The organism is Bordetella sp. (genome assembly GCF_051960075.1).
Classification (GTDB): domain Bacteria; phylum Pseudomonadota; class Gammaproteobacteria; order Burkholderiales; family Burkholderiaceae_B; genus Bordetella.
Map to the genome: position 1 here is coordinate 1 of NZ_JBQCER010000102.1, position 57,671 is coordinate 57,671.

49 protein-coding genes (1 of these 49 running past the window's edge) are annotated in these 57,671 nt (G+C 64.9%); 24 read left to right on the forward strand and 25 right to left on the reverse strand.

The window, feature by feature from the left end:
- The 9 genes from ACTHJ1_RS17960 to ACTHJ1_RS18000 all read left to right on the forward strand — a co-directional run.
- On the forward strand, positions 1 to 469 hold a 469-nt coding region (locus tag ACTHJ1_RS17960; protein WP_440195371.1), incomplete at its 5' end, for a LysR substrate-binding domain-containing protein.
- Positions 470 to 500: 31 nt separating this feature from the next.
- On the forward strand, positions 501 to 1,955 hold the full coding sequence (locus tag ACTHJ1_RS17965) for an NAD(P)-binding domain-containing protein (protein ID WP_440195374.1): 1,455 nt from the start codon (positions 501 to 503) through the stop codon (positions 1,953 to 1,955).
- 8 nt (positions 1,956 to 1,963) lie between these two features.
- A complete protein-coding gene (locus ACTHJ1_RS17970; RefSeq protein WP_440195375.1) occupies positions 1,964 to 2,461 on the forward strand; it encodes a CMD domain-containing protein in 498 nt (165 codons plus the stop codon).
- On the forward strand, positions 2,458 to 3,042 hold the full coding sequence (locus ACTHJ1_RS17975) for a peroxidase-related enzyme (protein ID WP_440195378.1): 585 nt from the start codon (positions 2,458 to 2,460) through the stop codon (positions 3,040 to 3,042). Before ACTHJ1_RS17970 ends, ACTHJ1_RS17975 begins: the two co-directional genes overlap by 4 nt.
- Positions 3,043 to 4,128 carry an NAD/NADP octopine/nopaline dehydrogenase family protein gene (locus tag ACTHJ1_RS17980; RefSeq protein WP_440195381.1) on the forward strand — a complete coding sequence of 362 codons (1,086 nt, stop codon included), beginning with the start codon at positions 3,043 to 3,045 and terminating at the stop codon, positions 4,126 to 4,128.
- A 72-nt stretch (positions 4,129 to 4,200) separates the two neighbouring features.
- Positions 4,201 to 5,085 carry an amino acid ABC transporter substrate-binding protein gene (locus ACTHJ1_RS17985; RefSeq protein WP_440195384.1) on the forward strand — a complete coding sequence of 295 codons (885 nt, stop codon included), beginning with the start codon at positions 4,201 to 4,203 and terminating at the stop codon, positions 5,083 to 5,085.
- A 9-nt stretch (positions 5,086 to 5,094) separates the two neighbouring features.
- On the forward strand, positions 5,095 to 5,811 hold the full coding sequence (locus tag ACTHJ1_RS17990; protein ID WP_440195387.1) for an amino acid ABC transporter permease: 717 nt from the start codon (positions 5,095 to 5,097) through the stop codon (positions 5,809 to 5,811).
- A gap of 26 nt (positions 5,812 to 5,837) precedes the next feature.
- Positions 5,838 to 6,485 (forward strand): amino acid ABC transporter permease, encoded by a 648-nt coding sequence (locus tag ACTHJ1_RS17995; protein ID WP_440195390.1) that lies wholly within the window; start codon positions 5,838 to 5,840, stop codon positions 6,483 to 6,485.
- A 44-nt stretch (positions 6,486 to 6,529) separates the two neighbouring features.
- Positions 6,530 to 7,258, forward strand: a complete 729-nt coding sequence (locus ACTHJ1_RS18000; RefSeq protein WP_440195538.1) for an amino acid ABC transporter ATP-binding protein — start codon at positions 6,530 to 6,532, stop codon at positions 7,256 to 7,258.
- 30 nt (positions 7,259 to 7,288) lie between these two features.
- On the opposite strand, the gene ACTHJ1_RS18005 is transcribed toward ACTHJ1_RS18000, so the two are convergent.
- Positions 7,289 to 9,022, reverse strand: a complete 1,734-nt coding sequence (locus ACTHJ1_RS18005) for a ClcB-like voltage-gated chloride channel protein (RefSeq protein ID WP_440195541.1) — start codon at positions 9,020 to 9,022, stop codon at positions 7,289 to 7,291.
- Between the two features lie 264 nt (positions 9,023 to 9,286).
- Here ACTHJ1_RS18005 and ACTHJ1_RS18010 point away from each other — a divergent pair, with 264 nt between their 5' ends.
- A complete protein-coding gene (locus ACTHJ1_RS18010; protein WP_440195393.1) occupies positions 9,287 to 10,687 on the forward strand; it encodes an undecaprenyl-phosphate glucose phosphotransferase in 1,401 nt (466 codons plus the stop codon).
- 61 nt (positions 10,688 to 10,748) lie between these two features.
- On the opposite strand, the gene ACTHJ1_RS18015 is transcribed toward ACTHJ1_RS18010, so the two are convergent.
- Positions 10,749 to 11,501 carry a WecB/TagA/CpsF family glycosyltransferase gene (locus ACTHJ1_RS18015; RefSeq protein ID WP_440195396.1) on the reverse strand — a complete coding sequence of 251 codons (753 nt, stop codon included), beginning with the start codon at positions 11,499 to 11,501 and terminating at the stop codon, positions 10,749 to 10,751.
- A gap of 90 nt (positions 11,502 to 11,591) precedes the next feature.
- Between ACTHJ1_RS18015 and ACTHJ1_RS18020 the strand changes: the two genes are divergently transcribed.
- Together ACTHJ1_RS18020 and ACTHJ1_RS18025 are read left to right on the forward strand one after the other, a co-directional pair.
- Positions 11,592 to 13,313, forward strand: coding sequence for an FAD-dependent oxidoreductase (locus ACTHJ1_RS18020; RefSeq protein WP_440195399.1), 1,722 nt, complete (start codon positions 11,592 to 11,594; stop codon positions 13,311 to 13,313).
- Positions 13,310 to 14,227, forward strand: a complete 918-nt coding sequence (locus ACTHJ1_RS18025; protein ID WP_440195402.1) for an NAD-dependent epimerase/dehydratase family protein — start codon at positions 13,310 to 13,312, stop codon at positions 14,225 to 14,227. Before ACTHJ1_RS18020 ends, ACTHJ1_RS18025 begins: the two co-directional genes overlap by 4 nt.
- 234 nt (positions 14,228 to 14,461) lie before the next feature.
- Here ACTHJ1_RS18025 and bglX read toward each other — a convergent pair whose 3' ends face one another.
- Positions 14,462 to 16,771, reverse strand: coding sequence for a beta-glucosidase BglX (gene bglX / locus ACTHJ1_RS18030; RefSeq protein WP_440195405.1), 2,310 nt, complete (start codon positions 16,769 to 16,771; stop codon positions 14,462 to 14,464).
- A gap of 145 nt (positions 16,772 to 16,916) precedes the next feature.
- Here bglX and ACTHJ1_RS18035 point away from each other — a divergent pair, with 145 nt between their 5' ends.
- Positions 16,917 to 18,218, forward strand: coding sequence for an MFS transporter (locus ACTHJ1_RS18035; protein ID WP_440195408.1), 1,302 nt, complete (start codon positions 16,917 to 16,919; stop codon positions 18,216 to 18,218).
- Between the two features lie 21 nt (positions 18,219 to 18,239).
- Here the strand turns inward: ACTHJ1_RS18035 and ACTHJ1_RS18040 are convergent, their stop codons facing one another.
- Positions 18,240 to 19,220, reverse strand: a complete 981-nt coding sequence (locus tag ACTHJ1_RS18040; RefSeq protein ID WP_440195410.1) for a DUF6492 family protein — start codon at positions 19,218 to 19,220, stop codon at positions 18,240 to 18,242.
- Positions 19,221 to 19,239: 19 nt separating this feature from the next.
- Positions 19,240 to 21,339, reverse strand: a complete 2,100-nt coding sequence (locus tag ACTHJ1_RS18045) for a GumC family protein (RefSeq protein WP_440195413.1) — start codon at positions 21,337 to 21,339, stop codon at positions 19,240 to 19,242.
- A gap of 198 nt (positions 21,340 to 21,537) precedes the next feature.
- On the opposite strand from ACTHJ1_RS18045, the gene ACTHJ1_RS18050 reads away from it, so the two are divergent.
- From ACTHJ1_RS18050 to ACTHJ1_RS18080, 7 genes are all read left to right on the forward strand, one after another.
- Positions 21,538 to 22,308, forward strand: a complete 771-nt coding sequence (locus tag ACTHJ1_RS18050) for a polysaccharide biosynthesis/export family protein (protein WP_440195415.1) — start codon at positions 21,538 to 21,540, stop codon at positions 22,306 to 22,308.
- Positions 22,309 to 22,319: 11 nt separating this feature from the next.
- Positions 22,320 to 23,621, forward strand: a complete 1,302-nt coding sequence (locus ACTHJ1_RS18055; protein WP_440195418.1) for a hypothetical protein — start codon at positions 22,320 to 22,322, stop codon at positions 23,619 to 23,621.
- Positions 23,599 to 25,260 (forward strand): glycoside hydrolase family 44 protein, encoded by a 1,662-nt coding sequence (locus ACTHJ1_RS18060; RefSeq protein ID WP_440195421.1) that lies wholly within the window; start codon positions 23,599 to 23,601, stop codon positions 25,258 to 25,260. The genes ACTHJ1_RS18055 and ACTHJ1_RS18060 overlap by 23 nt, the downstream gene beginning before the upstream one ends.
- Before the next feature lie 28 nt (positions 25,261 to 25,288).
- Complete coding sequence (locus ACTHJ1_RS18065) at positions 25,289 to 26,653, forward strand: lipopolysaccharide biosynthesis protein (protein WP_440195423.1); 1,365 nt, start codon at positions 25,289 to 25,291, stop codon at positions 26,651 to 26,653.
- Positions 26,650 to 27,006 (forward strand): hypothetical protein, encoded by a 357-nt coding sequence (locus ACTHJ1_RS18070; protein ID WP_440195426.1) that lies wholly within the window; start codon positions 26,650 to 26,652, stop codon positions 27,004 to 27,006. Before ACTHJ1_RS18065 ends, ACTHJ1_RS18070 begins: the two co-directional genes overlap by 4 nt.
- A 61-nt stretch (positions 27,007 to 27,067) precedes the next feature.
- The gene (locus ACTHJ1_RS18075) at positions 27,068 to 27,616 is read left to right on the forward strand and encodes a DUF1993 domain-containing protein (RefSeq protein WP_440195429.1); all 549 of its coding nucleotides are present in this window, start codon (positions 27,068 to 27,070) and stop codon (positions 27,614 to 27,616) included.
- On the forward strand, positions 27,613 to 28,809 hold the full coding sequence (locus ACTHJ1_RS18080) for an MFS transporter (RefSeq protein WP_440195432.1): 1,197 nt from the start codon (positions 27,613 to 27,615) through the stop codon (positions 28,807 to 28,809). The genes ACTHJ1_RS18075 and ACTHJ1_RS18080 overlap by 4 nt, the downstream gene beginning before the upstream one ends.
- 27 nt (positions 28,810 to 28,836) lie before the next feature.
- On the opposite strand, the gene ACTHJ1_RS18085 is transcribed toward ACTHJ1_RS18080, so the two are convergent.
- The 12 genes from ACTHJ1_RS18085 to ACTHJ1_RS18140 form a co-directional block, all read right to left on the reverse strand.
- A complete protein-coding gene (locus ACTHJ1_RS18085; RefSeq protein WP_440195435.1) occupies positions 28,837 to 29,766 on the reverse strand; it encodes an AraC family transcriptional regulator in 930 nt (309 codons plus the stop codon).
- Positions 29,767 to 29,852: 86 nt separating this feature from the next.
- On the reverse strand, positions 29,853 to 30,197 hold the full coding sequence (locus tag ACTHJ1_RS18090) for a carboxymuconolactone decarboxylase family protein (protein WP_440195438.1): 345 nt from the start codon (positions 30,195 to 30,197) through the stop codon (positions 29,853 to 29,855).
- A gap of 145 nt (positions 30,198 to 30,342) precedes the next feature.
- Positions 30,343 to 32,064: an acid phosphatase gene (gene acpA, locus ACTHJ1_RS18095; RefSeq protein ID WP_440195441.1), complete on the reverse strand. Its 1,722-nt coding sequence runs from the start codon at positions 32,062 to 32,064 to the stop codon at positions 30,343 to 30,345.
- 159 nt (positions 32,065 to 32,223) lie between these two features.
- Positions 32,224 to 32,571 carry a cytochrome o ubiquinol oxidase subunit IV gene (gene cyoD / locus ACTHJ1_RS18100; RefSeq protein ID WP_440195444.1) on the reverse strand — a complete coding sequence of 116 codons (348 nt, stop codon included), beginning with the start codon at positions 32,569 to 32,571 and terminating at the stop codon, positions 32,224 to 32,226.
- Complete coding sequence (cyoC, locus tag ACTHJ1_RS18105; RefSeq protein ID WP_440195447.1) at positions 32,571 to 33,185, reverse strand: cytochrome o ubiquinol oxidase subunit III; 615 nt, start codon at positions 33,183 to 33,185, stop codon at positions 32,571 to 32,573. The genes cyoD and cyoC overlap by 1 nt, the downstream gene beginning before the upstream one ends.
- Positions 33,186 to 33,188: 3 nt before the next feature.
- On the reverse strand, positions 33,189 to 35,165 hold the full coding sequence (gene cyoB, locus ACTHJ1_RS18110; RefSeq protein ID WP_440195544.1) for a cytochrome o ubiquinol oxidase subunit I: 1,977 nt from the start codon (positions 35,163 to 35,165) through the stop codon (positions 33,189 to 33,191).
- A gap of 3 nt (positions 35,166 to 35,168) precedes the next feature.
- On the reverse strand, positions 35,169 to 36,077 hold the full coding sequence (gene cyoA, locus ACTHJ1_RS18115; RefSeq protein ID WP_440195451.1) for a ubiquinol oxidase subunit II: 909 nt from the start codon (positions 36,075 to 36,077) through the stop codon (positions 35,169 to 35,171).
- A 231-nt stretch (positions 36,078 to 36,308) separates the two neighbouring features.
- Positions 36,309 to 36,863: a response regulator transcription factor gene (locus ACTHJ1_RS18120; protein ID WP_440195454.1), complete on the reverse strand. Its 555-nt coding sequence runs from the start codon at positions 36,861 to 36,863 to the stop codon at positions 36,309 to 36,311.
- The gene (locus ACTHJ1_RS18125) at positions 36,860 to 38,113 is read right to left on the reverse strand and encodes an ATP-binding protein (protein ID WP_440195457.1); all 1,254 of its coding nucleotides are present in this window, start codon (positions 38,111 to 38,113) and stop codon (positions 36,860 to 36,862) included. The genes ACTHJ1_RS18120 and ACTHJ1_RS18125 overlap by 4 nt, the downstream gene beginning before the upstream one ends.
- Before the next feature lie 10 nt (positions 38,114 to 38,123).
- The gene (locus ACTHJ1_RS18130) at positions 38,124 to 38,924 is read right to left on the reverse strand and encodes a phytanoyl-CoA dioxygenase family protein (protein WP_440195460.1); all 801 of its coding nucleotides are present in this window, start codon (positions 38,922 to 38,924) and stop codon (positions 38,124 to 38,126) included.
- Entirely contained in the window at positions 38,921 to 40,012 is a 1,092-nt protein-coding gene (locus ACTHJ1_RS18135; RefSeq protein WP_440195547.1) for an AI-2E family transporter, read from the reverse strand. The genes ACTHJ1_RS18130 and ACTHJ1_RS18135 overlap by 4 nt, the downstream gene beginning before the upstream one ends.
- A gap of 108 nt (positions 40,013 to 40,120) precedes the next feature.
- Positions 40,121 to 41,152: a LysR substrate-binding domain-containing protein gene (locus ACTHJ1_RS18140; protein ID WP_440195463.1), complete on the reverse strand. Its 1,032-nt coding sequence runs from the start codon at positions 41,150 to 41,152 to the stop codon at positions 40,121 to 40,123.
- Between the two features lie 251 nt (positions 41,153 to 41,403).
- Between ACTHJ1_RS18140 and ACTHJ1_RS18145 the strand changes: the two genes are divergently transcribed.
- Genes ACTHJ1_RS18145 through ACTHJ1_RS18160 form a run of 4 tightly spaced genes read left to right on the forward strand, consistent with a single transcriptional unit; the run spans position 41,404 to position 47,935 of the window.
- The gene (locus tag ACTHJ1_RS18145) at positions 41,404 to 42,558 is read left to right on the forward strand and encodes an efflux RND transporter periplasmic adaptor subunit (RefSeq protein ID WP_440195466.1); all 1,155 of its coding nucleotides are present in this window, start codon (positions 41,404 to 41,406) and stop codon (positions 42,556 to 42,558) included.
- 27 nt (positions 42,559 to 42,585) lie between these two features.
- Entirely contained in the window at positions 42,586 to 45,771 is a 3,186-nt protein-coding gene (locus ACTHJ1_RS18150; RefSeq protein WP_440195469.1) for an efflux RND transporter permease subunit, read from the forward strand.
- Positions 45,772 to 45,781: 10 nt separating this feature from the next.
- Complete coding sequence (locus tag ACTHJ1_RS18155; RefSeq protein WP_440195471.1) at positions 45,782 to 47,314, forward strand: efflux transporter outer membrane subunit; 1,533 nt, start codon at positions 45,782 to 45,784, stop codon at positions 47,312 to 47,314.
- Positions 47,315 to 47,371: 57 nt separating this feature from the next.
- On the forward strand, positions 47,372 to 47,935 hold the full coding sequence (locus ACTHJ1_RS18160) for a 5'-3'-deoxyribonucleotidase (protein WP_440195474.1): 564 nt from the start codon (positions 47,372 to 47,374) through the stop codon (positions 47,933 to 47,935).
- A 22-nt stretch (positions 47,936 to 47,957) separates the two neighbouring features.
- Here ACTHJ1_RS18160 and ACTHJ1_RS18165 read toward each other — a convergent pair whose 3' ends face one another.
- The 8 genes from ACTHJ1_RS18165 to phnA form a co-directional block, all read right to left on the reverse strand.
- On the reverse strand, positions 47,958 to 49,580 hold the full coding sequence (locus tag ACTHJ1_RS18165; protein WP_440195477.1) for a Na/Pi cotransporter family protein: 1,623 nt from the start codon (positions 49,578 to 49,580) through the stop codon (positions 47,958 to 47,960).
- A gap of 52 nt (positions 49,581 to 49,632) precedes the next feature.
- Entirely contained in the window at positions 49,633 to 51,033 is a 1,401-nt protein-coding gene (gene pbfA, locus ACTHJ1_RS18170) for a (R)-1-hydroxy-2-aminoethylphosphonate ammonia-lyase (RefSeq protein ID WP_440195480.1), read from the reverse strand.
- A complete protein-coding gene (locus ACTHJ1_RS18175; RefSeq protein ID WP_440195483.1) occupies positions 51,030 to 51,830 on the reverse strand; it encodes an ABC transporter permease subunit in 801 nt (266 codons plus the stop codon). The genes pbfA and ACTHJ1_RS18175 overlap by 4 nt, the downstream gene beginning before the upstream one ends.
- A complete protein-coding gene (locus ACTHJ1_RS18180; RefSeq protein WP_440195487.1) occupies positions 51,814 to 52,701 on the reverse strand; it encodes a 2-aminoethylphosphonate ABC transporter permease subunit in 888 nt (295 codons plus the stop codon). The genes ACTHJ1_RS18175 and ACTHJ1_RS18180 overlap by 17 nt, the downstream gene beginning before the upstream one ends.
- Positions 52,691 to 53,848 carry an ABC transporter ATP-binding protein gene (locus ACTHJ1_RS18185; RefSeq protein WP_440195490.1) on the reverse strand — a complete coding sequence of 386 codons (1,158 nt, stop codon included), beginning with the start codon at positions 53,846 to 53,848 and terminating at the stop codon, positions 52,691 to 52,693. The genes ACTHJ1_RS18180 and ACTHJ1_RS18185 overlap by 11 nt, the downstream gene beginning before the upstream one ends.
- 83 nt (positions 53,849 to 53,931) lie before the next feature.
- Positions 53,932 to 54,963 (reverse strand): 2-aminoethylphosphonate ABC transporter substrate-binding protein, encoded by a 1,032-nt coding sequence (locus ACTHJ1_RS18190; protein WP_440195493.1) that lies wholly within the window; start codon positions 54,961 to 54,963, stop codon positions 53,932 to 53,934.
- Positions 54,964 to 55,036: 73 nt separating this feature from the next.
- Positions 55,037 to 56,485 (reverse strand): phosphonoacetaldehyde dehydrogenase, encoded by a 1,449-nt coding sequence (gene phnY, locus ACTHJ1_RS18195; protein WP_440195496.1) that lies wholly within the window; start codon positions 56,483 to 56,485, stop codon positions 55,037 to 55,039.
- Between the two features lie 92 nt (positions 56,486 to 56,577).
- Positions 56,578 to 57,671 carry the 3' portion of a phosphonoacetate hydrolase gene (gene phnA / locus ACTHJ1_RS18200; RefSeq protein WP_440195499.1) on the reverse strand. The gene runs 157 nt beyond the window's last position, so only the last 1,094 of its 1,251 coding nucleotides appear in the window; its start codon lies off the right edge, out of view; its stop codon occupies positions 56,578 to 56,580.

Below are 57,671 nucleotides of genomic sequence, written 5' to 3' on the forward strand. Positions count from 1 at the left end.
GGCCGGCGACCCCGCCGCGGCGCGGCCCGTGGTCGCGCTGCGCGACCTGGCGCAGCGGCGCCTCATCACCATGGCCAACCCCTACCGCCTGCGACACCGCCTCGACCAGGCGCTGACGCAAGCGGGCAGTACGGGCGCCAACCTCATCGAAACCAACTCCTCGTCCTACGCGCTGGCCGCCGTGCGAGCCGGCCTGGGCGTCGCAGTGCTCGAGCCCGTGACTGCCTACGGCGCACCCATGGAGGGCGTGGCCATCCGCGCGCTGGATATCGATATTCCCTTCTACTTCGGCGCCATCTCGCCGCAGGCCAAGCCGCTCACGACCTTGGCCGGCGACCTGGCCGATGCGCTGGCCGAAGCCGCCGCGGCACTGCTGCCCGGCTTCGTGATGCACGCGGCTTCCGAGCACGGCGCCCTGCTGCAGTCCGTCTACGACCATGCCTCCCATTCCACGGAAACCTTGCCATGACGTTGCCCATCGTGCCGCAGGAGAACCCGCAATGACGCCGAAGTCCGGCTCGAATGCGGCCCTGGCCTGCCTGGAGCGAGATCTGGCCCGCGACCTCGAATACCTTTGCCGCCCGGCCGCGAACTGGGTGACGCCGCGCGAATCGGGCGGCGAAAAAGTCCACGACATCATCATCATCGGCGGCGGCATGTGCGGCATGGTGGCGTGGTTCGCGCTGCAATGCGAAGGCATGCTCGAAACCCGCATTTTCGACCGCAACCCCCCGGGATTCGAAGGGCCGTGGCTCAACTACGCCCGCATGGAAACCCTGCGCTCGCCCAAGCAGCTCGTCGGCCCGGCGTACGGCATGAGCAACCTGACCTTCCGCGCCTGGTTCACCGCGCAGTTCGGCGACGAAGCCTGGGATCGCCTGGACAAAATTCCCCGTCCCATGTGGATGGAATACCTGCGCTGGTATCGCAAGGCCTTGTCGGTGCCCATCGAGAACGGCGTGAATGTCGACGGCATCGTGGCCGAAGGCGATTTTCTGCGCCTGCATCTCTCGGGTTCCGGCGCGACGACGGCTTCGGTGCTGGCGCGCAAGGTCGTCATGGCCACCGGGCGCGACGGCACCGGTCAGCCCAGCATTCCCGGCTTCGTGCGCGGACTCGACCGCTCGCTCTGGGCGCACTCCTCCGACGACATCGACTTCGCCCGTCTGCGCGGCAAGCGTGTCGTGGTGGTCGGCGTGGGCGCTTCCGCCGTCGACAACTCGGCCGAGGCTTTGGAGGCCGGCGCGGCCGAAGTGCGGCACCTCATCCGCCGCCAGGAAATGCCCACCGTCAACAAGATGATGGGCATCGGTTCGCCCGGTTTGAGAAACGGTTTTCCCGATCTGCCGGACGCCTGGCGCTGGCGCTTCATGCACTACGCCACGGTCATGCAGACGCCCGCGCCGCGCGGCTCCACCTTGCGCGTGAGCCGCCATCCCAATGCCTACTTCCATTTCGGCAAGGCTGTCGAGCGCGTGCGTGCGTCGGGCTCGGGCATTGTCGTCGAAACCGCCGACGGCAGCCGGCTCGAGAGCGACTTCCTCATTCTGGGTACGGGCTTTACCGTCGATCCGATGGCGCGCGCCGAATTTCCCGGCTACGCCGACCAGATCCTGCTCTGGAAGGACCGCTACGCGCCACCCGAGCAAGAGCAGCACCGCGATCTGGGCAACTTCCCTTATCTGGCGCAGGACTTCTCTTTTCTCGAGCGTACGCCGGGCAGAGCGCCCTGGCTCAAGAACATCTACTGCTTCAACTACGGCGCCGCGGTCAGCCTGGGCAAGGTCAGCGGCGACATCCCCGGCATCAGCGAAGGCGCGGCCTGGCTGGCGCGCGGCCTGGCCTCGAGCCTCTATGCCGAGGACGTGGCTGCGCATTATCAGGAAATGATCGACTACGAGAAGCCGGAACTGCTGGGCGACGAATGGAAGCCGAGCGAATTACTGACGGGATGAACGCAACGATGAATCACGATATCGTGAGAACCCAGGCGGGCATAGGCGCCGAATCGCCGCTGAACGCGGTGCTCGACACCCGCGCGGACGTGCTGGGCATGACGCAGGCCACGCACGATGCGGCCCTTCAGCCTCGGGACCCGGGCGGCATACCGCACGTGGTGCGTGCGGCGCTGGCCACGCGCATCGCCAGGCTGCACAAAGACGCCAGCCTCGCCGCGCACTACGAAGGCCTGATGCGGCAAGCCCGCGCATCGACCGCGATCGCGCGTCTGGCCGACCCCGCCTTCAAGGGCGAAGGCGACGCCAGACTGGCGGCGGTGCTCGCCTATACCGACATCGCCACGCAGGCTCCCAAGGACGCGAGCGCGAACGACATCGCGCAATTGCAGCAGGCCGGCGTGAGCGATGCCGACATCGTCCGCCTGGCCGAATTGAATGCATTTCTGGCTTATCAGATCCGGCTGATCGCCGGCCTGCGATTGATGAAGGAGTTCGCACTATGAGCGCGGCCCTGCACGCATTCACCACCGTCGTGCCGCACTGGCAGCCGCGGGTCAAGCCTATCGATCTGGCCCAGGCGTCGGCCGAGCAGCTGGACGCGCTCAAGGTCACGCCGTCCAACACCAAGGTGTCCGAGTACGTCCTGGTGCTCGCCAACGACGTCGAAACCGTGAGGGTGCGCACGCCGCTCTTTAACGCCATCATGTACAACAACGGCGGGCTGTCGCGCGCCGAGCGCGAAGTCGGCGCCACCGCCGCATCGGTGGTCAATCGCTGCATCTATTGCGCCGCCGTCCATTCCAGCCGCTACAACCAGCTGACCAAAGACGAGACCGTCATGGCGAAGATCTTCGCCGACGGCGCCGGCGCGCAGCTCGATCCGCGCCTGTCGGCCATCCTCGCCTTCGCGACGCGGCTGTCGCAGACTCCGAGCCAGGCCACGGCGCAAGACATGGCCGCGCTGGTCGAGGCCGGGCTCGACCAGGCCGAGATCCTCGACCTGATTCTCTCCGCTTCGCTGTTCGGCTGGGCCAACCGGCTGATGCATACACTGGGCGATCCGCTGCCCAAGGATCGGGCCTAAATGTCATCGTCCGTCGCAGTCGGCATCGTCGGCGCAGGCGCCATCGCCTGCGGCACGGCGGCGTTGCTGTCCCAGTCCGGCCATCGCGTGCGGCTGTGGTCGCCGTCCGGCAAAGGCACGGCTGCGCTCGCGAACGGCCAACCGCTCAAAGCGCAGGGCGCCGTCGAAGGCGAGTTCGCCGTTCAAGCCGCCTCGTCCGCTGCGGACCTGGCCGCTCGGGCGCAAGTCATCGTGCTGGCCCTGCCGGCCTACGCCCATCGCAAGATGATGGACGCCATCGCCCCGCACCTCACGCGCGAACAGATCGTCATCATCAGCTCACATGCCTCGCTGGGCGCGCTCTATCTCGCACGTCTGCTCAAGGATCGCGGCGTGAGCCTGCCCATCGTGGCCTGGGGCACGACCGCCGTATCCGGCCGGCTTGCCGCGCCCTGCAGCGTGCAGGTCAACACCGTGCGCAGCAAGATCGATCTATGCACGATTCCAGCCAGCGATAAAGAACGCGGCCTGGATGTCTGCCGCCGGTTGTTCGGCGACCGCTTCGTCGAGCGCGACGGGCTGCTCGCGATCGCGCTGAGCAATCTGAATCCGCAAAACCACATGGGAATCGCGCTGTGCAACATGACGCGCATGGAACTGGGCGAGGCCTGGGACCAGGGCCGGCACGTCACGCCCAATGTGGGGCGCCTGCTGGAGGCGCTGGACGCCGAGCGGCTGGCGATCGCGCAGGCGCTCGGCCTGCAGGTGCGCACCATCTTCGAGCACTTTCATCTTTCGTTCCACGTGCCCCTGGGCAGCGTATCGGACATGAACCAGGAAATGTCCAGGCTGGGCCGCGGCGGCACGGGGCCGGCCACCGCCGACAGCCGCTACGTAACGGAAGACGTGCCTTACGGGCTGGCGGCCACGGCCAAGCTGGGCGCGCTGACGCAGCGCCCGGCAACGCTGCACGAAGCCGGCGTGGCCGTCTTCTCGGCCATGTACGGGCGCGACTTTAGCGACGAAAACGATCTTCTGCAGGCGCTCGACCTCGACGCTTTGTCGCTGGCCGAATTGAACGATTTGTCTCGCAACGGATACGCCTGAAGAAAGCCGCAGCATCCATTATCGACACGGTCCAGGCCGATGTGCCGCGACCATCACACCAGGGGAATGAGCATGAGCAAACAGATTGTGAAGCGCATCGCGGCCGTCGCGCTGAGCTGCGCCGGCATCGGACTGCTGCCCGCCACGGGTCACGCCCAGCAGGTCGATTCCACCATCAACCGGATCAAATCCACGCACACCTTCACGATCGGCTATCGGGAATCCTCGGTCCCGCTGTCCTATATCGGTCCAGACGGCAAGCCGACGGGCTACTCCACCGAGTTCTGCTGGAAGATCGCCGACGCGGTCAAGGCTTATCTCAAGCTGCCCGAGCTGACGATCAAATACGTCCCGGTCAACATTCAGACGCGCCAGGCGCTGGTGGCCAACGGCACGGTCGACATTTCCTGCGAAGGTGCCGTCAACACCTGGACGCGGCAAAAGCAGGTGTCCTTCTCGCCGGTGAGCTGGGTGTCGGCCGAGCAGCTGCTCGTCCTGAAAGACTCGGGCATCAAAGGCATCGACGATCTGAACGGCAAGACCGTCATCGTCGCGACGGCCGGCACCAGCGAGCCGACCTTGAACCGCCTGATCCAGCAGGACCACCTCAACGTGAAGATCATGCACGTGGACTCGCACTCGGCCGCGCTGCTGGCGCTGGAAAGCCACCGCGGCGCTGCCTACCTGAGCGACAACGGCGCGTTCTACGGCATGATCAAGGCCTCCAAGCACCCCGAAAACCTGGCTGTCGTCGGCCCGGAGCTCAGTTACCAGCCTGAAGCCTTCATCATCGCCAAAAACAACCCGACCTTTGCCTGGATCGTCGGCCACACCATGTCGGACATGTTCAAATCGGGCGAGGCCGAGAAGCTCGTGACCAAGTGGTTCGGACCTCTGGGCGTCGGCGTCAGCCCCAAGCTGCGCGCCGCGTGGGACACCTATTCCTTCCCCGAATAACGGCCTTCGATGAACTACACGTGGGACTGGAGCGTCCTGACCCAGTCGCCCTACATGGGGTGGCTGTTGTCGGGCGCGGGACAGACGCTCGCCGCCAGCGTCGGCAGCTGGATCCTGGCGATGGCGGTCGGCTTTCTCGTCGGCGCATTGCGCAGCCTGCCCTATCGGTCGGCCAGCGTGGCGGCGAGCATCTACGTCGAGGTGTTTCGCAATATCCCGCCGCTGGTCCAGCTCTTTCTCTGGTTCTTCGTCTTTCCGGAAATCGTGCCTGCGCCGCTGGGTGACTGGATCAAAGGTCAGATGCCCATGCCGGAGCTGACAACGACCATCGTGGCGATCGGATTGTTCGCGGGCTCACGGGTGGCCGAGCAGGTGCGCGCGGGCGTGGACACCGTGCGCGTGCGCCTGCTGCCGGCCGCCCTGGCCACGGGCCTGACGCCGCTGCAGGCCTATCGCCTGGTGCTGTTTCCGATCGCGCTGCGCAAAATCGTCGCGCCGCTCACGTCGGAACTGCTGATCACGATCAAGATGTCCTCCATCGGCCTGACCATCGGGCTCATGGAGCTCACCGCACAGAGCCGCCAGGTCGAGAACTACACCTTCCACGGCTTCGAGGCCTATGCCTGCGCCACGGCGGTCTATCTGATCATCGGCCTGATGGCCACCGGCATCATGCATATCGTCAACCGACGCCTGACGGGCTCGCTCGCCGGCATGGACCGCTAGGCCGGCCAACACAAAAGGAGCCGATCGTGGATTGGGGCGTCATCTGGAAATACCGCGAACTGCTGGCCCACGGCATGGCGGTCAGCGCCATGCTCGTGGGTGCCGGCATGATCGGCGGCATGATCGTGGGCGCTCTGCTGGCCCTGGCGCGGCTGTCGCGCTTTCGCGCGCTCGCGCTCGCGGCCGGCGGCTACGTGACGGTGATCCGCTCGGTGCCGCTGATTCTGGTGCTGTTCTGGTTCTATTTCATGCTGCCGCTGGTTACAGGCCAGCCCATGGGCGCGATGACGTCCGCGCTCACCACATTCGTGCTGTTCGAGGCCGCTTTCTATTGCGAGATCTTCCGCGCCGGCATCCTGGCCGTGCCGCAAGGCCAGAGCCTCGCGGCGGCTGCCACAGGCCTGGGCAGCTGGCAGACGCTGCGTCTGGTCGTCCTGCCTCAGGCGGTGGCGGCCATGGTGCCGCTGCTGCTCAATCAGGCCGTCATTCTCTTTCAGGACACGTCCCTGGTCTACGTCGTCGCGCTGCGCGATTTCCTCACGGCGGCCAACGTCGTGGTCGGGCTCAACGAGCGTCCGATCGAGGTCTATACCTTTGTCGCCGTCGTCTATCTGGCGATCTGCTATGGCGTTTCCCTGCTGGTAGGCCGCAGCAAAAAAGCCGCTCTCCGATGAGTTCCATGCCCACCCAAGAATCCAAACCCGGCATGGATGCGCCGATGATCGTCGCCGAGAACGTCTCGAAGTCTTATGGGCATACGCAGATACTGAAGCGCTGCTCCCTGTCGGTCGCGCGCGGCGAAGTGGTCGTGGTCTGCGGCCCCTCCGGGTCCGGCAAGAGCACCCTCATCAAATGCATCAACGGCCTGGTTCCGTTCGACTCGGGCAGCATCTGGGTCGATGGCGTTTCCGTGGGCGGCCCGCGCACCAATCTTCCGGCGCTGCGCGCGCAGATCGGCATGGTGTTCCAGCACTTCGAGCTCTATCCGCACATGAGTGCGCTGGATAACGTCAATCTGGCGCAGATCCACGTGCTCAAGCGCAGCCGGGCGCAGGCCTCGGAAATCTCGACGCGACTGCTCACCCGGGTAGGCCTGGCCGACAAGCTGGATTCCCGCCCGGGACAATTGTCCGGCGGCCAGCAGCAGCGCGTCTCGATTGCCCGCGCGCTGGCCATGAACCCCAAGGCCATGCTCTTTGACGAACCGACCTCGGCGCTGGACCCGGAAATGGTCAACGAAGTGCTGGACGTAATGCAGGCGCTGGCCCAGGAAGGCATGACCATGGTGGTCGTGACGCATGAAATGGGTTTTGCCCGCCGCGTCGCCGACCGCGTCCTCTTCATGGATGCCGGCCAGATCCTGGAAGACACGCGCAAAGAACAATTCTTCAAAGAACCGGCAACCGACCGGGCGCGCCTGTTTCTGTCGAAGGTGCTGACGCACTGACCGCCTGCCCGGGAAAACCGGGCCGAAAAACTAGGAACGCGTGTCCATCTTCTGGTATGAATCGAGCAAAGACGTCTTGTACACGACGCCGGCAAGCGTCGGATGCGCTTCGCTCGCGACGACGGGCAAGCGCTCGCCGGGAAATCGCATGAACACCTCGAACGCCGCGCCCAGGGTCATGTCCGGCGTGAGCCGCGGGAACTGGGCGCTCGCGTAATCGGCCGCGGTCTTATGCGACATATCGCGTTTTTCCAGCAGGTCGGCCGTGATGTCCTTGAGCGCGACCGCGCCGCGGAAACACCCTGCGCCATCGACCACGTAAAGGTACTTGACGGGATATTCGAGGAAGATGCGCGTCATGTCGTCGACGCTCGCGTCGAGCGGCACGACGGTCTGCGCGGGTTGGATCAGCGTCTGCATCTGCAGCCCGCGCAGCCGCAGCCGCTCCTGTTCGTCGCGATGGCGATGCAGCGTGATCTCGTACATCGACACGGTGCCGGTCGCTCGCGCGACGAAATACGCGACGACGCACGCCGCCATCAGCGGCAGCACGACCTGATACGACAGCGTCATCTCGAAAATCATCAAAATCGCCATCAGCGGCGCCTGCGTCGCGCCGGCCAGAAACGCGCCCATTCCGACGATTGCATAGGCATAGGGCGCCGACGTGCTCATGGGCAGCACCGCGTGCATCGCGATCCCGAACAGCGAACCGAACACCGCCCCGACAAACAGCGTCGGGGTAAAGATGCCTCCGATGGCGCCGGAACCGGCGGTCGCGACGGTCGCGACGATCTTGAACACCAGCACGGCGACGAGCGCCTGCCAGGTCCAGGGAGAATGCAGAATCTGGTTGACGACGCTGTAGCCGTTGCCCCATACGTCGGGCGCCCAGACCGAGATCACGCCGACGACGAGCCCTCCCGCCGCGAGCCTCACCGGCAGCGGCACCGTCCATCGGCGGAACCGCGTTTTCGCGATCTCGATGCCGTGCAGGAACTGCGGTGCGAGCAAGCCGCACAGCAGCCCGAGCACGACGAACAACAGCACCTCGCCGCCCGTGACGGCCGGGAAAACCGGCATCTCGTACGTCGGCTTGTAGCCGATGATCTCGCGCATCGTGATGTTCGCGACGACCGACGAGACCACCATCGGCCCGAAGCTCTCCATCACGATCGCGCCGAGCACGATCTCGGAAACGAAAAACGCTCCCGCGATCGGCGCGTTGTACGCAGACGTGATACCGGCCGCCGCACCGCACGCGACGAGCAGGCGCAGCCTGGCGGGATCGAAATGCGCGAGGCGGCCCACGAGCGACGCGGCCAGCGCGGCAAGCTGTACCATCGAGCCTTCCCGGCCGATCGACCCGCCCGTGCCGATCGTCAGCAGCGAGGACACGCTACGCCACAGGCTTTGCCTGACCGGCACCACGCCTGCGCCCAGCGCGACCGCATCCATGTAGTCGCTTTTTTGCGCCTGTGCCTGACCGCGCATCGACAGCAACAGCGCCCCGCCCGCGACCAGACCGCCCGCCGCCGGCAGCCAGATGCGCACATACCACGGCAGGTGGCGCGCCATCTCGACAAAGCTGCCGCTCGTGCCGGAGAGCACGCGCTGCATCAGCGTGATTCCCTCGCGGAAGGCAATCGTCGCGAACGCGCCGCCGATTCCCACGATGACGGACCACATCAGCATCGTGTGGACATCGGAAAGCCGGAACAGGCGCTGCGTGCGGGCGCGCAGTCTGAGCAAAAAAGAAAGCACGGCGAGTCGGTTCAAGTAATGGGTTCGTCGGCGAGGAAATCGCATGCCTCGATCATAATCGGAGCGCGGCGCCGACTCGGCGCATCCGAGCATTGCCTGCCCGCCGCCCGAGTCCGCACGCCTCGTCGCGTCATTGCTGAATTTAAGCTTGCGCCCTGGCGGCCGTCGGCGCCTTCGATGTCGCAGCCGGCCAACATTGCGCACGGAATAGCCCGCAGCCACTAGAATCTGGGGCGCGCCCTCTATCTCACGCAGCCTGAAACTATGCTTCGAGCCGGCCAGTTGAACCTGCATTACAGCGTCATGATGGTCCTGATAGGACTAGCCTGCGCGGTGTGCAACGCGCTGCCGTTCTATTTCCTGGCAAGCCATCTCGGCCTCGAACCGCTGCCCGACATCCATTGGGTCCGCTACCTGATTATCGCGTCGTCCTTCCTGGCCTTCGCCAATTTTCGGCAGCTCATTACCGCGCGCAATATCTGGTGGCTGCTGGGCCGCGGCATCGTACGCTGGATCTGGGTGCTGCTGACCACGCTGCTGGGCATGATCTATATCGTGCACGATATCGCGGTCTCGCCCGATACCGGCCGCCTGGTCACGGGGTGGATAGCCGTCGCCCTGCCCTTGCAGCTGCTGTGCCTGATCGTCGGACGGGCGGTCATATACCGGGTCAACAACACGGCCGTGAACCGGCGCAAGGTGGTGTTCTTCGGCATGGGGCCGCAGGCGCGCACGCTATATCTGAGGCTGCAGCGCTCGCCCATCCTGGGCATCGAGGTGATGGGCTACTACGCGGCAAAACCCGTGTCCGACGACAAGGACTCGGCGCCGCCCTATCTGGGCACGCATGAGCACGCCTGGCCCCGCATCAAGGCGTCCGAATTCGACATCGTGTTCATCCAGCCCTACGACTACTACGACCAGGAACTGAGCACCCGGATATTCGGCCAGCTGTACGATTCGACCGCCACCATTTACATGGTGCCGGAGACCCGCTGGGCCGAGGATGCGATCGTGTCGGGCACCGAGATCGCCGGCATTCCGCTGCTGTCCATCCACGACACGCCCATCATCGGCGTCGCGCGGTTTTTGAAGCGGCTCATGGACCTGGTGCTGGGCGGCCTGGCGCTCCTGCTGCTATCACCCGTCATGCTGATCACCGCGATCGCGGTGCGGCTCGACTCGCCCGGCCCCATCCTCTTTCGCCAGGTTCGCTACGGCGAACACGGCCAGCCCATTCACGTCTACAAATTCCGTTCCATGTACGTCGACGACGGCGGGCCGCTGCGCCAGGTCAGCCGCAGCGATCCGCGCGTGACGCGCGTGGGCAGGTTCCTGCGCCGCACGTCGCTGGACGAACTGCCGCAGTTGCTCAATGTGCTGGCAGGCTCGATGAGCATGGTCGGCCCGCGCCCGCATGCGGTCGCCCACAACGAGCTCTACCGGCAGCAGATCAACGGCTACATGCTGCGCCATAGCATCAAGCCGGGCATCACGGGCTGGGCCCAGGTCAACGGCCTGCGCGGCGAAACCGATACGCTGGACAAGATGGAGCGCCGGCTCGAATACGACCGCTACTACATCACGCACTGGTCGCTGGGCCTGGACATCCGGATTCTGCTCCTCACGGTATGGACAGTGCTGCGCGGCGACAACGCCTACTAGCCGGCCGGCGGCACGGTCACCCCAGCGTGCTGACCGCGCAAGCGGCCCAGGCTCCCTGCCCCTAGCGCCCGCGCCATTCGCGCCAGAAAAGACCGAGAAACTTCACGTCCTCGACCAGATAGCGGCGCACCATGCGGCGCGGCTCGCTACCCATGCGCCACAGCCATTCCAGGCCGTTGCGCTGCATCCAGAGCGGCGCTCGGCTCTGCATGCCGATGGCGAACATCATTGCCATGCCTGCGCACAGGATGATGCCGCCGGGCAGCGTCGGCGCATAACGGAAAGCCCATTTTTCCTGCTTGGGCATGCCCAGGCAGACGAACACGATGCGCGGCGCGAGTTCACGCAGGCGGCGGGCGTGCTCCTGGGCCTCCTGCCCTTCGGGGTCGTATTGCATGGAGGGGCTGAGGATCTCGACGCGCAAGCCCGGAAAGCTGCGCGCGAAGCCCTGACGAATTTCGTCTTCGATGCGCGCGCCCCCACCCAACACCGCCACCTGCCAGTTTTCGGCTTGCGCCCGCTTGCACAGCGCGACGAAGAGATCCGCGCCCGTTACCCGCTCGGGCAGGGGCCTGCCCACCAGCCGGCTGGCCCAGACCACCGGCATGCCGTCGGCGAAGATGAAATCGGCCTGGGCATAGCGAGCCTTGAAATCGGGATTGGATTCGAGCCGCACCACGTGATCGACGTTGGGCGTCACAACGATCTGCGCCGCGCCGTCGCGACCGGCCGCGGCCTGCGCCAAGGCTTGCGTGGCTTCGTCGAACGTCAGCGCAGCGATGTTCAGTCCGAACAGCTCGACTTTGGGGTGCATGGTGGCCGGCTCACTCGATATGCTGGTGGCGCATTTTATGCGCGCGCTGCCCTGAGTGTGCAAGAGCGTCGCGGCGAAAAGGCATCAGTTATGATCGCGGCATCTCCACGACATACGGCCGCGCATCCCATGATCGAGGACGCCAATCGGATTCCCGCAGGCTCCACGCTTCATGCCGACCTGTGCATCGTCGGCGCGGGCGCTGCGGGCATCAGTCTGGCGCTGGCCTTGCAAGACTGCGGCCTGGACGTGGTCCTGCTGGAAAGCGGCGCCGAACGACCCGATGCCGCAGCTCAGGCCCTCTACGAGGGTACGGTCGCGGATGCGCGTCTGCACCCTCCCCCCGACCACTATCGCGTGCGCCGCTTCGGCGGTTCGACCACGCTGTGGGGCGGACGCTGCATGCCGATGGACGCCATCGATTTCGAGCGCCGCGACTACATCGCCCATAGCGGCTGGCCCATCGGCCTGGACGGCCTGCTGCCGTATTACCCACGTGCCAATCAACTGTGCGAGGCCGGCGACTTCGCCTACACCGTCGATACCGCGTTCAAACGGCCTGTGCGCGCCATGATCGGCGGCTTCGAGAGCGAGGCCTTCTCCACCGACACGCTGGAGCGCTTCAGCTGCCCGACCGATTTCGGCGCGCGCTATCGACGGCGCCTGGAACGCGGGCCCGCGCGTGTGCTGCTCAACGCCAACCTGACCTGCCTGGCCAACGCGCCGAACGGGCAGCGGCTGTCCGGTCCGGCGCAGGTGCGCACCTTGGCCGGCAATCATTTCGCCGTGCAGGCGCGAGGCTACGTGCTCGCCACGGGCGGACTCGAAGTCGCGCGCCTGCTGCTGGCCAGCCCGGGCGCGAGCGGACGCGGCCTGGGCAACGCGCGCGACGTAGTGGGCCGCTACTACATGAGCCATATCGCAGGCACGCTGGGCACGGCCGACCTGTCGCACGCCAGCTCGGTCTGGCACGGCTACGAGATCTCCGAGGAAGGCGTCTACTGCCGGCGCCGGCTGGCCTTGCGTGCGCCGGCCCAGCGCGCCCTGCAGGCCGGCAACTTCATCGCGCGCCTGCATCATCCGCGCATTCCCGATCCGGGTCACGGCAGCGGCATTCTGTCGGCGCTTTACCTGGCGCGTCCCATCGTGCCCTACGAATATGCCAAACGGCTGTACGGCGACGCGCCGGAACGCGGCGCCACGCTGGCGCACCTGCGCAACGTGGTGCTGGACGCGCCGGGCACGGCGGCCTTTCTATGGAACTGGCTGCGCCGGCGCACGCTGGCCGAGCGCAAGTTTCCTTCCATCATCATGCGGCCGAAGAACCTGCGCTTCAGCCTGGATTTTCATGCCGAGCAGGAGCCCAACCCATTGAGCCGCGTCAAGCTGGGGCAGGCCGTAGACGCTTTGGGCATGCCGCGCATCGAGATCGACTGGCGCTATACCGAGCGCGACGTGAGGACGGTGCAATCGGCCCTGGCCGCACTGGCGCAAGCCTTCGAGCAAACCGGCGTCGGCCGCTTCGACTACGCACCGGGCGAGGTCGAGGCCGAAATGACGCGCTACGGCGCTTACGGCGGCCATCATCTCGGCACGGCCCGCATGGGCACGGATCCGGCCCACAGCGTGGTCGACGCCCAATGCCGTCTGCACGAGGCCGACAACGTCTACATTGCCAGCGCCGCCGTCTTTCCGACGTCCAGCCAGGCCAATCCCACGCTTACCTTAGTAGCCCTGGCCCTGCGCCTGGCCGACCATCTGCGCAAAACCTATACCGCGCCGCGCGCGACCATCGGGAGCGACGTTCCATGACGAACAAGATGCGCGTGCTGGTGCTGGGCGCCACCGGTTATGTGGGCCGGCACATTGTGCAGGCCCTGACCGCGACAGACTGGGCCGAACCCATCGCCGCGTCCCGACACGCAGCCGTGGCTCTGGACGCCACCGACACGACCGCGCTGATCTCGGCCCTGCAGGGGGCGGACGCCGTCGTCAACGCCATGGCGGCATCGCCGCAGGACATGATCGCCAATGCCCAGGCGCTGCGTGCGGCCCTGGCCGGCAAACCCATGCGCCTGGTGCACTTCAGCTCGATGGCGGCCTACGGCAACGTCGAAGGGCCGATCGACGAGAGCCGGCCTCTGCTGGGCGACCTGGGCCCCTATTCCGCCGCCAAGGCCCAGAGCGAGCACATCTTGCAGGACTGCGCCGACGCCGTCATGCTGCGGCCAGGCTGCGTCTACGGCGCAGGCAGCCCGCAGTGGTCGACGCGCATCGCGCGCCTCTTGCGCGCGCACCGCATCGGCGACCTGGGCGCCGCAGGCGACGGCTACAGCAATCTGGTGCACGTAGACGACGTGGCGCGGGCCGTGCTGGCCGCGTTGCGGCAACCCCAGGCCCGCGGGCAAGCCTACAACCTGTCCATGGATCAGGCGCCGACCTGGAACGAATACTTCATCGCCTATGCCAGAGCGCTCGGCGCCACGCCCGTATCGCGCGTGGGCGGGCGGCAGCTCAAGCTGGAAGCCAAAGTGCTCGCGCCGGCCCTGAAGATCGCCGAAATCGCCGGCCGCAACATCGGCCTGGCGCGGCATCTGCCGCCGCCTCTGCCGCCTTCGCTGCTGCGGCTCTGGCAGCAGGACATACGCCTGATCCCGGAAAAAGCCCGGCGCGAACTGGGCCTGCAATGGACGCCCTGGCGCGACGCCCTGGGCCGGGATCAATGACCGTATCCGGGGTATGACCGGTAGTAGCCATGATGGTGATGCCAGCCGCCATCGTCATATACGATGCAGCCGGACAACAGCATTGCCGCAACGACGCACGCCACAAGAGCCTTCATGATCAACCCGCATCGGGAAACTCGGAAGCGGCCAGTCTAGGACCTGACGCCGCCGCAGGCATGTCCGCGCGTAACGCAGACCGCCCATCCGGCAACACCCGGTAAGAAAACCCGCGTTTTAAAGCCGATTGAAACTTGTGGCTTTTACCGAATCGGAATCCAGGCCGATGTAGACGTTGATTTTGCCGGGCTCGACCACGCGCTTGACCTGCTGGTTGTAGAAGGCCAGATCGTCATCGGTGATGGGAAAGCTCACCACGCGCGATTCCCCAGGCTTGAGTTCGATACGGCTGAAGCCGCGCAGCATCTTGACCGGACGGCTGACCGAAGCCATGGGTTGATTCAAATAAAGCTGCACGACGGTCGCACCGTCACGATCGCCCGTGTTGGTCACCGTGACGCTGGCGTGCAACGTACCGCCGGCCTTCATGACCGGCGCGGACAGCTTCACGTCGGAAACGCTGAACGTGGTGTAGCTCAGACCGTAGCCGAAGGGAAAGAGCGGCCCGTTGGTGATGTCGAAATAGCGCGAGGTGTACTTGTCGGGATGCGCAGGATCGAAAGGGCGGCCGGTCGGCAAATGATTGTAGTAAAGCGGAATCTGCCCTACCGCGCGCGGAAAGGTCATGGGCAGTTTGCCCGACGGATTCACATCGCCGAACAGCACATCGGCGATGGCGTTGCCGCCCTCGGTGCCGGAGAACCAGGTCTCGAGCATGGCGTCCGCGTTGCGGGCCTCCCAGGTCAGCGCCAGCGGGCGGCCGTTCATCAGCACGATGACCAGCGGCTTGCCGGTGGCTTTCAAGGCCTTGAGCAGACGCTCCTGCACGGGTGGAATGGTGATGTCGCTGCGGCTGGAGGCTTCGTGGGCCATGCCCTGCGCTTCGCCCACCGCGGCCACGATCACGTCGGCCTGCCTGGCGGCGTCGACCGCCTCCTTGACCATGTCCGCCTCGCTGCGCGGGTCGATCTGCACATCATGGGGGTTGTACTGGTTCAGATACTGCACCATGGCGGCGTCGTCGGTGACATTGGCGCCCTTGGCATAAAGCACGCGCACTTTGCCGCCCGCGGCGTTCTCGATGCCCTGCCGCAAAGAAACGGTCTGGTAGATGCGCCCGGCACCGGCCCAGTTGCCCATCACGTCCACCTGGTCGTCGGCGAGCGGGCCGACCAGGGCGATGGTGCCGGACTTTCTGAGCGGCAGCGTATGGTCGCGGTTCGTCAGCAGCACCAGGCTCTCGTCCGCCACCTTGCGCGCCTCGGGGCGATGCAGGCGGCTCTCTGCGTAGATATCGGGCGGATCGTCCGCGGCCGCGCCGATGTCGCGGTAGGGGTTCTTGAACAGGCCCAGGTCGTATTTCACGCGCAGCACGTCGCGGCAGGCCCGGTCGATGTCGGCGATACGGATCTTGCCGCTCTTGAGCAAAGGCATGAGATTGGTGTCGTAGATCGTGTCGCTCATGCTCATATCGGTGCCGGCCAGAATGGCCTTGCGCGCCGCGTCCTGGCCGTCGGCGGCCACGCCGTGCTTGATCAGCTCCAGGATCGCGCCGTGGTCGCTGATGGTGATGCCCTTGAAGCCCCACTGTTTGCGCAGCACGTCCTGCAACAACCACTTATCGGACGTGGCGGGCTCGCCGTTGACGCTGTTGAGCGCGATCATCACCGCGGCAGCGCCGGCGTCGACGGCGGCCTTATAGGGCGGGAAATAATCTTCGAACATGCGCCGCTCGCTCATGTCCACCGTGTTGTAGTCGCGCCCGCCTTCGACAGCGCCGTACAAGGCGAAATGCTTGACCGTGGCCATGATGTGGCCCGGCTGGGACGGATCGTCGCCCTGGTAAGCCTTGACCAGCGCCGCGCCCATCTTCGAGGTCAGGTAAGTATCTTCGCCGAAGCCTTCCGAATTGCGCCCCCAGCGCGGATCGCGCGAAATATCGACCATGGGCGAATAGGTCAGGTTCAGGCCGTCCGCGCTGGCCTCGATGGCCGAAATGCGCCCCATGGTGCGGATGGCGTCCAGATCCCAGCTCGACGCCACGCCCAGGTCCACGGGAAATATGGTGCGCTGGCCATGGATGACGTCGAACGAGAAGAAAAGCGGAATCTTCAGGCGGCTGCGCATGGCTGCGTCCTGCAGCACGCGGATGGCGGGGCGGGTCACCGTGTTGAAGATGCCGCCCACGCGGCCGTCGCTGATCTCTTTCTCGAAGCCGGCCATGTCGGGATGAGGCCCCGCTTCCACACTGCGCAGACGCAGCTGGCCGATTTTCTCCTGAACCGTCATGCGTTTCATGAGCTGGTCGATGAAGGCTTCGCGCCTGGCGATGAAGTCGGGCGAAGGCTGGGCCAGGGCGGCAGGCGCGGCGACGAGCGCGCCCGCCAGGCCGATCAGCAAAGCGCCCAGAGTAAAGAACCGGTTCATGGGATGCGGGGAGAGAGGAGGATTGTTCGGAAAAACCCCGTATTTTAGAAGAAGCGGCTGCCCGGCCGCCCGGTTTCATTGACAGGCCCGTTCGTTCGGCCCTAAATTGCTTGAAGCTTCAAACAATATGAACTCGGAGATAAACATGAATCCCACGGCGCCCGCCGTTTCCTGGTCCACCCCGGGCCGCGTTACCTACACCGTCCTGCTGGTGTGCTGGATGGCCATTCTGTTCGAAGGCTACGACGTCGGCGTCATGGGCGCCGTGCTGCCCGCTCTGGCCACTTACAAGGCCTGGTCGCTGACGCCGCTCGAACTGGGCGTGCTGGGCAGTTACGCGCTGGCCGGCATGTTCGTGGGCTCGTTCGCCGTGGGCATGATGAGCGACCTGATGGGTCGGCGCCGCATGCTGCTGCTTTGCGTAAGCCTGTTCTCGCTCACCATGATCGGCGCTGCGTGGGCGCCGACCCCGGCCTGGTTCGGGATCTTCCGCTTTACGGGCGGACTGTTCCTGGGAGGCGTGATTCCCGTGGCCGCGGCGCTTACCGTCGAATACTCTCCGCCGACGCGCCGCGGCATCAACTACGGCCTGATGTATTCGGCCTATTCTCTCGGCATCCTGTTCGCCGCGGGCGTCGCCATGTGGCTGCTGGCCACCCATGGATGGCGCACCGTGGTCGGCGTGGGCGCCGTGCCGCTGGTGCTGGTTCCGGTCATGGCCTTGCTGCTGCCCGAATCCCTCGAATACCTGCTGGCCAAGCAAAAAACAGCGCAAGCCGAGCATCTGGCGCAGCGCCTGCGCATTGCCTCGCTGGACGCCTTCCGGCCCGTCACGCAAGCGGCGCAGTCGTCCCCGCGCGACATTCTGTCCGCCATCTTCTCGCCGCGCCACCTGCGCGCCACGATCTGCTTCTGGGCCGCCTTATTTCTGGGCATCATGCTGGTCTACGGCCTGGGCACCTGGCTGCCGCAAATCATGCGCAAAAACGGCTACGACCTGGGCTCGAGCCTGTCCTTCCTCATGGTATTCAGCCTGACCTCGGCCGTCGGCGGGGTGATCCTGGGCCAGTTCGCCGACAAGGCGGGCCCGCGCCGCATGGTGGCGCTGTTCTACGCGATCGGCGCCATAGGCATCTATTGCCTCACTAACAAGAACGCGCTGCTTCTGAACTATGTGCTGGTGGGCCTGGCGGGGCTGGGCAGCATCTCGGCCTCGCTCATCCTCACCGGCTATCTGGCCAACTACTATCCCTCGCACGCGCGCGGCGCGGCCGTAGGCTGGGCACTGAGCTTTGCCCGCGTCGGCGCCATTTGCGGCCCCATCGTGGGCGGCTATATCGGCAGCCTGAACCTGCCGCTGGTTCTGAATTTCGTGGTGTTCGCCGTGGCGGCCCTGGCCGCGGGACTGTTCGTCATGCTGATTCCGCCGAGGTATCAGCCGGCGTAATGCGACCCGCCTGTGCGGCCGCTACAGGCCGCGCAGGCGCCGCAGCAGCTTGAGTCCGCGGCGCGTGACGGCCGAATACAGTTCGGCCGCCTTCAAGGCCCAGTCGATATGGCGTTCGTACGGCTGGATCTCGATGGGAAAGTAAGGCGCGAGTTTGCGCGCCACCTGCTGCGGCGAAATATGGGTATTGCTCTGCACGACCGCGAACAGCCCGTCGCTGTCCGGCGCGAAATGGCGCGCCGCGTCCCACGCCTGCATCTGTTCGGCAAGCCAGACGCTCTGGTCGGCGTGCAGCGCGCGCTGCCCATGCGCGGGACCGGTGTGATACTGATCCTGCAGCCCTTCGCGCTCGGCATTGAGCCAATACAGCGTGTACTCGGTCCAGTCGATCATGTAGTGGCTGAGCAGCACGCGCCGCCACTCCTGGCCGTTTACGGCTTCCGGGCGGCGCTGCAGGTTCAGGCACAAGGTGCGCGACAAAATAGCCGGCGTCATCCAGATGCCGTCGCGCTCCAGGTGCGGATCGTCGATGCCGAGCAGCCTGGCCGATGCCTCCCAGTAGCCAGGCACATCGGCCGTGCGCGGCATGTAATGCGTCAGCGCCTTGCCGTCGACGATCAGGGTGTCGGCAGAAAACGGATGCGTGGCAAAGCAATCGGGATCGAACACCAGGAAATATTCGGTGTCGATGAGCGCCGGCGCATAGAGCTTGATGATCTGCTGGCGATGCCAGTTGCGGATCTGGTGACGCTGCGAAAACTCGGCAAAGACGCCCATGTGCAGCGATTCGTCGACCACCTCGATGGGAAAATCGGACCACGCCTTGGCATAGCCCTTGATCTCCTCGACCTCGTCGTGCGGCACGACCAGGACAAAACGGGCGAATAGATCCGGCGCGGCGAAATGACGCAACGAAGCGAACAGAATATCGCAGCGGCCGATATTGTCGGCGTAATGCCGGCCGCGGGTCTTGATGGGCAGAATCGCGCTGATCTGGGTCATTGCCGCCTCCCGCTACGACCTAGGAATTCAGGAAGAAGCGGTAGAAGAACGCCGGAATATAGGCCCGTCGATAGGTCATGGCAATGCCCACGATCTTGCCGCCATCGTCCAGCACCTGCTGCTTGAGGCCCTGCAACAGGGGCTTGCGAGTGACTTCGGCACGCAATACCAGCACCACTGCATCGACCAGCGCGGCGTTCTCGATGCCATAGAACGATTGGGTCGTCGCGGGCGCGTGAACCAGGACGTACTCGTAATCTTTGCGCAAGGCATCGAAAAGCGCGGCCGCATGGTCCCATGAAAACATCACCGCGCCCTCGCGAGGCCGCGCGATCGCGATGCTGTGCTGCGCAATCTGGTGGAAATCGAGATCCTGCACCGCCTCGGCCAGTGCCGCCTCGGCCCGCGCCGCCACACGCGGCACGCCGACGCCCGACTCGACATCCTGCCAGTCGATCAGCGCTTGCCCTTCGGCGGCCTGCCCATAGGTGGCGGCCCCCGGCAGTCCGCTCATGTCGAGGATCAGCACCGGGCGGGTTGCGCGACGTTCCAGTTCGACGGCCACACCCTTGATGACCCGGTGCGCGCCTTCTTCCTTGCTGGGGGCAAGCACCATGACCACCTTGGATGCCGCGTCTGCGCTGCCATGTATGACCGACGCCAGCCTGCCATAGGCTTTGTGCGCGACCCGCGCGTTCAGCTTTCCGGAAACCTGCTCGCAGCTCTCCTCCTGCGGCTTGTCGGACTGCGCCGGGCCGCGCAAGCGGGCCGCAGTACGGCGCAGCATCATGATCGGCGCGCTCAGCACAGGCAGGAGCAGCGAGCGTTCGACCTGTTCGGGGCTGAGGAAGGTCTCGCGCAGGCTGGCGAGCAGCAGCACGGTCATGGTGGAAACCAGCAGCGCGATCACCAGGCTCGCCGCAATCATGAGACTAGTCGACACGCTGCGGCGCGTCGGCGCCAGCGGCGTCTGGATGACGCGCACATTGGTGCTGTTGACCTGGCTGGCCTGTTCCTGCTGGATGTCGGCCTGTTCCACTTGCCGAGCCCTCTCGCGGAAGCTGTCGGCCAGAAGATCCCGATCGGCCTGCATCTGGCGCAGCTTATCGGACACGGCGATCAGGTTCTGCGACCGCTTGTGCGCCTCGCGGACCTGCTCGGCCAGTTCCTTCTGGCGCGCGACTTCTCCGGAGATATTGGTCAACAGGCCAGCCAGCCGGTCCTGCACCGTGTCGTAATAGCTGTTGTGGCCGTAGCGCGTGACCTGCGACAACTGCCGCTTTTCCTGCGCGATGTTCGCGCGCAGATCGGCTATCTGCTTGTCGAGCTGCTGCACGAACGGCGAGCTCGCCATATAGCGCGACGCGAGATCCGAGCGGCGCGATTCGAGCTGCACCAGCGTCGTATGCATGGCGGCCAGCGCGCGCGCGATCTCGGAATTGTCGGAAAAGAGCAGGATTTCCGGCCGCACGTCGTGCGTGGCGGCGCGCAAGGCCGCGAGTCCGCCGCGATCCTGCGCCAGCGCGGCATCGTTCTCCATCTGGCGCTGCACCAGCAAGCTCTCGAGCGCCACTGTGCGCGATATCTGCTCGTTGATGTTGACGATGCCGTGCGCCTTCTGGAAGGCCAGCAGGTCGGCATTGGCCTTGTCCAACAGGACCCGGACCTCGTCGCGCTGCCCTGCCAGCATGGCAGCCCGACCCAGGGTGAAGATGTTCGCGCGCTGCTGGAAATATTTGCTCAGCAAGATGGACAGCACGTGAGCCGCCCGCTTGGGGTCGCCGTCGTAGTACGACAGGTTGATGGTGTTGGCGAGGTCGTTCTGCTCGATGTGGAAATGGCTCTGAAAATTCAGCAGGGCCTTGTCGAACTTCTGTTTGTCGGCATTGGGCCCCAGCTCCGCCTGCACCACTTGGCGGTGCAGTTCGGGGCTGCCCAGGATCTGCGCCTCGACGCTGACCAACTGCCCGACGGCGGGCACGATGGGGGGAGCGCGCACGTCGTTGGACTGGTCGTAATATCCGGCGAACAGGACCAGCAGCGTCGACTGCGCCCGATAGGGCATGGGCAGGATCAGCGAAATGACAATGCCCAGCGCCGCAATGGCCAGGAACACCATGGCGGCGATCTTGCGGTAATAAAAAAATGTGTTGAGATGATCCCGAATAGTCAGGCTTGCGGCAACTTCCGCGCGATTTGGCCGTGCTCGTGTCGAAATAACCATACGAATGGATGCGTTGCCCGACTATAATGAGAATGTATTTTAATGTTTCTTTCATCCGCCGCCTACAACGGCTTTTTGAGAGGTTGGCAGTGCATGTCCCTGCCACGCGCCCCGATGATCCTTCGCCTGCCGTCCCTGGGGTTGGCCCTTAGATTGACGCTGACGCTCGCATTGACAGGCCTGACCGCCTGCAGCCCGATCTGGGTGCATCAGGCCGACCAACAGCCCGACCGCTTCGCGACCTGGGTCAATGCGCCGGCTTCGGCCTACCTCATTCGGCCCGGCGACGACATCTCGGTCACGCTGCCCTTCAACGGCGAGCTGAACCAGCGCGCGCAGGTCTCCCCCGACGGCACCTTCACCATGCCGCTGGCCGGCGTCATACTGGCCGCGGGCCATACCACCGCCCAGCTCGCCGACAGCATCGACAAGGCACTGGCCGCCCAGCGCGTGGTCGCCGATGCGCGCGCCACGGTCACCGTGGCCGCCTACTCCGGCCGGGTCTACGTAGACGGCCAGGTTCGCCAGCCGGGCGAGTTTCCCCTGCGCACCGACATGACCGTCATCCAGGCCATCGCCGATGCGCGCGGCACGCTCGACACGGCACGCACCAACGAGGTCGTGCTGATCCGCCGCAGCCCCATCGACGGCCGCCCCATGCTGCGCACCATCGACATCGACGCCTTGACGCACAAGGGAGACCCGAATCAGGCGGTGGTGCTGCAGGCTTCCGACACGATCTTCGTGCCCAAATCCTCGATCGCCGAAGTCGACCAATGGGTCGACCAGCACATCAATCAGGCCTTGCCGTTCAACAAGGGTCTGAACTACACCTACACCAACTCGACCTCGACGGTCCCGTAAGACCTCGTCTCATGGCCGAAGAGATGGAAAAGACCTGCGCCCCGGTCGAGATCGCCCCTGTCTTCTCGGCCGATCCGGCCCGCAGGCGCATCCTGGGCTGGCTGTTCATCGCCCTGCCCCTGTTCGGCCAGACCTTCTCCTACATGAATGGTCTGTTGCCGCTCTGGGCCCTGTCCAAGGCGTTTCCGGTGCTGTCGCTGCCGCTGGCTCTGTATTTGATGAACCAGGCGCGCTTTCCCATGACCCGGCAGGTCCTGATCAGCTTCGTCTGGCTGCTGCTGCTGCCCAGCTTTTCCGCGGTGTTTTATTTTCACGAAGGCTTTTTCACCAGCATCACCGCGCAGGTCAAGCTGCTGCCCTTGCTGTACTTCTTCTCCTTTCTGGCGCTGCTGCTGCAATTGCGGCCCACCCTGCATGAACTCGAGCGCGGCTTCGTCTACCTGGCCGTCTTCATCGTCGTCACGCTTATCGTGCTCTGGGCCGTGATCCCGACGAGCTGGTACCAGACCTCCTACGTCGTCGGCAACTCGCCGCTCTTTACCGCCGACAATCGCGGCCATCGCATCCGCATGTCGATGTACTTTCCGCTCATCGCGCTGTTCTTCTGCTATCGCAGGGCCTACTTCGAGCGCAGCCTGCGCTACCTGGCATATGTTCTCGTCGTTTTTGCCGTCACGCTCCTGATCGTCAAGACGCGTGCCATGATCATCGGCATCGTCGGAGTCATGGCCATCAACGCCGTGCGCTGGTCGCGGCCTGCCGTCAAGGTCGGACTGCTGGTGCTCGCGCCTGTCGTGATCATCGGCATCTTCTCGTTCGGCTATCTGGCCACCACCTTCAGCACCAGCGCCTCCAGCGGTTTCGACGTGCGCCTGGTCACACTGAAGACGGCGCTGCAATTCCTGGGCAGCAATCCGCTGCGCTGGATATTCGGGGTAGGCACGATCAGCCCCACCAGCCGTGACAGCCTGATCGCCTACTTCCATCATTTCTTCTTTCTGGCCGACATCACCTGGCTGGGCGTCGTTTTCGAATACGGCCTGATCGGCGCTTTGATGTTTCTATTGATCGAAGTGCGCGGCCTGACTTTCTATCGCCGCCTGCATGCCGAAGTGGAAGACGACTTTCTCGGCGCGCTCGCCGACTATCTCATCTACGTGCTGGTGATCTCGTTCTTCTATCCGCCCACGCTGACGCCGGGTGAAAGCGCGGTCATTCTCGCAATCTTCGTCTACGTGTGGCGCGTGGGCGGGTTCGACGGCAAGATCCACGACACACGGAACACGCAGCATGCTCAACCGCAGACGCCTTAGCGCCCGAATCCTGATCGCGGCGCTGGTCTGTTCGGGCGGCATCGCATTATGCGCGGGCGCCCAGCACTCGCCGCTGGCCGTGCGCGTCGCCATCGACGCCGCCGCCCACCGCCACCCGATCAGCCCGCTGATCTACGGCCTGAGCTTCGCCACCACCCAGACTCTGCGCGATCTACATGTGCCGATCAATCGCTCGGGCGGCAACAGCGCCTCGGCCTACAACTGGCGGTTAGACGCGCGCAACGCAGGCAAAGATTGGTATTTCGAGAGCCTGCCGGTCAATCCGAGCGACATCAACGATCAATTCGGCGAGCGCTTCGTCGCGCTCACCCAGGCGGCGGGCGCCGTGCCCATGCTCACCATCCCCATGCTGGGCAGGGTCGCCAGGCTCGGACCGGATCGCAAGCCGCTCGCCAGTTTTTCGATCGCCAAATATGGGCCCCAGCAAGACCGCGACGTGCACGGCCTGGCCGACGCCGGCAACGGCATCGCGCAAAACGGCGAACCCATTACTCGCAACGATCCGGACGACGCCTCGATGCCGCACGATCCGCAAAGCGAAACGGAACGGATCAACGAACTGGTGCGCCGGTTCGGCTATGCCGACGCGAGCAACGCGCGCTACTACCTGATGGACAACGAGCCCAGCCTCTGGCAGCTCATCCATCGCGACCTTCACCCGATCGGCGCCCATGCGAGCGAGGTCGCCGACAAGGTCGTCGCCTATTCGCGCGCCGTCAAGGCGGCCGACCCCAAGGCGCAAATCGTGGCGCCGGAAGAATGGGGTTGGCAGGGCTACCGCTACAGCGGCTTCGATCAGCAATACGCGATTGTCCACGGCCTGGATCACACGCCCGATCGCGAGCACGAAACCCAAGGCATGGACTACGTGCCCTGGCTGCTCGCGCAATGGAAACGGGCCGGCCATCCCATCGACGTCTTCAGCCTGCACTTTTACCCTCAGGGCGGCGAATACAGCGAGAAGGGTGCGGCCGAAACGCAGGCAATCGAGCTTTCCCGCAACCGGTCCACACGCGATCTGTGGGACCCGAACTACAGAGACCCGACCTGGATCAACAGCGTAGTGGCGCTGATCCCACGCATGCGCCGATGGGTAGACACCTATTACTACCCCGGCACGCCGATCGCGCTCACCGAATACAACTGGGGCGCGGACGCCACCATGAACGGCGCCACTGCGCAGGCGGACCTGCTGGGCATCTTCGGCCGCGAGGGGCTGGACATCGCTACGCGCTGGGGCACTCCTGCGCCCTCCACGCCGGTCTACAAGGCGTTCAAGCTCTACCGCAACTACGACGGCAAGGGCTCTGCGTTCGGATCGACCAGCATCGCCGACGCCGTCCCCGATCCGGACCGGGTCGCCTCGTTCGCAGCCCTGCGCGATCACGACGGCGCCCTGACGGTCACGGTCATCAACAAGCAGCTCGACCGCACAGCCGACGTCACGCTTGCGCTGGATCATTTCGCGGACCGCGGCCGGATCGAAACCTGGCAGCTGGCGCACAACGACATCTCACGCCTGCCCGACGGCACCTACTCCGCAAGCCGGTTGCACGTTACCCTGCCGCCGCAGAGCGTGACGCTTTTCGTCCTGCGCGGCGCGGCCCTGAACGGCTAGGGCCCGTTAACGCCAAAAGGAGCCACGCATGAGCGCAAAATCGTCTCCCTCGCGCGCGCACGGCAGCTCGATCATCCGCGGCTCGCTCGTCAGCCTGGGGGTGCGCCTGCTCGATCTGCCGAGCCGCTACGGCTTTCATCTGCTGGTCGCCGCCGCGCTGGGCGTGGTCGACACCGGGCGCTTCTACATCGTGTTCAGCGTCATGGTCGCGCTGGCCGGTTTCGGCCGACTGGGCATGGACCAGGCACTGACCCGGCAGATCGCCATCGACATGGCCTCGGACCGCGCCGACGCGGTGCGGCCCACGATCCGGCGCGCGCTGTGCCTGGTGGTCGCGGCCTCCGCGGCCGTCGCCGCGCTGCTGGCGGTGGGCGCCGCGCCCTTCGCCCGACATGTGCTCAATAAAAACGACCTTGCGCTGCCGCTGGCCCTGGGAGCGCTCGCCATCATTCCTCAGAACCTGGGGGCGGCCCTGGCCGGCGCGCTGGCGGGGCTGCAGCGCGTAGGCTACAGCCAGATGATCTATTCCTGGCTCTGGCCGGCCCTTTTCTGCCTCGTGGCCATTGCGTTGAAGCTGGCGGGACTGTTCACCGTGACCAGCGCGCTGGTCCTGATCGCCGCAAGCTTCGCCCTGGCCGCGGCGGTCGGGGCCATACTGCTCAGGCGCGCCCTGGCGGCGACGCATGCCGGCGGTGAGCCCGCGCCGGCACCGCAGCCCCTGCTACGACCGGGCCTCTCGCTTTTCACGCTGGAGCTGACCAAGCTGCTGATCACGTCGGCGCCCGCCATCGTGCTGGGCATTGTGGCCACCGACCGCGAAACCGGTCTTTTCGCCCTGACCTGGCGCATGGCCCTGGTCATCAATCTGCTGATCAGCGGCGTGACAGGCATGGCCGTGCCCAAATTTGCCGAGCTGTTTGCGCGCGGCAACGCGCAGGCGCTGGAAAAAAACGCAGCCCAGGCCATCGGCCTGGTGCTGTGCCTGGCGCTGCCCGCGGTGGCCTGCCTGCTGATCTTCCCCGAACGCCTGCTGGGGCTCTTCGGCCACGGCTACGACCAGGGCGCGGGCACGCTGCGCATTCTCGCGCTAGGCCAGCTTGCAGCCGCATGCTTTACCGCCATGCCCGAAATGCTGGGCATGACGGCGCACATGCGGGCGCTGTACAAGATCAATGCCTACACGCTGGCCGTTCTGCTCCTCGGCCTGGCGGCGCTGACCCCTTCGCTAGGCAGCGCCGGCGCAGCGCTGGCGACCTCGCTGGCGCTGGCCGTGAACGGCGTAGCGGCGGCCTGGATGGCGCATCGCCTGCTGGGTGTCGTGCCGCTCGCACGGTTGTGGCGCGATGCGCGCGGCCGCCTGCCGTCGGCTCGACGCAATGGAGAAGCATCATGACGCGATATCTGGCTGCAGCGGCATCCTTCCTGCTGCTCGTGCTTCAGCCCTGCGCAGCTCAGGCCGGCACCCTCGATCCGCCGCGCTACGACTCGGACGTCTTCTGCTGGCTGCGGGCCAACACGCCGGACGGCTTCTCGGACAACGCCCAGTCGCAATGCCTGGGCCAGCAGCACATCGCCTACGACGCCATCAAGCGCGAATGGAACGAGCTCCCCGATGAAATCCAGACAGGCTGCGACGAGTACACCCGTGAGCGGGATCCGCTGGACTACGAAGCGCTAAGAAACTGCATCCGGACGCAAAAACGTCGCATCCCTCCGGCGCCCGAGGTGGAAGGCCTGCCGCAATGACCCAGCGGCCCATCGCGGTACGATAGGGATATTGGTACCACGCTTTTTGCCGAGATTCTCGATGACCGCATTTTCCAAGCCCACTGCCGCGAGCGCCTTCGACGGCGACGCGATGTACCAGGCCTGTGTGCCGGCCCTCGTCCGCGGGCTGCGCGCCCTGGCCGCCGAACTGCGCCGCGGCACCGCCAGCGCTTGCGCGCGTCAGTTCGATTCGATCGTTCTGGTTCAATCCCGCCTGGCGCCGGACATGCTGACGCTGGCCGGACAGGTGCAGCGCGCCAGCGACACGGCCAAGCTGTCGGCCGAGCGCCTGTGCGGCGTGCCTGCGCCCAAGTTTCCCGACACCGAAACGACGATGGAGGAACTGCAGGACCGCATCAAAGCCACCATCGCCTATCTGCAGCATCTCAAGCCCGAGCACTTCCAGGGCAGCGAAAGCAAGACCATCCCGCTCCAGCGGCTGGGCGAGGCGCGCGGCGACATCTACCTGCTGGAATTCGGCCTGCCCAACTTCTATTTCCATATCGCGATGGCGCACGCCATTCTGCGACACAACGGCGTGCCCGTCGGAAAAATGGACTATCTGGGTTCGACGGCCGAATCCAAATGACCCTGAACACCTCGATCGCGCAGCACCGCCTGGGACTGGTGCTGTTCGCGCTGGCGATGGGCGGCTTCGCCATCGGTACCACCGAATTCGCCACCATGAGCCTGCTGCCCTACTTCGCGCAGGGCCTGGGCATCGATGCGCCGACGGCCGGCCACGTCATCAGCGCCTATGCCCTGGGCGTGGTGGTGGGCGCCCCGGTGCTGGCCGTGCTGGGCGCGCGACTGCCGCGTCGCAGGCTGCTCATGTTGCTCATGGCGCTGTTCGCCCTGGGCAACGGCCTGAGCGGGTTGGCGCCCACCTATCACTGGATGCTGCTGTTCCGCTTTCTCTCCGGCCTGCCGCACGGCGCCTATTTCGGTTTCGCCGCCCTGGTGGCGACCTCGCTCGTGCCGGAGAACCGCCGTACCTGGGCCGTGGGCCGCATGTTCCTGGGGCTGACCTGCGCCACCATTCTGGGCGTGCCGCTCGCCAACTGGCTGGGGCAGGCTCTGGGCTGGCGCTGGAGCTTCGGCCTGGTGGCGCTGCTGGGGCTGATCACGATGCTGCTGGTGCGTCTGTTCGCCCCGCTTTCTCCGGCCGACGAGGCGGCCAGCCCCCTGCGCGAACTGGGCGCCCTGGCGCGCGGCCAGGTGTGGCTGACCCTCGGCATAGGCGCCATCGGATTCGGCGGCCTGTTTGCCGTATACACCTATCTGGCCGATACGCTGCACGACGTCACGCGGGTTTCGCCCGAGGCGACGCCGCTGGTACTGAGCGTGCTGGGCATAGGCCTGACCGCAGGCAATCTTTTCATTCCGCACTACGCCGACCGCGCGCTCATGCGCACCGCGGGCCTCATGCTGCTGTGGAGCGCGTTCGCGCTGGCGCTCTACCCCTTCATGGCGGGCAATGTGTGGACGATCTCGCTGTCGGTCTTCATGATCGGCCTGGGCGGCGCGCTGGGCACGGTGCTGCAGACCCGGCTTATGGACGTGGCCGAAGACGCCCAGGGTCTGGCCGCTGCCCTCAATCATTCGGCCTTCAATACCGCCAATGCGCTCGGCCCTTTCCTGGGTGGTCTGGCCATTGCCGGCGGCCATGGCTGGACTTCCACCGGGTGGGTAGGGTGCGGCCTGGCGCTGGGCGGCTTTGCGCTATGGCTGGTGTCGGCCGCCGTGGACCGCCGCAACGGCTCGCGACCCTGCGCAGCCTGAAACCGCCACGCGAACAGTCCGCGCGAATCAATGCCCGGGCATCGACGCCGCGCGTCGATAGGCTGCGGGGCTCAAACCCTTATGCCGCGCAAAGGCGCGGATGAACGCGGATTCCGACTGAAATCCCACCGCCGCGCCGACGCTTCCCACGTTCTCCCGGCCGCGCCGCAAACGTGCGGCTGCGCTGTCCATGCGCAGCTGCGTCAGAAGCCGGGCGGGCGACGTGTCGCTCACGCGCTGAAAAAGCCGCAAAAAGCTGGCCCGCGACATATGGCAGCTTGCCGCGAGATCTTCAATGGCGAGCGGCTCGTGCTGGCGCGACAGCATGGCGATCGCCGCAGGGCGCAATCTCGGTTCGCGCAGCAAACCGAATACACCGTGCACGGCGTCCGACTGTTGCCACCAATGACGCAGCGCGAGCACGAACAGCGCCGACGACAATTGCCCGACGACGCTGCGCGCGCCCGGCGCGGCGGCCTGCACCTCGGCGCGCATCAAGGCCACCAGAGGCGCCAGCGCCGCGGGCGGCAAGCCGGCTGTGCCGGGCAGGCAGAGCAGCCGGGGCAGCGCGGCCAATAGCGTGACTGCGCCCGCGCCGAAGTCGATGCGGCCGCAAAGCATATCCAGCCCGGGCTCGACATCGCCGTCGGTGCGCCATTGCAGCACCGCGTGCGAACGTTCGGTCTGGCGCGGTGGCGGCGCATCCCAGTCGTCCGATCGCGCCGCCAGGCGATGTTCGTCGCCGCAAGGCAGCACCACTACATCGCCCGCGGACAGCGCCAGTGCGGGCTCGCCCGCCAACTGAAGATGGACACGACCCTGGACGATTGCGTGAAACCGCACCGAACCCGGTTCTTCGGCTCGATGCAGATGCGCCCACCGACCCGACCATTGGCACTGCACGTCGAGATTGCCGCGCGCCGGATAGGCATCGAGCAAGGCGCTGAGTGTGTCCATGGCTGGCCGGCGATCGCGAAGAAACGATCAGCTTAATCCATGGGCGCGACGCCCGCATCGTGCAGCGATGCGCCGCCTTTTGGCGTTCACTTGGCCGCCTCATGCGCACCGACGGCATCGAGCACGCGCGCGGAATACACCATGGCGGCGCCCGCGTTCAACGCGACGGCCACACCCAGGGCTTCGGCGATCTCCTCGTGGCTCGCGCCGTGCTTGAGCGCTTCGGCGCTGTGCACCGTGATGCAGCCGTCGCAGCGCGTGGTCACGGCCACGGCCAACGCGATGAGCTCGCGGGTCTTGGCATCCAGATGATTGGTCTTCTTGCCGGCAGAGGACAAGGCCTGATAGCCGGTGAGCGTATCGGGCGTCAGTTTGCCCAGTTCGCCGATACGGCCCATCAGTTCCTTGCGATATTCGGTCCAGTTCAACATGGCGCTTCTCCTTGGGAAACAAGTGCTCTGGAAAGCTCCGGAGCCTGAAGCGCAGTCTATGCCCGAGCCTGCCGGGACCGAATACCCGGCCGGCTCGTTTTATTGCCCGTTCGTCTCAATCGCCACGTCAACGCCGACGAGCGCGCTAGGCCTTGAATGTCAACGCGTTGGTCAGATCCCCCATGGGCTTCTGGCCCCGTGCCCGCATCGCTTCGTCCCGCTGTTTCAGGCCGTCGAGCGTGGGCAGGTCGAACACGCGTGTGATCAGACGCAGGATGGAGCCCGTGTCGTAGACCGTATGGTCCACCAGGCCCTTTTTCGCGTGAGGCGATATCACCAGCGCCGGCACGCGCGTGCCCGGCCCCCAGCGGTCGCCTTTGGGCGGGGCCACGTGGTCCCACCACCCGCCGTTTTCGTCCACGGTCACGATCACCACCATGTCCTGCCACTGGCTGCCGCGGCGCAGGCTGTCGACGATATGCGCGATGTGCCGGTCGCCCGACTCCACGTCGGAGTAGCCGGCATGCATGTTCAGATTTCCTTGCGGCTTGTAGAACGTCACCGCCGGCAGCCGGCCGGCATCGACGTCGGCCATGAATTTGTTGGTGGTCGACATGTCGCCCAGGCCGCCGTCGCGCAGACGCCTGGCGCGCGCCTCGGCGTGCTGCGGGCCGAGGTTCTCGAAATAATTGAGCGGCTGATGGTGAAACTGGAAGTTGGGCACAGGCGGAAAACCCGGCTGGTTGGGCTTGGCGTCCACGGCATCCTGCCAGCCGCCGGAATACCAGGCCCAGTCCACGCCCTTGGCATCGAGCAGATCGCCGATGTGCTGGTGGGTCTGCGGCGGCACCACCAGTGGGCTGGCGGCATCGGCCAGCGCCGGATTCTGTTTGTCACGCGGCGCGTGGCTGGGCCAATACGGCGCCGCCATGGTGTTGACCGCATAACCGTCGGGGGTCAGCGCGCTGGGGCCGAACACCGGCGGGCCTTGCAGGGCGCTGGCCGGCGATTTTTCAGGATCGGGCTTCAGGCGCGGATCGGCGGGATCGTCGCTTTCGAGCGTGGCGATGAGTTTCTTGGCCGGCGAGTTGCGCACGTCGGGATAGAACGGCGCGCGCGCGGCCACCAGGTATTGGTGATTGAGAAAGGAGCCGCCGAACGCCCCTTGGAAAAAGTTGTCGCACAGCACGAACTCCTGGGCCAGGTTCCACAAGCGCAGGTTGTAGGCGGTGTCGGCGTAGTAACCCATCGTCAGGCCGCCCGAATCGGCCCAGGCCGCGAACTTGTCGTTCTTGCCGCCGTTGATCTGCATCTGGTTCTGATAAAACACGTGCCACAGGTCGCGCGTGACCACGCCTTGCGGCAGATACTCGCCCTGCGGGCCGCGCAGTGCGAAGGGGCCGTTGTACAGCCCGTTCATATACGGCGCGTCCTCTTTGACGTGGTACTTGACGTGATTGACCGTCTGCTCGTGCGGCACCAGGCCCTTCCACACCGGCGGCAGCGTCGGCAAGGGTTTGCCGTCGCGGTCCAGTTGCCGGTAGTCGTCGGCATTGAGCCCGGAGAGCGGCTTCTCGACGCCGGGGAAGTTGCCGAACAGATTATTGAAGCTGCGATTTTCGGCGTAGATCACGACCACGTGCTTCACGTGCTTGCGCAAGGCCTGCGTGAAGGCCGGACTGGCCGGATGCGGCGTGGCATGGCCGCCCGGGACCATGCCGTCCTGCGTCGCCAGCGCATCCCCGGCCGCCACGCTGGCGCCCAGCGCGGCCATGCCGGTCAGAAAGCCGCGGCGCGTCGCGCGCGGGGCGGCCTGGTCGATTTCGTCGCCGGCCGGTTCGTTCGAGTCTTGCGGCTTGTCGCTCATGGTTCACCTGATAGGAAAAAGTCCGGGCCTGTCAGCTTAAAACGCCGGCGTGTCAGTTTTCTTGCATCCGGACAAAGGACAAGAGGGCGAAAAAAAACCCACATCCCGGACGGATGTGGGTTTTTCTACCGCGCCGCGAACCGTCGCGGCAAGCAGGCATTACATATTGGGCATCATCAGCACATTGGCGTTGTGCATCACCCACAGCGACCCGCCGACGGCAATGCCCAGAACCAGCGCGGTGAACAGAAAGATCGCCGTGTTCTGCTGTTGTTCCGGGTTGGTGCCCAGATGCAGGAAGAAGCCCAACTGGACCAGCAGCTGGAGCACCGCGAACAGCGCCAGCCAGAGTTCGATCGAGCCGCGCGGTACCGATCCGCCCAGCACGACCCAGAAAGAGATGATCGTGAAGACGATGGAAAGCGCGAAGCCGACGATGTAGGACTTCAGGCTGCCGTGGCCGTCATGACTGGCGTGGTCGTGGCCGGCCTCATGTGGGTGCGACATCAGAGGACTCCAAACAGGTAGACGAAGGTAAACACGCAGATCCAGACGATGTCCAGGAAGTGCCAGAACAGGCTCAGGCAGGACAGGCGGCGGCGGGTCATGTCGTTCAGGCCGAAGCGGCTGACCTGGTGCATCGAGATCGCGATCCAGATCAGGCCGAAGGTCACGTGCAGGCCGTGGGTGCCTACCAGCGTGAAATAGGCCGACAGGAAGGCGCTGCGATCAGGGCCGTTGCCTTCCAGGATCAGGTGATGGAATTCGTAGACTTCCATGCCGATGAAGCCCAGGCCGAACAGGAAGGTGATCAACAGCCAGCCGATCACCTTGCTCTTGTTGCCCGCATACAGATTGAGCATGGCCACGCCGAACGTGAAGCTGGAGATCAGCAGCAGCATGGTTTCGACAAACACGTAGTGCAAGTCGAAGATTTCCTTGCCGTCGGGGCCGCCGGCATAGTTGTGGCCCAGAACGGCGAAGGTGGCGAACAGCACTGAAAAGATCAGGCAGTCGCTCATCAGGTAGATCCAGAAGCCAAGGGTGACCTTGGCTCCGTCGTCGTGGTGCTCGTGATGATGCGCCACGTCGTGCAGGGCGGGAGAAGCAGCTTGGGTCATGACTCAGGCAACCTGTTGCAGTTGACGATAGCGGGCGTTTTCGATGGCTTCGACTTCAGCGGCCGGAACGTAGTAATCCAGATCGGTGCTGTAGCTGCGCGCGATGAAAGTGGCGATCATGCCGACGAAACCGATGATGGCCATCCACCAGATGTGCCAGATCAGACCAAAGCCCATGACGATGGAAAGCACGCCCATGATGGGGCCCGCGGCGCTATTGCGCGGCATGTGGATGTCTTCGTAGTGGGTCGGCTGCTTGTAGGCGATGCCGTTTTCCTTGTCTTCCCAGAACTGGTCCAGGTGGTCGACGTGGGGCACGTGGGCGAAGTTGTAGAACGGCGCCGGTGAGGAGATGGCCCACTCGAGCGTGCGGCCGCCCCAGGGGTCGCCGGTCAGATCGCGGTTCTTCTCGCGGTCCCTGATGCTGACCAGGATCTGCAGGATCAGGAAGCCGATGCCGGCGGCGATGATGACCGCACCGAACCAGGCCACGACCAGATAGGGGTGCCATTCGGGGTTGTCGTAGTGGTTCAGGCGGCGCGTCATGCCCTTCAGGCCCAGGATATACAAGGGAATGAAGGCGAAGTAGAAGCCCACCAGCCAGCACCAGAACGAGCACTTGCCCAGGGTTTCGTTCAGCTTGAAGCCGAAGGCCTTGGGGAACCAGTAATTCAACGCGGCGATACAGCCGAACACCACGCCGCCGATGATCACGTTGTGAAAGTGCGCGATCAGGAACACGCTGTTGTGCAGCACGAAGTCGGCGCCGGGAATGGCCAGCATCACGCCGGTCATGCCGCCGATCACGAAGGTGATGATGAAACCGATCGTCCAGTAGACGGGCACGGTCATGCGCACCCGGCCGCGGTACATGGTGAACAGCCAGTTGAAGATCTTCACCCCGGTCGGTATGGAGATGATCATCGTCGATATGCCGAAGAAGGCATTGACGTTGGCGCCCGAACCCATGGTAAAGAAGTGGTGCAGCCAGACGATGAAGGACATCACGCCGATCGCCGCGGTCGCGTAGACCATGGACTTGTAGCCGAACAGCGGCTTGCCCGAGAACGTGGCGATGATTTCCGAGAACGCGCCGAAACAGGGCAGGATCAGGATATAGACCTCGGGGTGGCCCCAGATCCAGATCAGGTTGATGTACATCATGGCGTTGCCGCCGCCGGCGTTGGTGAAGAAGTGCGTGCCCAGGTAGCGGTCGGCCGTCAGCAGCGCCAGCGTAGCGGCCAGCACGGGGAAGGCCGCGACGATCAGCACGTTGGTGACCAGCGCCGTCCAGGTGAACACGGGCATCTTCATCAGCTTCATGCCGGGCGCGCGCATGCGCAGGATGGTGACGACGAAGTTGATGCCCGACAGCGTCGTGCCCAGGCCCGATATCTGCAGGGACCAGATGTAGTAGTCCACCCCCACCGTGGGGCTGAAGCCCAGTTCGGACAGCGGCGGGTAGGCCAGCCAGCCGGTGGCGGCGAAGTCGCCGATGAACAGCGACAGCATGATCAGCACCACGCCGGCGACGAACAGCCAGAAGGAAAGCAGGTTCAGGAAGGGATACGCCACGTCGCGCGCGCCGATCTGCAGCGGCACCGCGATGTTCATCAGGCCCACGATGAACGGCATGGCCATGAAGAAGATCATGATCACGCCGTGGGCGGTGAAGATCTGATCGTAGTGGTGCGGCGGCAGAAAGCCGGCAGAATCGTTGTTGGCGACGGCCAGCTGCGTGCGCATCATGATGGCGTCGGCGAAGCCGCGCAGCAGCATGATCAGCGCCACGAAGATGTACATGACGCCAATGCGCTTATGGTCCACCGAGGTGAACCACTCGGTCCAGAGGTACTTCCAAAGGCGGAAGTAAGTCAGCGCCGCGACCACGACCACGCCGCCGAAAATAACGGCGGCCATGGTCACCATCACGATGGGCTCGTGGAAGGGGATGGAATCCAGTGAGAGTTTGCCGAACATCATTTACTCCGCAGCGGCGACCAGATTGTTGGACGCACGGGTGCAGACGGGCGAGTCCGTGCCTGCAATCGCGGCCATCTGGGTATTCAAGATGAAATCGAACATGCTCGGGGGCGTGCTCGAATAGAAAGTGACCTTATTGTCTTCGCTGGGCTTGTTCAGCTCGGCGTATACCGTCTTGGTCAGCGGATTATCGGTGGCGCGCGCCTTGGCGACCCAATCGTCGAAACCCTTTTGGTCGGTGGCGATGGCGGTGAAGCGCATGCCCGAGAAACCGGGACCGCTGAAGTTCGACGAAATGCCGGCGTAGGTGCCAGGGTGGTCGGCGATCAGGCTCAGCTTGGTCTGCATGCCCGACATCGCGTAGATCTGGCTGCCCAGCTGCGGGATGAAGAAGGAGTTCATCACCGTCGCCGACGTGATGCGGAAGTTCACCGGCGTGCCGACCGGCATCGCGATCTGGTTGACCGTGGCGATGTTCAGGTCGGGATAGATGAAGAGCCATTTCCAGTCCATCGCGACCACATCGATGTTCAGCGGCTTGACGTCGGACTTGAGCGGTTTGTAGGGATCGAGCTCGTGCGTGCTCGTCCAGGTCAGCGTGGCCAGGATGGCGATGATGATGCAGGGAATGATCCACACGACCGCTTCGATGGCGGTCGAATGCGACCAGCGCGGCGCGTAGGTGGCCTTGGTGTTGGTGGACCGGTAGCGCCAGGCAAAGACCAGGGTCATGATGATCACGGGGATCACCACGATCAGCATCAGCCACAGGGCGGTCAGCATGAGATGCTTTTCCTGCATGCCGACGGCCCCTTTGGGGTCGAGGAGTTCGGCTTTGCAGCCGCTGAGCAGCACGAGAGCGCCGATCGAGAGCGTGCGCGCCATGGTTGCAAGGGACGGGATTTTCACTGACTACCTTCTCGTGGGTAATAAGGCCGCGATTGCAGCAAAGTGGGCATAATAACGCTCAAGCACGACAGGAGACACGCGACACGGTGTCACACCCCCTCTCGTACGCACCAATTTGGTGCAAAATTCCTGTCATTCTTGGTAACGCCCAGGAAGCCCTGACACAAAGGTGCGACAAAATGTCGCACCCCGCTGTCAACAATTCGCAACTCGCCGGATCCCCGTCCGGGTTCAATCTTCGGTCGACGAATCGCGCTCGGGGCCGGGCCTTTTGGCCAGCTTGCGCTGCAGCGAACGACGGTGCATGCCCAGCAGCCTGGCGGCAGCCGAAACATTGCCGCCGGTCTCGGCCAAAGCCTGGTGAATATGCTCCCACTCCAGGCGATGCAGGGGAATCATGGTTTCTTCGATGGCCACGTCCCGCCCCCGGCTCAAGCCCAGGGTGCGCAGGATCATGGGCACGGTAGCCGGCTTGGGCAGGTAGTCGTCGGCGCCCCGCTTGATGGCATCGACTGCCGTGGCCACGCTGGCATACCCGGTGACAAGCAGGATGCGCATATCGGCGCGCAGCGCGCGCAGAGGCGCGATGAGCGCCAGGCCCGATTCTTCGCCCAGGCGCAGATCGACCAGCGCGAACGAAGGCCGCAGCGACTCGGCCAAACGCAGCGCCTCGGCCGTGCTGCTGGCGAGATGCGTTTGCAGACCGTGACGCGACAAGCCTCGCTGCAACGTGCGCAGGTAAAGCTCGTCGTCGTCGATCAAAAGGCCGGGACCGGACAAAGTCACGATGCAATTCCAGATTGATGGGCTCTCTGCAGCGGCAGAACGAAACGGATGCGCGTGCCGCCGCCCTCGGCAGCGGTCGAGGTCATCTCGCCGCCCCACTGTTCGACAGTGGCGTGCGACAAGGCCAGACCCACGCCCAGGCCATGCGGCTTGCCGCTGTGGAACAGGCCCGAGGCAGGCAGCAGCGGCCGCCGCGGGTCCATGCCGGCGCCGTAATCGCGCACTTCGCCGCTGAGAATGCCGTCCTGATACGACAAGTGTAATTCGACGCGAGGATCGCCCGCTTCCTCGCCGGCGTCCGCGGCGTTGTTGAGCAAGGCCTGCAGCAGATGCGCGATAGCGGGCTCGACTCGCAAGGTGGGCGGCAGCACGCCGGTGCGTTTGAGTTCCACGGCGGGGCGCACCAGCGTCCATTGGCCGACCACCCGCACCAGGTCTACCTGGCTGGGCACGGCCAGATTGCGGATGCGCTCGCGGCATAAGCTGAGCAGCTCGCCGAGCGTCTCGACGTCGTGGCGCACTTGCTCGTCGACAGGTGCGTCGGCGCGGATCTGCTCCGCGATCTCGTCGGCCAGCAGCGTCATGGTGGCCAATGGCGTATTCAGTTCGTGCGCCATCGAAGCCGCGTGCGTGGCCAGGGCGACGATGCCTTCGTTGCGCGTAAAGCGTTCGCGCAACGCCGCCAGCTCGCGCTCGCGGCTGCGCAGACCCGCCGCCAGGCGCGTCAGAAAAGAGCACACGATAGCCACGGAAATCAGGAAGGTGACGGCCATGCCCCAGAGCACCAGGGTGTGCTGGTCGTGCGGACTGACCAGCGGCTGGCCGAAGACGGCCGACACGCCGTAGCCGGCCACGCTGGCAAGCGCTGCCAGCAGCGCCCAGAAGCGCGGCAACGCCAGCGCTCCCAGCGCGGTCAGCACCAGAAACATCATGCCGAACGGATTGCCGATGCCGCCGCTCCAGGCCACCATCCAGGTCAGCGCCAGCATGTCCACCATGAGGTGCATGAAGGCCAAGCCGGGCGCCAGCTCCTCGCTGTGCTGAGGCAGCGCGGTCGCGATAAGGTTGAACAGAATCAGCGCCAGCACACCGCTCCACAGGGGCAACAAAGGAAGCGAGACGTCCAGAAATTTGCTCGCCACCAGAATGGCCGCTGCCTGGCCTGCGATGGCCACCCAACGCAGGTTGCACAGTGTGCGGACGAACGAATGGGTTGCGCGCGGCGCGGACGGACGCTGAACGCTGGCCATGTCGTGCGTCTCAGGCGCCGGAGGCAGGCGCCAGGGGAATGCCGGGCCGCGAGGCCGAGCGCGAACCCGGCAGCGGCCGGACGAGGTCGGGATGATAAGTGTGCACCAGCGACAGTTTCACGGCATCGCTGGCGTTGCGCTGCGCGGCATGCAGCGTGAGGCAATGGAAGAATACGGCATCGCCCGGCTCGAGTTCGGGGCAGACCGCCCGCGCGATCCATTCCTGGTTGCCCGGCATGTCGGGCCGGAAGAATTTCTTCTCGTCGAACTGCTCGGCCGTAAAGCCCGCGGCATGCGAACCCGGCAGAAAAAAGAGGCCGCCGTTGTCGGCCGTCTCCCGTCCCAGGGCCAGCCAGCACGACACCAGTTCGGGCGCGCTGAACGACCAGTAGCGGATGTCCTGGTGCCAGCCCGTGAGGCTGCCGTAGTGAGGATGCTTGGTCATCACGCAGTTGTGATGCACGGTGGACAGCGTCGGCGCCTGGCCGGGCCGCGTCAGGCCGGGCGCGGCCCGCTCGAAATAGGCGGACAGCCATTGCGCGATGCGCGGCGAAGTGGCCCAGCGCGCGAACTGCGGGTCGCGGCCGCAAGCATCGAGCAGGCGGCGCGCGGTTTGCCCGCCGGCCACTTCGCGCGACGCGGGCGCGCCGGGATAGGCCAGATCGGCTTCATATTCGATGGGCTCGATGGCCTGGTCTAGATGACGCTGCGCGAGCTCGCGCAGCGCCGATACCGTGGCGGCCTCGGCAAAACCGCGCACTACCACAAAACCCTGCTCGCGCAGCGCGTCGATCTCGCTGGCCTGCGTCATGGCGCTCCTCCCATCTTGTGCTGTTCGGCCTCGCGCTCTTCGCGCACGGTGCGCACCCATTCGCGCCACACCGACACCAGGAGCGCCATCAGCACCGGCCCGACGAAAAGACCCACGATGCCCAGCGTTTTCACGCCGCCCACCAGGCCGAAGAAAGTCGGCAGAAAAGGCAGCTTGACCGGGCCGCCCACCAGGCGCGGCCGCAAGGTCTTGTCGACGATGAACAGCTCGATCGCGCCCCAGGCGAGCAGACCGATGCCGGCCGCAATGTGGTTCGATCCGATCAGATAAAGCGACACCAGCGTGAAGGCGGTGGGCGCGCCGCCGGGCACCAGCGCCATCACGCCGGTGATCACCGCCAGAAGCACGTGCGCCGGCACGCCCGCTATCCAGTAGGCCACGCCCAGCACCACGCCCTCGCCCAACGCGATCAGGCCCATGCCCGTGACGGTGGCGCCGACGGTTGCCGGCACCATGCGCGAGAAGCGCTGCCACCGCATGGGCAGGATGCGTTCGCCCAGGAGATCGACCTGCGCCAGGATCTGCTGGCCGTCTTTGTAGAGGAAGAACAGCGTGAGCAGCATGAAGAGCACGGCCAGTATCAGCCGCGCCGCGTTGCCGGCGAAGCCCAGCACCATGCGGTAGATATTGCCGATATGCTCGCCGCTGACCAGTTGCACCAGGTCGCCCAGCGCATGCGGCTGGCCCAGATACGTGTTCCAGTACAAGGCGAGCTTCTCTCCCACCAGGGGGATGGCGGGCATCCAGACCGGCACTGCTGCGCCGTAGCGATTGGTCGCCAGCATCCAGGTAAAGAGATGGCTGACTTCGCGAAAGGCGTAGATCGACGCCAGCGACAAAGGCACTACCAGAACCAGCAGCACCAGCAGCAGCGCGACGATGGCGCCGACTGTCGTGTTCTGGTTGCAGTAGGCCAGAAGGCGCCGGTAGAACGGCCAGGTGGACAGGCCGATGACCAGCGCCGCCAGCGCCGGCACCAGGAAGTCGCTGAGGAAGTACGCCCCCGCCAGAAGCACCAGCAACAATAGCCAGCGGGCGATCAGAGAAGCGGGCAAGACAGGCGGCATAGAAGCAGACGGCAAGAAGACCGGCGGACGAATTCCGCCCCGACTGAGCAATATACGTGTTTTGGTCGCGCCGCGTCAGGCCGTGCCGCGTCGGGCCCGGCCTGCCCGCTATACCAGGACTTCCGGCGGATCCACCGGCACGTGCTGGCGCGTGGCCTCCTGGGCCTGCGGACTGATCCGGGCGCCCTGCGCCATGAGCCGCTGGCATTCGAGCACGGAGGGATCGTTCTCATTGCGGCCGCTGAGCAGCGGGCAGCAGGAGAACAGGTCGGCCACCCAATCGGAAAACGCGCGGATCTTGGGCGAGAGCTGGCGGTTCTGCAGATAAAGGAGAGAGATGGGCACCGCCGCGGGTCGGTACTCGGACAGCACCTCGACCAGCTCGCCCTTTTGCATGTGCGGCAGCGCGGCGAAGCGCCCCGTCTGGATGATGCCGAAGCCCTGCACGCCGCAGGCCAAGTGGGCCGACCACTCGTTGACCGAGACAATGCCGGGCGCGTCGACATGCCTCAGTTGGCCGTCGACGAGGAAATCCCAGCCGTAATTGCGGCCGGGCCCCAAAAAGTAATGCACGGCCTGATGCCGCTGCAGGTCTTCGATGGTGCGCGGCACGCCGTGGCGTTCCAGATAGGCGGGGGAGGCGCAGGTGATGCGCTCGATGACGCCGATGCGTCGCGCCACCAGGCTGGAATCCTCAAGCTCGCCGATGCGGATCACGCAATCGACCGCGTCCTGCACCAGGTCCACTTTGCGGTCCGACAGCCCGATGGCCAGCTCGATGTCGGGGTAGCGTTCATGAAAATCGCACAGCGCGGGAATGAGCAGCAGCGTGCCGATGCTGGGCTTGACGTCGATGCGCAAGCGCCCCTGCGGGTGCACCGACACGTCCTGCAGGTAGGCCTCGGTTTCCTCGACCTCGGCCAGGATGCGCACGCTGTGCTTGTAATAGGCTGCGCCGTCGGGCGTGAGGCTGAGCCGGCGCGTGGTGCGGTTGAGCAAGCGCACGCCTAGATGCTTTTCCAGATTCTGGATGATGGTGGTGACGGTGGTGCGGGGCAATACCAGCGCGTCGGCGGCGCGGGTAAAGCTGTTGGCTTCGACGACCCGGGTAAAGACCTGCATGGCTTGAAAACGGTCCATGGCGTTTCCTGAGAAGAGCGGTACGGGAGACAGCATAGTCCAAAAATCGGCACATTGTTAGTTTTTGCCGACCAGTATTGCCGAAAACTCGACGTTTATCCCACCCAATAAAACACTCAGAATCCGGGTTATCCCGTGGAACCTGCCTCGCCGCGCGCGTGGCGACGTCTCGCGCGGCGGCAGATTCAGCCTCCCGCGCTCGCCGGCCATCTCGGCCCGATTCCCATTTTCTGCTTTCCCAAGGAAACGTCATGACGATTTCTCGACCCCGCGCTTTTCGTTTTTCGGCCCTGACCCTGGCCGTCATACTCGCCGCGGCAGGCGGCTATGCGATGTTCGGCCCCGCCGCGCAGACGCCCGCGCATGCCCAGCAGGCGGCGCCCGCCGCCCCCGTCGACGTAGCCCCCGTGATCAGCCGCCCCATCATCGACTGGCAGCGTTATTCGGGCCGGCTCGAAGCCATCGACCGGGTCGACATCCGCCCCCTGGTATCGGGCACCCTGACCCAGGTGCACTTCAAGGACGGCGCGCTGGTCAAGAAGGGCGACCTGCTCTTTACCATCGACCCGCGCCCCTACGAAGCGCAGGTCGAGCGCGCCGAGGCCAGCGCCGCCTACACCGCTTCCGACTTGGCCCGAGCCAAGCGGCTGCTGGCTGAAAACGCCATTGCGCGCCGCGACTACGACCAGAAAGAGAGCGATGCCCGCGCCGCGGCGGCGGCGCTTAAAACGGCCCGCATCAATCTGGGCTACACGCGCATCGTCGCGCCGATCGATGGACGGGTTTCGCGCGCCGAAGTCACGCCGGGCAATGTGGTGTCGGCCGGCGCTTCATCGGCCGTGCTGACCACCGTCGTATCGGTGGCTCGCATGTACGCTTCGTTCAACGTGGACGAACAGACCTTCCTGCGCTACGTGGACCGTACTCGCGCGCAGGGCGCCTCGGTGCCCGTGCAAATGGGCCTGGCCGACGAAAACGGCTATCCGCACAAGGGCGTGGTGGCATCAGTGGACAACCAGCTCGATCCGTCCTCGGGGACGATCCGCGTGCGCGCCGTATTCGACAACCGTGACGGCCTGATGCTGCCGGGCCTCTACGCCCGGGTTCGCCTGGGAGCCAGCGCGCCGCATGACGCCGTGCTGGTCGACGAAAAGGCCATCGGCACCGACCAGGACAAGCGCTACGTGCTGGTGTTGGATCCGGCCAACCACGCCGACTACCGCGCCGTACAGCTGGGCGCCAGTGTCGGCCCGCTGCGCGTGGTGACGCACGGCCTGAAGGCAGGCGAGCGCATCGTCGTCGGCGGCCTGCAGCGCGTGCGCCCCGGCGATGCCGTCGCGCCCAACCTCGTGTCCATGGACGGCCAGGCAGCGCCCATCCAGACCGCCTCGGCAGGCCTGAACTAAGGCCTGACAACACTAAGAACACACCCCATGAATATCTCCAAATTCTTCATCGATCGGCCCATCTTCGCGGGCGTGCTGTCGGTGCTGGTGTTGCTGGGCGGCTTGTTGGCCATGTTCCAGCTGCCCATCTCCGAATACCCGGAAGTCGTGCCTCCCTCGGTGGTGGTGCGGGCTCAATACCCCGGGGCCAACCCCAAGGTCATCGCCGCAACGGTGGCATCGCCGCTGGAGCAGTCCATCAACGGCGTCGAAGACATGCTCTACATGCAGTCGCAGGCCAATAGCGACGGTTCCTTTGCGCTGACGGTCTTCTTTCGCCTGGGCACCGATCCGGACAAGGCCCAGCAATTGGTGCAGAACCGCGTCTCGCAAGCCCTGCCGCGCCTGCCCGAAGACGTGCAGCGCCTGGGCGTAACCACGGTCAAGAGTTCGCCCACGCTGACTCTGGTGGTTCACCTGATCTCGCCCGACAACCGCTACGACGCGACCTATTTGCGCAACTATGCGGTGCTCAACGTAAAAGACCGGCTGGCGCGCCTGAACGGCGTGGGCGACGTGCAGGTCTGGGGCGCAGGCGACTACGCCATGCGCGTCTGGCTCGACCCCAACCGAGTCGCACAGCATGGCCTGACGGCCATGGACGTCGTCAACGCCATCCGCGAGCAGAACGTCCAGGTAGCCGCCGGCACCATCGGCGCATCGCCCACCAACGGCGACGTGCCCATGCAGTTTTCGGTGAACGCGCGCGGCCGCCTGACGACCGCGGAGGAATTCGGCCGCATCATACTCAAGACCTCGCCCGACGGCGCGGTGACGCACCTGTCCGACGTGGCCCGCATCAAGCTCGACGCCCAGGACTATGCGCTGCGCTCGCTGCTGAACAACAAGCAGGCGGTGGCCATGGCCATCATGCAGGCGCCGGGTTCGAACGCGCTGCAGGTGTCGAGCGAGGTGCGCGAGACCATGGCCGAACTGTCCAAGGATTTCCCGCCCTCGGTGCAATACCGCATCGAATACGACCCCACGCAATTCGTGCGCGCCAGCATCGAAGCCGTCGTGCACACGCTGCTGGAAGCCATTGCGCTGGTGGTGCTGGTGGTGATCGTGTTTCTGCAGACCTGGCGCGCCTCGGTCATTCCGCTGCTGGCCGTTCCGATCTCCATCATCGGCACGTTCTCGCTGCTGCTGCTCTTCGGCTATTCCATCAACGCGCTGTCGCTGTTCGGCATGGTGCTGGCCATCGGCATCGTGGTCGACGACGCCATCGTGGTGGTCGAGAACGTCGAGCGCAATATCGAGGCCGGACTGTCGCCGCGCGAGGCCACCTACCGCGCCATGCGCGAAGTGAGCGGCCCCATCATCGCCATCGCGCTGACGCTGTGCGCGGTGTTCGTGCCGCTGGCCTTCATGACCGGCCTTTCAGGCCAGTTCTACAAGCAGTTCGCGGTGACCATCGCCATCTCGACGGTGATCTCGGCCTTCAATTCGCTGACGCTCTCGCCGGCCATGTCGGCCCTGCTGCTCAAGCCGCACAGCGAGCAGACCGACTGGCTGTCGCGCGCCATGCACAAGGTGCTGGGCCCCTTCTTCCGCCTGTTCAACCGCGGTTTCAGCCGCGCCTCCGAACGCTACGCCGACGGCGTGGGCGGCGTGCTGCGCCGCAAGGGTTCTTCGATGCTGGTGTACGCCGTACTGCTGGCGCTGACCGCAGGCGTGGCCTATATCCTGCCCGGCGGATTCATTCCCGCGCAGGACAAGCAGTATCTGGTGGCCTTCGCCCAATTGCCCAACGGCGCCTCGCTCGACCGCACCGACGCGGTGATCCGGCGCATGAGCGACATCGCCCTGCATGAGCCCGGCGTGAAAAGCGCCATCGCTTTCCCCGGCTTGTCGATCAACGGCTTTACCAACAGCTCGAGCGCGGGCATCGTCTTCGTGTCGCTGGACGACTTCGACAAGCGTCGGGGCGCCGCCCTGTCGGCAAACGCCATCGCCATGCATCTGAACCAAAAGTTCGCGGCCATCAAGGATTCGATCGTAGCCGTGTTCCCGCCCCCGCCCATCCTGGGCCTGGGCACGCTGGGCGGCTTCAAGCTGCAGATCGAGGACCGCGGCGCGCAGGGCTATGCCGCGCTGGACAAGGCCACACAGGCCTTCATCGCCAAGGCGCGGCAGACGCCCGAGCTGGGCCCCACGTTCACGAACTACCAGGTCAACGTGCCGCAGATCGACGTGGACCTGGACCGCGTCAAGGCTAAACAACTGGGCGTGCCGGTGACCGACGTGTTCGACACCATGCAGGTCTATCTGGGGTCGGTGTACGTGAACGACTTCAACCGCTTCGGCCGCGTCTTCCAGGTGCGCGCCCAGGCCGACGCGCCGTTCCGCTCGCACCCCGAGGACATACTGCAGCTCAAGACGCGCAACGCCGCCGGCCAGATGGTGCCCCTCTCGTCGCTGGTAACGATCAAGCAGAGCTTCGGCCCCGAGATGGTGGTGCGCTACAACGGCTATACCGCCGCCGACATCAACAGCGGCCCGGCGCCCGGCTATTCGACCAACCAGGCTCAGGCGGCAGCCGAGCGCATCGCGCAGGAAGTGCTGCCGCGCGGTTTCAAGATCGAGTGGACCGATCTGGCCTACCAGCAGATGCTGGCCGGCAACGCCGGACTGTGGGTGTTTCCCATCAGCGTGCTGCTGGTCTTCCTGGTGCTGGCCGCGCTGTATGAAAGCCTGACCCTGCCGCTGGCGGTGATCATGATCGTGCCCATGAGCATTCTGGCTGCGCTTACCGGCGTATGGCTCACGCACGGCGACAACAACATCTTCACCCAGATCGGGCTGATGGTGCTGGTGGGGCTGTCGGCCAAGAATGCGATCCTGATCGTGGAGTTCGCCCGCGAACTGGAAATGCAAGGCAGTACGCCGCTTGCTGCCGCCATCGAGGCCTGCCGATTGCGCCTGCGCCCCATCTTGATGACGTCTATCGCTTTCATCATGGGCGTGGTGCCGCTGGCGCTTTCCACCGGCGCCGGCTCCGAAATGCGCCATGCCATGGGCGTGGCCGTGTTCTTCGGCATGCTGGGTGTGACGCTGTTCGGCCTGTTCCTAACACCGGTGTTCTATGTGCTGCTGCGCAAGCTGGGCCGAGGCGCCCTGCACTCGGCCGCGCGCCACGACGCGCCCCTGCGACACGCCAGCGCCGAACAATAAGGATCTTTTCATGACAAGCACAACGAGAATCCGTCGGGCCGCGTCAGGCCGGGCCGCGCTGTTCCTGCCCTTGGCCCTATCGCTGGCGCTGGCGGGCTGCGCCGTGGGTCCCGACTACCACCGTCCGCAAGTCGATGTACCCGCTGCCTTCAAGGAAGCGCCGGCTTCGGCCTCACAGGCCGCGCTGCCGGCCGGCGAGACCGGCAGCTGGCAGTTGGCCAAGCCCGCCGAAGACGCCTTGCGCGGAGCGTGGTGGAAGGTATTCGGCGACCCCGCCCTCGATGCGCTGGAGGCTCAGGCCCAAGACGCCAACCAGAGCCTGAAGGCGGCGGCCGCGCGACTGGGCCAGGCCCGCGCTCTGGTGCGCAACGCCAACGCCGATCGCTACCCGCAACTGGACGCCGGCTTCGGCCCCATGCGCGAGCGTGCCTCGCCGGCCTCGCAAGGCCGACCGGACAACGGATCTGCCACCAGCACCACGCTGTGGCGCGCCCAGGGCTCGGTGTCGTATGAAGCCGACCTGTTTGGCCGGGTATCGTCTTCGGTAGACGCCGCGACGGCCGACGCGCAGCAAAGCGCGGCGCTATACCGCTCGGTGCTGCTCGCCCTGCAGGCCGACGTGGCGCAAGCCTACTTCCAGGTGCGCGAACTCGACGCCGAACTGCAGATCTACCGCGACACGGTCGATCTGCGCGCCAAGACTGTCGATCTGATCCAGCATCGCTACGAGGCCGGCGACGTCGGCGAGCTGGACCTGGACCGCGCGCGCACGGATCTGGAATCGGCCCGCGCCGATGCGGCTGGCGTTGCCCGCAGCCGCGCTGCGGCCGAGCACGCGCTGGCCGTGCTGCTTGGCAAGGCACCGTCCGAGTTCAGCCTGTCGGCCCGGCCTATCGCCCGTATCGCGATCGACATTCCCGCCGGGCTGCCGTCGAGCCTGCTGGAGCGCCGTCCCGACATTGCGGCGGCCGAGCGCGCCATGGCCGCGGCCAATGCTCGCATCGGCGTGGCCAAAGCGGCGTTCTTTCCCAGTCTGACGCTGACAGGCGCGGGAGGCTTCGAATCCGCCACGCTGGGCGATCTGTTCAATTGGTCCAGCCGCACGTTCCTGCTCGGTCCGCTGGTGGGCACTGCCCTGTCGCTGCCTATTTTCGACGGCGGTCGGCGCCAGGCCAATCTGGACCGCGCGCGCGCAGTCTATGAAGAAGACGTGGCCGACTACCGGCAGACCGTGCTGACGGCTTTCCGCGAGGTCGAGGACAACCTGGCCAGCCTGCGGCTGCTGCATGGCCAGACCGCCGCGCAAGACGCCGCGCTGCAGTCTGCGACGCGAGCGGCACACCTGTCGCAGACGCAGTACCGCGAAGGCGCGGTCAGCTACCTGGATGTGCTCGACGCCGACCGCACGGCGCTGCAGCAACAGCGCGCCTCGGCCCAACTCGACGGCGACCGGGCCCGCACCGTGATCAATCTGATCCGCGCGCTGGGTGGCGGCTGGGGCCTGCCGCAGCCGCAGATCGCGGCCGATGCCGCAAACCGATAAGACACGCGGCGCGCACGTGGCACAATGGGCTCGACCCATTTACCGCCACGTGCATTCATGATCATTTTGATCGACCAGGACGGCGTGCTCGCCGACTTCGAACACGCCTTCCTCGCCGCCTGGCGCGACCGACACCCCGCCATCGCGCCCGTGGCCTACGAAGACCGCAAGTCATTCAACCTGCTCGACGACTACCCGCCAGAACTGCGCGGCAAGGCAGAGGCCATCTATACCGCGCCCGGCTTCATACGCGAACTGCCGCCCGTACCGGGCGCAATCGAGGCATTCAAGGAACTGCTGGCGCTGGGCATGGATCTGCGCATCTGCACCTCGCCCCTGCACCAGTACGAGAACTGCGTGGCCGAGAAGTTCCTGTGGGTCGAGCGCCACCTGGGCCGCGCGGCGACCGAGCGCATCGTCATGACGCGCGACAAGACCCTGGTGCGGGGCGACATTCTCATCGACGACAAGCCGACAGTCAAAGGCGCCGTGGCGCAGCCGTCCTGGCGTCACATCGTCTACGACGCTCCCTACAACCGCCACGTCGCCGACCGCCCGCGCATGGTATGGACCGATTGGCGCAATGTGCTGGCCGGCCAGCTCTATGCCGCCGATGCCTAGTGTCGTGCTCCGACGGGGAACCTCAGTTGTGCGCCTCGGCAGCCACGCGCTCTTCCAGCAGAGGATAGGCGAGCGCGCAAATATGCGATTGAATGCGCACCAGGTCGCGCAGCACATCCAGATGCAGTGAACTCGAAGCGACGCTGTCCGGCAGCCCGTTGCGCAGGCGTTCGAGATGACGCTCGCGGGCCGCGCGCTCCAGATCGCGGATGGCATGCTTATCGGCGATCACCTGCGCCGCGATCTGCGGCCGGCGCGACACGAGCAGCGCCTGGACGCGATGGAAGCTGTCGATGACCGCATGATGCAATGCGCGCAGTTCCTCGGCGCCTTCGGCCGAAAAGCTCAGCTGAGCCTTGATCTTCTTGCGCGCGGTTTCCAGCAGATTCTTGTCGATGATATCGCCGATGTGCTCGAGGTTGATCACCGCGGTCATGATCGAGGACGCCCACTGGCGATCTTCGTCTTCGAGAGGCTCGCGCGTTATTTCGGTTACGTAGTATTTGATCGCATCGTGCAGCATGTCGACGGCATCGTCCCGGCTGGCGATGTCGCTCAGGGCGCGGCGGTCGTTGGCCAGCAGCACCGGCATGCTGTCTCGCAGCATCACCTCGACGATCTCGCCCATGTGGCCCACCTCCCGCGCAGCGCAGGAGAGCGCGTGAGACGGGATGGGCAATGCGCTTTCATCGAGATAACGCGGCGCATTGGCGTCCTCGGGCAACTGTAGCGCAGGCAACATGCGCTCCAGCAGGCGCGCCACCGGATCGAGCACGCCGATGAAGATCAACGCGATGACGATGTTCAGGCCGGTGTGGAAATCGGCGATGACGCGGCCCGGATCGGCGGAGATATTTCCGAGCAGCCGCGCGAGCGGGTCGCAGGCCGCGATCAGGAGAACGCACACGCCGCCGCGCAGCAACAGGTTGCCGGCCGGCAGCCTGCGCCGGCTTTTATCGTTGCCCTTGGCGGCCTCGAAGTAGGGATTGAGCGCGCTGCCCACGTTCGCGCCCAAGACCATGGCGACCGCCGTGCTCATCGAGACGGTGTGCAGGCTGGCCATCGACATGACGAACAGCACGATAGGGATACTGGAGTGCGCGGCCCAGGTAAGCAGGCAGGCCAGGGCGGCGTTGAGCATGGGCTCTCCGGCCAACGCGCCGAGCACGGTGCGCAGGGCCGGCGCGGTCTCGGCAGGCTGGACCGTCGAGACGAGTATCGTCAGCGCCAGCAGCATCAGGCCCAGGCCGATCGACGCGCGGCCGATATCGCGGTTGCGCGAGCCCTTGCCTCTTTCGAAAAGCCACATGCCCACCAGGAGGCATACGGGCGAGATCCAGCTCAGGTCGAGCGCAAACGCCTGGACGATGAGCGTCGAACCCACGTTGGCGCCGAGCATCACGGCCAGGCCCGTCACCGGGCGCATCAGGCCGCGCGCCGCGAACGAGGAGGCGATCATGCCGGTCGCCGTGCTGCTTTGCAGCGCGCCGGTTATCGCGAGGCCCGCGAAGAACGCGTTGAAGCGATTGCCCAGGCTCTTGGCCATGAAGCGCTTGAGCGACGCGCCGAAAGCGCGCATCAGCCCGGACTCGACCATATGCAAGCCCCAGGTCAGCAGCGCCACGCCGCCCGCAAGATGAAGCACGATCAGGACCACCCGCGCCCCTCCATTTCGATTTTTGAGTCAATTCGGTAGTTTACGCGCGTATGCACGCCGAAATCGCCTCCTCGATAATGTCCAGCGCGCCGAGCATCTGCCCGGCCGAGACCGTGAGCGGCGGCGTGAGTGTGAGCACGTTGCCCATCGTCGTCTTGAACGACAGGCCGCGATCGAGCGCGCGGTACAGCACCGCCTCGGCCAGATCGGCGTCGGGCGTCTTGTCGACGCGGCTTTTCACCAGCTCGATGCCGAGCATCAGGCCGCGTCCGCGCACATCGCCGATCGAAGGCAGCCGGCGTTTCATCTCCTGCATGCGGTCCAAAGCCAGTTCGCCCATCCGCGCGGCGTTTTCGACCAGTCCTTCGTCTTCGATGATCTGGATCGTCGTCAGCGCCGCGCGGGTCGTCACCGGATTTTTCTCGTGCGTGTAATGGCCAAAAGCCCAGTCGCCCGCGACGTCCAACTCGGGCCGCGCGATGCAAGCCGCGATCGGCAGGATGCCGCCGCCCAGCGCCTTGCCCATCACCAGAATATCGGGCACGACGTTGTCGTGTTCGCAGGCGAACAGGCGCCCTGTCTTACCCAGGCCGGTGGGAATCTCGTCGAAGATGAGCAGCGCGCCGTGCCGGCGGCAGGCCTCCTGCACCCGCTTCCAGTAGCCCGGCGGCGGCAGATAGGGTACGCAGCGCGCAGGCTCGGCGATCACCGCGGCCACATCGCCCTCGCGCTCGAGCACGTAATCGACCATGTTCGCGCAAGCCATGCGGCACAGTTCGAGCCGTGGTGCGCCGTCTGCGTCGCAGTCGTGGCCGTAGGGGCAGCGGTAGCAGGCGAACGGCGCCACATGCTGCGCGCCCGCAACCAGCGGAGCAAGCGGCCCAGAACGGAACAGGGCTTCGCCAGACAGCGCCGAGGCTCCGATGCCCGCGCCGTGAAAGGCGTCCCAGAAAGACAGTGTCTTGAAGCGGCCCGTCGCGGCACGCGCGAGCTTGATGGCGACCTCGTTGGCATCGGATCCGCCGGTGGTGAGCAGCACCTTGGAAAGCGCGCCGGGAGCGATCGCGCCGAGTTTCTCCGCGAGTTCTACGGCGGTCTCGCACGCATAGCGGCGCGGCGCGAACGCCAGCGCGTCCATCTGGTCGGCAATGGCCTTCTTCAGCCGCGGATGGCCGTAGCCGATGTGGTGGACGTTATTCCCGTGAAAATCCATGTAACGGCGCCCCGCCACGTCTTCGATCCAGATGCCCTCGGCTCTGGCGATCGCATTCAGGCAGGGCGAGGAAACCGACTGATGCAGGAACGCATCGGCATCGCGTCCGATCAGCGCCCGGCTGCGATCGTCCAGCGCGCGCTGCTGCCACGCTCGGCGGCGGCTCGTCAGATTTGTGTCGCTTTCGGACTGGGCTACCGCCCCCCCGGTCTGGGTGGCGGCGCTCATCTGCGCACCATGGAGCGAGTGGAAATGCGCGACAGCCCCATCAGCACTATCAGTGTCACCACGCCCAGGACCACGGTAAGCGCCGACGCATCGAAAATCGCTCCGCGGTCGGACAGGGCGAAGATGCCGACAGGCAGTGTGACCCAGCCCGGCGGGTAGATCATCAGCGTCGCGCCGAGCTCACCCATCGACAAGGCGAAGCTCAGACTGAACGAGGCGATCAGGAACGGCGCAACCAGCGGCAGCGTCACGCGCGTGAGCGCATAAAATGGCCTCGCGCCCAGACTCTCGGCCACCTCGCCATACTCGGGTGCGATGCGTGCAAGGCCCGCCGACACATTGCCGTAGGTAAAAGCCGATATCAGTAGGAAATGCGCGAAGAAGACGATCGTCGCTGTGCCGTTGAGTAGCACCGGCGGCCGGCTGAACGCGACCAGCAGCCCGAGGCCGATCGACACCGAAGGCACTGCGCTGGGCACGAAAAAAATCATGTCCAGGATACGCCGAGGCAACCTGCGCATGCGGCGCAGCGCCAGCGCTGCCCAGGTTCCGCTCACGAGCGCAGCGACGCTCGCGATCACGCCCGTCATCACGCTCACCTGCAGCTGGCCTGCCGAATCTGTATGCAAAACGTTGACGTAATGCACGAACGTCAGATGACTCGGCAAGATGCCATTCCATTGACCGCTCACGCTCGCCAGCACGATCATCGCGACCGGCAGGCCGTACACCGCGCAGAACAGCGCCGCCGTCGCGCCCCAAGTCAGCGCCTTCGCCCATCTAGCCCAAAGCAGCACGACGACCTCCGAAAAACGACACGATCGCTCGATAGCAGACATAAAGTCCGAGCGACAGCGCAATGTTGACCACGGCGATGACGCAGGCAGTCGTGTAATCGAACTCCTGAATCGCCTTGTTGTAGATAAGCAGCGGCAGCGTAATCACGTCCTTGGCGCCGATGAAGAGCACGATGCCGAATTCATTGACGGTCAGCAGCAGACACAGACTGCCGCCCGCCAGCAGCGAGGGCAGCGCGGCCGGCAGAATGATCTGCCTGATGATGCGCCACGGACGCGCTCCCAGACTGCTCGCCACCTCGATCTGCGCAATGTCGAGCTGCGAAAAACAGGCCAACAGCGGACGCATGATGAAGGGCGTGTAAACCGTGACCTCCGATAGAACCACTCCCCACCTGGTATAGAGGAAGTCGAGCGGCGGAAACTGCAGGTGCAGAGTCTGCATCAGCGACTGGTTGATGAGGCCGGCCGAGCCGTACACGAAGGTGAACGCAAGCGCGACGAGAAAGGTCGGAAGAGAGATGAAGGTGTCGATGAGCCTGCCGATGAAGCGCGCGCCCGGAAACGGCACGAACGCGATCACGAGCGAGAAAATGAATCCCAGCAAGAGACAGCCTATCGACGCCGAGACCGCGATCTGAATCGTGTTGTAGATGCCGCTGGCGAATTGACGCGTATGCAGAACACGTTCGAAGTTCGCCAGCGAAAACACGTGCTGATTGCCGCCGAGCGCCTGCATCACGATCAGCGCGAACGGATAAAAGAACAGCGCAACCAGGATCAGGAGCGGCGGCGCTATCCAGAGATTGCGCAGCCCGACGCCGGACGCACGGCCTAGGGCGGGCAGGACGATGGCGGCTTCAGTTGACATGGCTCTCGGCCTCCGGAACGAGAGTGACGTCCGCGGGATCGAAGTGCACGGTGAGCGTCGTCCCCGGCTCGGGTGGCTCGGCCAGCGGCGAACAACTCAGGCGCAGCGTCTCGTCACCGACGCTGAGCATGATGTTGTGCAATTCGCCCAGCCACTGCACGCTGCGCACCACGCCCGTCAGCGAATTGGTTGCCGCCGCGCTCGGCGCGAACTGCAGATCGTGCGGCCGCACGCAAACGAAGCACGCCGAGCCCGTCGCCAGTCCGTGATGGTTGACCCCTTCGATATGCCGGTCGCGAAAACGCACCCGCGCGTAACCACCGCCCAGAGGCATCAGGCCTTGCACCGCAAGCACATTCGCGCGGCCGAGAAATTCTGCGGCAAAGCGGTTGGGCGGATGGCGGTACAGCCCCTGGACATCGCCATAGGCAATCAGCTTGCCGTCACGCATGATGCCGATATGGTCGGCCAGCGTGAGTGCCTCGGTCTGGTCGTGCGTCACGTAAAGCACGGTGAGCGAGGGCAGGTTGCGATGCAGCTTGGCAAGTTCGTCCAGCATCGCGCGGCGGATCTGCGCGTCCAGCGCCGAGAGCGGCTCGTCGAGCAGCAAAACCTGCGGACGAATCGCAAGCGCGCGGGCGATCGCCACGCGCTGCTGCTGCCCGCCCGAGAGTTCGCGCGGATAGCGCTTAGCGTATTTGGTCATGCCCACGAGCTCCAGGCACTCCGGCACACGGTTCTTGATCACGCCTGCCTGACCTTGAGCGCGCAACCCGAACGCGACATTGTCTTCGACGCGCATATGCGGGAAGAGCGCGTAGTTTTGCACCACCATCCCGATATTGCGCGCGTAGGGCGGCAACCGCGTGACGTCGCGGCCGCCGATAATGATGCGTCCCGCAGTGGGTTGCACGAAGCCGGCCACGGCGCGCAGCGCAGTCGTCTTGCCGGAGCCGGACGAGCCGATCAACGCGACGATTTCGCCAGGTTTCACGGTCAGCGTCAACGACTCCAGTATCGTCTGGCTGCCGTAGGCTACCGACACGCCCTCGAAGCCGATGCCGATTGCCTCGGATCCGACGGCGGCGGTGACCGGCGCGACCGCGGCGAACGGCGGCGCCTCTCTTTCGACAGTCATCGTGTTCATATCAGCCTCCGCACCGGCGCCCGAAGGCGGCCGAAGCCTCCCCGAGAGGCAGCGAACGTAGTGAGCGTGAGGGTTGTCTCATATCAATCGCTCGCAGTTGCCTTGTTGTAAGCAGCCACATCTGCGGACAGGTTTTGCAAGGTCTGGTTCCAGTCGGGCTGCCAGATTTCCACGCCCTGCAGCATCGCATGCAGCGTTTTGAAATTGCTGTCGTTCGGCTGCACATCGGTGCGCACAGGCAGACCCTGGCCGATCTTGCTGACATTCTCCTGTGCCTTGACGCTCAAGAGAAAATCAATCAGCTTCTTGCCGTTGGCCGCATGGGGCGCTCCGGCCACCAGGCCAATGGCGTAAGGCAACGCGAAAGTCGCTCGCTTGCCGTCAGGTCCGGCGGGAAAGAACACCGCGATATTGGGGTTGTCGCGCATCTGAGCCAGGTTCATCTGCATGTCGCCGTTGGCAACGTAGATTTCACCTTTGTTGACCAGCGCCGTAAGCTTGCCTGTGGACGCGGACGGCCCAAGGTTGTTGGTCTGCAGCTTGCTCAAATAGGCGAAACCGGCCGGCTTGCCGCCAAATGCATGGAAAGCCTGCAGCATCACGGCCGTGCCGTCGGCGGCCTGTCCCGGCGTCGAATACTGGATTTTCTGCTTGTACTGCGGCGCAAGCAGATCGTCGTAAGTCTTCGGCGGGCTCTTGAGCATCATCTTGTTGTAGATAAAATTGGGATAGTTGCCGACGATGGAATAGAACAAGCCCTTGGGATCTTTGTCGCTGGAGTCTATCTTGTCGGCCCCCGCCGGCGTATAGGCCTGCAGCAGGCCGTCGGCCGCCGCCTTCTGGATGAAAGGCGGAATCGACACGATCACGTCGGCCTGGGTGTTCGACTTCTCTTTGCTGAGCCGATCCACGACGCCGCTGGAGCCCGCTTCGATGTACTGCACCTTGATACCCGTTTGCTTGGTGAAGGCCTTGAACTCTTCGCCATACCAGCTCGGCGAGCCGTCGTGCAGGCCGTCCGCGCTATATATCGTCACGACATTGGATTGAGCATGGGCGGGAGTCACCGCAAAAGCGAGCGCACACGCCGCCACAGCCATCAGTTGAGTCTTCATGTCTATCCTTTCCTGGGTTGATTTCGGACTACGACTTACCTATGGATTACGACCTGACTAACTACCTACTGCGTCACTCCCATGGCATGGACCACGTTCTTATATTGGAGTAGCTCTTCATGGCCTCGACCATGCCTTCCTTGTAGCCGTTGCCCGAGTCCTTGATGCCACCGAACGGCGACATCTCGGTGCGGTAGCCCGGCACTTCCCACACGTTCACCGTGCCGACTTCCAGCTCCCGAACGAACTGAGTCACATAGTCGACCCGGTTCGTGCAGATGCCCGACGACAATCCGAAGGCGGTAGAGTTCGAAATGCGGATGACCTCGTCGATCTGGTTCGGCACGCGGATGATCGGAATCACCGGACCGAAGGTCTCTTCGTGCACGAGCTCGCAATCGTAGGGCACGTGATCGACGACGGTCGGATGAAACAGCGCGCCCTCGCGCGGGGCACCGTACAGCACACGCGCGCCGCGCGCCTGCGCGTCGGCAACCCGGCGTTCGAAGAGCTGGGCGGACGCCTCGCTGATGACGGTTCCCACGTCGACGGTCGGATCCATCGGGTCGCCGCACTTGAGCTTCCTGGCGTGCACAAGAACGCGTTCGACGAATTCGTCGGCAATGCTATCGACCACGAGAATGCGCTTGACCGCCGTGCAGCGCTGCCCCGAATTCTTGGTCGCGCCGGTCACGGCCAGCTGAGCAGCCTTGTCCAGATCGGCGTCTTCCATGACGATGAGCGGATCGTTGCCGCCCAACTCGAGCACCGTGCGCCGATAACCGGCGGTCTGCGCGATGTACTTGCCCACTCGGACCGAACCCGTGAACGTGACCAGATCGCAATGCGGATCCGTGATCATCGAATCGCCCATGGTGCGCGGATTACCCGTGACGACAGAAAGCATCTCGGGCGGCAGACCGGCCTCGTACAGCACGTCGGCCAGGGCGAGCGCCGTCAGCGGCGTGAGCTCGGTCGGCTTCAGCACGACTCGGTTGTTGGTCGCGATGGCAGGCGCCAGCTTGTGACTCACCATATTGAGCGGATGATTGAACGGCGTAATGGCCGAGATCACGCCCAAGAGCGGCGTACGCATAGTGAATATCTTGCGGTTCTTTCCGTTCGGGCTGATGTCGCAGGCATAGACTTCGCCGTCGTCCTTGATGACGAGCTGCGCCGCGAAGGACCACACATCGTAGGCGCGGCTCGCCTCGTAAAGCGCGTCCTTCCAGCACAGCCCCGCTTCGGCGGAAATGATGTGCGCGAATTCTTCCTTGCGGTCGCGCAGCGTCTCGGCCGTCTTCTGCAGAATGCGCTGGCGCTCGAAGCGCGTCAGCGTGGGTTTGTACGCGTACGCCCTGGCGAAGGCTTCCTGCACGTGTTCGGGGCGCCCGGCGGGCACCGTTCCCACCACCTCGTTCGTATAAGGGTTGAAGACTTCGATCACCTCGTCGGTCGTAACCAGCCGGCCGGCAATGCGCATCGATTCCTGTCTGAATGCGGGTTTGGTCATGACATTCATCGAATACCTCGTTCATTGATCCGGCCAGGAAAACATCCTCTTTCTTATTCGGGCGCTCGCGTGACCGTAAATGGTGAAACCTCTCTGCGCGCCTAAAGCGCGTGGTTGATCGCAACGTCGAAGATGTCGAAATTGCGTAATACGCGATCAGCAGGCCAATCCGTCCTTCGGTTAACGAGCAGCGGCACGTTCTGCTCGGAGATGCCGCCGTGCGAGCGCAGCGGCTCGGTCAGGCCCGACAGATCGTGGCGCGAGGCGCTGGTGCCGAACACTTTGCTGCGCGTGCCCACCACGACAATGTCGCCAACGCGATCGGCAGGCAACTCGAAGCGTTCACAGGCTTCAGTCTTGGCGAGAGCGACTTCGATTCCTTCGATCTTGCGCAGCCTTTCCAGCAACGATGCGGCGTCGGCTGCGCCGATGCCGTCGGGCAGATAAATCGTCGCGAATGAGCCCAACGCGCCGTGATGCGCCACGTAAGGATCTGTGATCGGCAGAATGACGCGTGCGCAGCCCCTGCCCAGCCACTCGTCGAATATGTCCTGCAGATACAGAACGTCGGGCGACTTGTCTGCGCGGTGCTTGTCGTTCATGCCGTGATCGGCCGTGATTGCAAGTACACAGCCCGCCGCATCGAGCGCACCGACGTAGCGGTCGAACATCTCGTAGAAGTCGTTAGCCTTGGCCGAGCCGGGCGCAGCCTTGTGCTGCACGTAGTCGGTCGTGGACAGGTACATGAGGTTGGGTCGGAAGTCTTCGAGCAATTTGACGCCGGCCGCGAAAACGAACTCGGAGAGCTCCGCCGAATACACATCGGGAAGCGGCTTGCCGACGTAGTTCAGAACGTCGTCGATGCCGTTCTTTTCGTGCGTCGCCTGATCGGCCTTCTCCGCGGAGAACCCGATGGCGCGGCCGCTGGTGAAGTCCAGGCCCTTGCCGAGCAACGTGCGCAGCTTGTCTTTGGCGGTGACCACGGCGACCTTGGCGCCGGCATCGAAGAAGGCCTGAAAGATGGTCGGCGCGCGCAGGAAGCGTGCGTCGTTCATCATGATCTCTTCGCCGGTGGTCCGGTCGTAGAAATAATTGCCAGCAATGCCATGCACCTTGGGCGGACGGCCCGTGAGAATCGAAAGATTGTTCGGATTCGTGAAGCTGGGAATCACGCACTGCGCGATACGGTTCGTGC

Bases quoted from the DNA above. Each gene is read 5' to 3' on its own strand.
- ACTHJ1_RS17965 (WP_440195374.1), top strand. From the start codon at position 501: ATGACGCCGAAGTCCGGCTCGAATGCGGCCCTGGCCTGCCTGGAGCGA.
- ACTHJ1_RS17970 (WP_440195375.1), top strand. From the start codon at position 1,964: ATGAATCACGATATCGTGAGAACCCAGGCGGGCATAGGCGCCGAATCG.
- ACTHJ1_RS17975 (WP_440195378.1), top strand. From the start codon at position 2,458: ATGAGCGCGGCCCTGCACGCATTCACCACCGTCGTGCCGCACTGGCAG.
- ACTHJ1_RS17980 (WP_440195381.1), top strand. From the start codon at position 3,043: ATGTCATCGTCCGTCGCAGTCGGCATCGTCGGCGCAGGCGCCATCGCC.
- ACTHJ1_RS17985 (WP_440195384.1), top strand. From the start codon at position 4,201: ATGAGCAAACAGATTGTGAAGCGCATCGCGGCCGTCGCGCTGAGCTGC.
- ACTHJ1_RS17990 (WP_440195387.1), top strand. From the start codon at position 5,095: ATGAACTACACGTGGGACTGGAGCGTCCTGACCCAGTCGCCCTACATG.
- ACTHJ1_RS18000 (WP_440195538.1), top strand. From the start codon at position 6,530: ATGATCGTCGCCGAGAACGTCTCGAAGTCTTATGGGCATACGCAGATA.
- ACTHJ1_RS18010 (WP_440195393.1), top strand. From the start codon at position 9,287: ATGCTTCGAGCCGGCCAGTTGAACCTGCATTACAGCGTCATGATGGTC.
- ACTHJ1_RS18015 (WP_440195396.1), bottom strand. From the start codon at position 11,501: ATGCACCCCAAAGTCGAGCTGTTCGGACTGAACATCGCTGCGCTGACG.
- ACTHJ1_RS18020 (WP_440195399.1), top strand. From the start codon at position 11,592: ATGATCGCGGCATCTCCACGACATACGGCCGCGCATCCCATGATCGAG.
- ACTHJ1_RS18025 (WP_440195402.1), top strand. From the start codon at position 13,310: ATGACGAACAAGATGCGCGTGCTGGTGCTGGGCGCCACCGGTTATGTG.
- bglX (WP_440195405.1), bottom strand. From the start codon at position 16,771: ATGAACCGGTTCTTTACTCTGGGCGCTTTGCTGATCGGCCTGGCGGGC.
- ACTHJ1_RS18035 (WP_440195408.1), top strand. From the start codon at position 16,917: ATGAATCCCACGGCGCCCGCCGTTTCCTGGTCCACCCCGGGCCGCGTT.
- ACTHJ1_RS18040 (WP_440195410.1), bottom strand. From the start codon at position 19,220: ATGACCCAGATCAGCGCGATTCTGCCCATCAAGACCCGCGGCCGGCAT.
- ACTHJ1_RS18045 (WP_440195413.1), bottom strand. From the start codon at position 21,339: ATGGTGTTCCTGGCCATTGCGGCGCTGGGCATTGTCATTTCGCTGATC.
- ACTHJ1_RS18050 (WP_440195415.1), top strand. From the start codon at position 21,538: ATGTCCCTGCCACGCGCCCCGATGATCCTTCGCCTGCCGTCCCTGGGG.
- ACTHJ1_RS18055 (WP_440195418.1), top strand. From the start codon at position 22,320: ATGGCCGAAGAGATGGAAAAGACCTGCGCCCCGGTCGAGATCGCCCCT.
- ACTHJ1_RS18060 (WP_440195421.1), top strand. From the start codon at position 23,599: ATGCTCAACCGCAGACGCCTTAGCGCCCGAATCCTGATCGCGGCGCTG.
- ACTHJ1_RS18065 (WP_440195423.1), top strand. From the start codon at position 25,289: ATGAGCGCAAAATCGTCTCCCTCGCGCGCGCACGGCAGCTCGATCATC.
- ACTHJ1_RS18070 (WP_440195426.1), top strand. From the start codon at position 26,650: ATGACGCGATATCTGGCTGCAGCGGCATCCTTCCTGCTGCTCGTGCTT.
- ACTHJ1_RS18075 (WP_440195429.1), top strand. From the start codon at position 27,068: ATGACCGCATTTTCCAAGCCCACTGCCGCGAGCGCCTTCGACGGCGAC.
- ACTHJ1_RS18080 (WP_440195432.1), top strand. From the start codon at position 27,613: ATGACCCTGAACACCTCGATCGCGCAGCACCGCCTGGGACTGGTGCTG.
- ACTHJ1_RS18085 (WP_440195435.1), bottom strand. From the start codon at position 29,766: ATGGACACACTCAGCGCCTTGCTCGATGCCTATCCGGCGCGCGGCAAT.
- ACTHJ1_RS18090 (WP_440195438.1), bottom strand. From the start codon at position 30,197: ATGTTGAACTGGACCGAATATCGCAAGGAACTGATGGGCCGTATCGGC.
- acpA (WP_440195441.1), bottom strand. From the start codon at position 32,064: ATGAGCGACAAGCCGCAAGACTCGAACGAACCGGCCGGCGACGAAATC.
- cyoD (WP_440195444.1), bottom strand. From the start codon at position 32,571: ATGTCGCACCCACATGAGGCCGGCCACGACCACGCCAGTCATGACGGC.
- cyoC (WP_440195447.1), bottom strand. From the start codon at position 33,185: ATGACCCAAGCTGCTTCTCCCGCCCTGCACGACGTGGCGCATCATCAC.
- cyoB (WP_440195544.1), bottom strand. From the start codon at position 35,165: ATGTTCGGCAAACTCTCACTGGATTCCATCCCCTTCCACGAGCCCATC.
- ACTHJ1_RS18125 (WP_440195457.1), bottom strand. From the start codon at position 38,113: ATGGCCAGCGTTCAGCGTCCGTCCGCGCCGCGCGCAACCCATTCGTTC.
- ACTHJ1_RS18130 (WP_440195460.1), bottom strand. From the start codon at position 38,924: ATGACGCAGGCCAGCGAGATCGACGCGCTGCGCGAGCAGGGTTTTGTG.
- ACTHJ1_RS18135 (WP_440195547.1), bottom strand. From the start codon at position 40,012: ATGCCGCCTGTCTTGCCCGCTTCTCTGATCGCCCGCTGGCTATTGTTG.
- ACTHJ1_RS18140 (WP_440195463.1), bottom strand. From the start codon at position 41,152: ATGGACCGTTTTCAAGCCATGCAGGTCTTTACCCGGGTCGTCGAAGCC.
- ACTHJ1_RS18145 (WP_440195466.1), top strand. From the start codon at position 41,404: ATGACGATTTCTCGACCCCGCGCTTTTCGTTTTTCGGCCCTGACCCTG.
- ACTHJ1_RS18150 (WP_440195469.1), top strand. From the start codon at position 42,586: ATGAATATCTCCAAATTCTTCATCGATCGGCCCATCTTCGCGGGCGTG.
- ACTHJ1_RS18155 (WP_440195471.1), top strand. From the start codon at position 45,782: ATGACAAGCACAACGAGAATCCGTCGGGCCGCGTCAGGCCGGGCCGCG.
- ACTHJ1_RS18160 (WP_440195474.1), top strand. From the start codon at position 47,372: ATGATCATTTTGATCGACCAGGACGGCGTGCTCGCCGACTTCGAACAC.
- pbfA (WP_440195480.1), bottom strand. From the start codon at position 51,033: ATGAGCGCCGCCACCCAGACCGGGGGGGCGGTAGCCCAGTCCGAAAGC.
- ACTHJ1_RS18180 (WP_440195487.1), bottom strand. From the start codon at position 52,701: ATGTCAACTGAAGCCGCCATCGTCCTGCCCGCCCTAGGCCGTGCGTCC.
- ACTHJ1_RS18185 (WP_440195490.1), bottom strand. From the start codon at position 53,848: ATGAACACGATGACTGTCGAAAGAGAGGCGCCGCCGTTCGCCGCGGTC.
- ACTHJ1_RS18190 (WP_440195493.1), bottom strand. From the start codon at position 54,963: ATGAAGACTCAACTGATGGCTGTGGCGGCGTGTGCGCTCGCTTTTGCG.
- phnY (WP_440195496.1), bottom strand. From the start codon at position 56,485: ATGAATGTCATGACCAAACCCGCATTCAGACAGGAATCGATGCGCATT.